At 62.0% G+C, this 55016-nt stretch carries 59 protein-coding genes and 1 tRNA gene (2 of these 60 only partly in view); 19 read left to right on the top strand and 41 right to left on the bottom strand.

The window, feature by feature from the left end:
- The 8 genes in view from rpe to LB558_RS00770 are tightly spaced (at most 58 nt apart) and all read right to left on the bottom strand, a layout consistent with a single transcriptional unit that may run on beyond the window.
- Positions 1–307 carry the beginning of a ribulose-phosphate 3-epimerase gene (gene rpe, locus LB558_RS00805; protein ID WP_224695680.1) on the bottom strand. 380 nt of this gene lie to the left of the window's left edge, so only the first 307 of its 687 coding nucleotides appear in the window; its start codon is at positions 305–307; the stop codon falls past the left edge of the window.
- Between the two features lie 58 nt (positions 308–365).
- On the bottom strand, positions 366–1304 hold the full coding sequence (gene cbbX, locus LB558_RS00800; protein ID WP_224695679.1) for a CbbX protein: 939 nt from the start codon (positions 1302–1304) through the stop codon (positions 366–368).
- Between the two features lie 7 nt (positions 1305–1311).
- Complete coding sequence (locus LB558_RS00795) at positions 1312–1746, bottom strand: ribulose bisphosphate carboxylase small subunit (protein ID WP_013532057.1); 435 nt, start codon at positions 1744–1746, stop codon at positions 1312–1314.
- An 18-nt stretch (positions 1747–1764) separates the two neighbouring features.
- Positions 1765–3258, bottom strand: coding sequence for a ribulose-bisphosphate carboxylase large subunit (locus LB558_RS00790; protein ID WP_224695677.1), 1494 nt, complete (start codon positions 3256–3258; stop codon positions 1765–1767).
- Positions 3259–3279: 21 nt separating this feature from the next.
- A complete protein-coding gene (fba, locus tag LB558_RS00785; protein WP_127259704.1) occupies positions 3280–4359 on the bottom strand; it encodes a class II fructose-bisphosphate aldolase in 1080 nt (359 codons plus the stop codon).
- A gap of 11 nt (positions 4360–4370) precedes the next feature.
- On the bottom strand, positions 4371–6383 hold the full coding sequence (gene tkt, locus LB558_RS00780; protein WP_224695675.1) for a transketolase: 2013 nt from the start codon (positions 6381–6383) through the stop codon (positions 4371–4373).
- 10 nt (positions 6384–6393) lie between these two features.
- On the bottom strand, positions 6394–7266 hold the full coding sequence (locus LB558_RS00775; RefSeq protein WP_224695674.1) for a phosphoribulokinase: 873 nt from the start codon (positions 7264–7266) through the stop codon (positions 6394–6396).
- Positions 7267–7274: 8 nt separating this feature from the next.
- Positions 7275–8321 carry a class 1 fructose-bisphosphatase gene (locus tag LB558_RS00770; protein WP_224695673.1) on the bottom strand — a complete coding sequence of 349 codons (1047 nt, stop codon included), beginning with the start codon at positions 8319–8321 and terminating at the stop codon, positions 7275–7277.
- Positions 8322–8445: 124 nt separating this feature from the next.
- Between LB558_RS00770 and LB558_RS00765 the strand changes: the two genes are divergently transcribed.
- Entirely contained in the window at positions 8446–9384 is a 939-nt protein-coding gene (locus LB558_RS00765) for a LysR family transcriptional regulator (protein ID WP_224695672.1), read from the top strand.
- 199 nt (positions 9385–9583) lie between these two features.
- Positions 9584–9784 (top strand): hypothetical protein, encoded by a 201-nt coding sequence (locus tag LB558_RS00760; RefSeq protein ID WP_224695671.1) that lies wholly within the window; start codon positions 9584–9586, stop codon positions 9782–9784.
- 16 nt (positions 9785–9800) lie between these two features.
- Here LB558_RS00760 and LB558_RS00755 read toward each other — a convergent pair whose 3' ends face one another.
- Genes LB558_RS00755 through LB558_RS00730 form a run of 6 tightly spaced genes read right to left on the bottom strand, consistent with a single transcriptional unit; the run spans position 9801 to position 14842 of the window.
- Positions 9801–10430, bottom strand: a complete 630-nt coding sequence (locus LB558_RS00755; protein WP_224695669.1) for a hypothetical protein — start codon at positions 10428–10430, stop codon at positions 9801–9803.
- Positions 10430–11266, bottom strand: a complete 837-nt coding sequence (locus LB558_RS00750; RefSeq protein WP_050580490.1) for an ABC transporter permease — start codon at positions 11264–11266, stop codon at positions 10430–10432. Before LB558_RS00750 ends, LB558_RS00755 begins: the two co-directional genes overlap by 1 nt.
- A gap of 35 nt (positions 11267–11301) precedes the next feature.
- Positions 11302–12090, bottom strand: a complete 789-nt coding sequence (locus tag LB558_RS00745; protein WP_224695668.1) for an ATP-binding cassette domain-containing protein — start codon at positions 12088–12090, stop codon at positions 11302–11304.
- Positions 12091–12146: 56 nt separating this feature from the next.
- The gene (locus LB558_RS00740) at positions 12147–12590 is read right to left on the bottom strand and encodes a hypothetical protein (RefSeq protein WP_224695667.1); all 444 of its coding nucleotides are present in this window, start codon (positions 12588–12590) and stop codon (positions 12147–12149) included.
- 29 nt (positions 12591–12619) lie between these two features.
- Entirely contained in the window at positions 12620–13591 is a 972-nt protein-coding gene (locus LB558_RS00735; RefSeq protein WP_224695665.1) for a YVTN family beta-propeller repeat protein, read from the bottom strand.
- 21 nt (positions 13592–13612) lie between these two features.
- Complete coding sequence (locus LB558_RS00730; protein WP_224695664.1) at positions 13613–14842, bottom strand: ABC transporter substrate-binding protein; 1230 nt, start codon at positions 14840–14842, stop codon at positions 13613–13615.
- A 250-nt stretch (positions 14843–15092) separates the two neighbouring features.
- On the opposite strand from LB558_RS00730, the gene LB558_RS00725 reads away from it, so the two are divergent.
- Genes LB558_RS00725 through LB558_RS00710 form a run of 4 tightly spaced genes read left to right on the top strand, consistent with a single transcriptional unit; the run spans position 15093 to position 19459 of the window.
- Positions 15093–16922, top strand: coding sequence for a (5-formylfuran-3-yl)methyl phosphate synthase (locus tag LB558_RS00725; RefSeq protein WP_224695662.1), 1830 nt, complete (start codon positions 15093–15095; stop codon positions 16920–16922).
- 3 nt (positions 16923–16925) lie between these two features.
- On the top strand, positions 16926–17477 hold the full coding sequence (locus tag LB558_RS00720) for a flavoprotein (protein ID WP_127412445.1): 552 nt from the start codon (positions 16926–16928) through the stop codon (positions 17475–17477).
- Positions 17470–18864 carry a DUF6513 domain-containing protein gene (locus LB558_RS00715; protein WP_224695660.1) on the top strand — a complete coding sequence of 465 codons (1395 nt, stop codon included), beginning with the start codon at positions 17470–17472 and terminating at the stop codon, positions 18862–18864. Before LB558_RS00720 ends, LB558_RS00715 begins: the two co-directional genes overlap by 8 nt.
- Positions 18865–18868: 4 nt before the next feature.
- Positions 18869–19459 carry a DUF447 domain-containing protein gene (locus LB558_RS00710; RefSeq protein ID WP_224695659.1) on the top strand — a complete coding sequence of 197 codons (591 nt, stop codon included), beginning with the start codon at positions 18869–18871 and terminating at the stop codon, positions 19457–19459.
- Between the two features lie 19 nt (positions 19460–19478).
- Here LB558_RS00710 and LB558_RS00705 read toward each other — a convergent pair whose 3' ends face one another.
- Complete coding sequence (locus LB558_RS00705; RefSeq protein WP_224695658.1) at positions 19479–20516, bottom strand: hydantoinase/oxoprolinase family protein; 1038 nt, start codon at positions 20514–20516, stop codon at positions 19479–19481.
- A gap of 33 nt (positions 20517–20549) precedes the next feature.
- Here LB558_RS00705 and LB558_RS00700 point away from each other — a divergent pair, with 33 nt between their 5' ends.
- Positions 20550–21260, top strand: coding sequence for a HisA/HisF-related TIM barrel protein (locus tag LB558_RS00700; protein ID WP_224695657.1), 711 nt, complete (start codon positions 20550–20552; stop codon positions 21258–21260).
- A 137-nt stretch (positions 21261–21397) separates the two neighbouring features.
- Here LB558_RS00700 and fae read toward each other — a convergent pair whose 3' ends face one another.
- The 7 genes from fae to LB558_RS00665 all read right to left on the bottom strand — a co-directional run bounded on the left by fae (position 21398) and on the right by LB558_RS00665 (position 27963).
- The gene (gene fae, locus LB558_RS00695; RefSeq protein WP_013532036.1) at positions 21398–21904 is read right to left on the bottom strand and encodes a formaldehyde-activating enzyme; all 507 of its coding nucleotides are present in this window, start codon (positions 21902–21904) and stop codon (positions 21398–21400) included.
- Between the two features lie 149 nt (positions 21905–22053).
- The gene (locus LB558_RS00690; RefSeq protein WP_263494455.1) at positions 22054–22914 is read right to left on the bottom strand and encodes a triphosphoribosyl-dephospho-CoA synthase; all 861 of its coding nucleotides are present in this window, start codon (positions 22912–22914) and stop codon (positions 22054–22056) included.
- 11 nt (positions 22915–22925) lie between these two features.
- Positions 22926–23873 carry an ATP-grasp domain-containing protein gene (locus LB558_RS00685; RefSeq protein ID WP_224695653.1) on the bottom strand — a complete coding sequence of 316 codons (948 nt, stop codon included), beginning with the start codon at positions 23871–23873 and terminating at the stop codon, positions 22926–22928.
- 134 nt (positions 23874–24007) lie between these two features.
- A complete protein-coding gene (gene mch, locus LB558_RS00680; protein ID WP_224695651.1) occupies positions 24008–24964 on the bottom strand; it encodes a methenyltetrahydromethanopterin cyclohydrolase in 957 nt (318 codons plus the stop codon).
- Positions 24961–26055: an ATP-grasp domain-containing protein gene (locus tag LB558_RS00675; protein ID WP_224695649.1), complete on the bottom strand. Its 1095-nt coding sequence runs from the start codon at positions 26053–26055 to the stop codon at positions 24961–24963. Before LB558_RS00675 ends, mch begins: the two co-directional genes overlap by 4 nt.
- A 13-nt stretch (positions 26056–26068) precedes the next feature.
- Positions 26069–26962, bottom strand: coding sequence for an NAD(P)-dependent methylenetetrahydromethanopterin dehydrogenase (locus tag LB558_RS00670; protein ID WP_224695648.1), 894 nt, complete (start codon positions 26960–26962; stop codon positions 26069–26071).
- Positions 26963–26991: 29 nt separating this feature from the next.
- Positions 26992–27963 (bottom strand): beta-ribofuranosylaminobenzene 5'-phosphate synthase family protein, encoded by a 972-nt coding sequence (locus LB558_RS00665; RefSeq protein WP_224695647.1) that lies wholly within the window; start codon positions 27961–27963, stop codon positions 26992–26994.
- A 156-nt stretch (positions 27964–28119) separates the two neighbouring features.
- On the opposite strand from LB558_RS00665, the gene LB558_RS00660 reads away from it, so the two are divergent.
- The 7 genes from LB558_RS00660 (at position 28120) to LB558_RS32835 (ending at position 34277) form a co-directional block, all read left to right on the top strand.
- Positions 28120–28500 carry a 4a-hydroxytetrahydrobiopterin dehydratase gene (locus LB558_RS00660; protein WP_224695646.1) on the top strand — a complete coding sequence of 127 codons (381 nt, stop codon included), beginning with the start codon at positions 28120–28122 and terminating at the stop codon, positions 28498–28500.
- A gap of 117 nt (positions 28501–28617) precedes the next feature.
- Positions 28618–29706, top strand: coding sequence for a tungsten formylmethanofuran dehydrogenase (locus LB558_RS00655; RefSeq protein WP_224695644.1), 1089 nt, complete (start codon positions 28618–28620; stop codon positions 29704–29706).
- Positions 29700–31331 (top strand): formylmethanofuran dehydrogenase subunit A, encoded by a 1632-nt coding sequence (locus tag LB558_RS00650; RefSeq protein ID WP_224695642.1) that lies wholly within the window; start codon positions 29700–29702, stop codon positions 31329–31331. Before LB558_RS00655 ends, LB558_RS00650 begins: the two co-directional genes overlap by 7 nt.
- Positions 31319–32227, top strand: a complete 909-nt coding sequence (fhcD, locus tag LB558_RS00645) for a formylmethanofuran--tetrahydromethanopterin N-formyltransferase (RefSeq protein WP_224695641.1) — start codon at positions 31319–31321, stop codon at positions 32225–32227. Before LB558_RS00650 ends, fhcD begins: the two co-directional genes overlap by 13 nt.
- Positions 32224–33033, top strand: a complete 810-nt coding sequence (locus LB558_RS00640) for a formylmethanofuran dehydrogenase subunit C (RefSeq protein WP_224695640.1) — start codon at positions 32224–32226, stop codon at positions 33031–33033. The genes fhcD and LB558_RS00640 overlap by 4 nt, the downstream gene beginning before the upstream one ends.
- A 102-nt stretch (positions 33034–33135) precedes the next feature.
- The gene (fghA, locus tag LB558_RS00635) at positions 33136–33966 is read left to right on the top strand and encodes an S-formylglutathione hydrolase (protein WP_224695639.1); all 831 of its coding nucleotides are present in this window, start codon (positions 33136–33138) and stop codon (positions 33964–33966) included.
- Positions 33967–34151: 185 nt separating this feature from the next.
- Positions 34152–34277 (top strand): hypothetical protein, encoded by a 126-nt coding sequence (locus LB558_RS32835; protein ID WP_263494451.1) that lies wholly within the window; start codon positions 34152–34154, stop codon positions 34275–34277.
- Between the two features lie 44 nt (positions 34278–34321).
- Here the strand turns inward: LB558_RS32835 and LB558_RS00630 are convergent, their stop codons facing one another.
- The 8 genes from LB558_RS00630 to LB558_RS00595 all read right to left on the bottom strand — a co-directional run bounded on the left by LB558_RS00630 (position 34322) and on the right by LB558_RS00595 (position 42608).
- Complete coding sequence (locus LB558_RS00630; protein ID WP_024504399.1) at positions 34322–34528, bottom strand: type II toxin-antitoxin system HicB family antitoxin; 207 nt, start codon at positions 34526–34528, stop codon at positions 34322–34324.
- Between the two features lie 4 nt (positions 34529–34532).
- Positions 34533–34610: a hypothetical protein gene (locus LB558_RS33005; protein ID WP_245265364.1), complete on the bottom strand. Its 78-nt coding sequence runs from the start codon at positions 34608–34610 to the stop codon at positions 34533–34535.
- A 127-nt stretch (positions 34611–34737) separates the two neighbouring features.
- Positions 34738–38520 (bottom strand): vitamin B12-dependent ribonucleotide reductase, encoded by a 3783-nt coding sequence (locus LB558_RS00620; RefSeq protein ID WP_224695638.1) that lies wholly within the window; start codon positions 38518–38520, stop codon positions 34738–34740.
- A gap of 659 nt (positions 38521–39179) precedes the next feature.
- Entirely contained in the window at positions 39180–39491 is a 312-nt protein-coding gene (locus LB558_RS00615; RefSeq protein ID WP_224695637.1) for a PilZ domain-containing protein, read from the bottom strand.
- A gap of 129 nt (positions 39492–39620) precedes the next feature.
- Positions 39621–40109 carry an NUDIX hydrolase gene (locus LB558_RS00610; protein WP_224695636.1) on the bottom strand — a complete coding sequence of 163 codons (489 nt, stop codon included), beginning with the start codon at positions 40107–40109 and terminating at the stop codon, positions 39621–39623.
- Between the two features lie 213 nt (positions 40110–40322).
- Complete coding sequence (gpt, locus tag LB558_RS00605) at positions 40323–40823, bottom strand: xanthine phosphoribosyltransferase (RefSeq protein WP_127259671.1); 501 nt, start codon at positions 40821–40823, stop codon at positions 40323–40325.
- A gap of 126 nt (positions 40824–40949) precedes the next feature.
- Complete coding sequence (locus LB558_RS00600) at positions 40950–41783, bottom strand: universal stress protein (RefSeq protein WP_224695635.1); 834 nt, start codon at positions 41781–41783, stop codon at positions 40950–40952.
- A gap of 81 nt (positions 41784–41864) precedes the next feature.
- Positions 41865–42608, bottom strand: coding sequence for a competence/damage-inducible protein A (locus LB558_RS00595; RefSeq protein ID WP_224695634.1), 744 nt, complete (start codon positions 42606–42608; stop codon positions 41865–41867).
- Positions 42609–42736: 128 nt separating this feature from the next.
- Here LB558_RS00595 and LB558_RS00590 point away from each other — a divergent pair, with 128 nt between their 5' ends.
- Both LB558_RS00590 and LB558_RS00585 read left to right on the top strand, forming a co-directional pair.
- On the top strand, positions 42737–42979 hold the full coding sequence (locus tag LB558_RS00590) for a hypothetical protein (protein WP_224695633.1): 243 nt from the start codon (positions 42737–42739) through the stop codon (positions 42977–42979).
- A gap of 60 nt (positions 42980–43039) precedes the next feature.
- Positions 43040–43321 carry a hypothetical protein gene (locus LB558_RS00585; RefSeq protein WP_224695632.1) on the top strand — a complete coding sequence of 94 codons (282 nt, stop codon included), beginning with the start codon at positions 43040–43042 and terminating at the stop codon, positions 43319–43321.
- 79 nt (positions 43322–43400) lie between these two features.
- On the opposite strand, the gene LB558_RS00580 is transcribed toward LB558_RS00585, so the two are convergent.
- From LB558_RS00580 to LB558_RS00570, 3 genes are all read right to left on the bottom strand, one after another.
- Positions 43401–43640 carry a DUF2188 domain-containing protein gene (locus LB558_RS00580; protein ID WP_013532013.1) on the bottom strand — a complete coding sequence of 80 codons (240 nt, stop codon included), beginning with the start codon at positions 43638–43640 and terminating at the stop codon, positions 43401–43403.
- A 30-nt stretch (positions 43641–43670) separates the two neighbouring features.
- Positions 43671–43949 carry a DUF982 domain-containing protein gene (locus LB558_RS00575; protein ID WP_013532012.1) on the bottom strand — a complete coding sequence of 93 codons (279 nt, stop codon included), beginning with the start codon at positions 43947–43949 and terminating at the stop codon, positions 43671–43673.
- 250 nt (positions 43950–44199) lie between these two features.
- On the bottom strand, positions 44200–45303 hold the full coding sequence (locus LB558_RS00570) for an NADH:flavin oxidoreductase/NADH oxidase (protein ID WP_224695631.1): 1104 nt from the start codon (positions 45301–45303) through the stop codon (positions 44200–44202).
- Between the two features lie 224 nt (positions 45304–45527).
- Here LB558_RS00570 and LB558_RS00565 point away from each other — a divergent pair, with 224 nt between their 5' ends.
- Positions 45528–46106 (top strand): NUDIX domain-containing protein, encoded by a 579-nt coding sequence (locus LB558_RS00565; protein WP_224695630.1) that lies wholly within the window; start codon positions 45528–45530, stop codon positions 46104–46106.
- A gap of 46 nt (positions 46107–46152) precedes the next feature.
- On the opposite strand, the gene LB558_RS00560 is transcribed toward LB558_RS00565, so the two are convergent.
- A tRNA-Leu gene (locus tag LB558_RS00560) sits at positions 46153–46237 on the bottom strand.
- A 374-nt stretch (positions 46238–46611) separates the two neighbouring features.
- Here LB558_RS00560 and tig point away from each other — a divergent pair.
- The gene (tig, locus tag LB558_RS00555; protein WP_224695629.1) at positions 46612–48087 is read left to right on the top strand and encodes a trigger factor; all 1476 of its coding nucleotides are present in this window, start codon (positions 46612–46614) and stop codon (positions 48085–48087) included.
- Positions 48088–48249: 162 nt separating this feature from the next.
- Positions 48250–48774, top strand: coding sequence for a hypothetical protein (locus tag LB558_RS00550; RefSeq protein WP_224695628.1), 525 nt, complete (start codon positions 48250–48252; stop codon positions 48772–48774).
- A 290-nt stretch (positions 48775–49064) separates the two neighbouring features.
- Here the strand turns inward: LB558_RS00550 and LB558_RS00545 are convergent, their stop codons facing one another.
- From LB558_RS00545 to LB558_RS00515, 7 genes are all read right to left on the bottom strand, one after another.
- Positions 49065–50381: a M20 family metallopeptidase gene (locus LB558_RS00545; protein WP_224695627.1), complete on the bottom strand. Its 1317-nt coding sequence runs from the start codon at positions 50379–50381 to the stop codon at positions 49065–49067.
- Positions 50381–51340 carry an ABC transporter permease gene (locus LB558_RS00540; protein ID WP_224695626.1) on the bottom strand — a complete coding sequence of 320 codons (960 nt, stop codon included), beginning with the start codon at positions 51338–51340 and terminating at the stop codon, positions 50381–50383. The genes LB558_RS00545 and LB558_RS00540 overlap by 1 nt, the downstream gene beginning before the upstream one ends.
- Positions 51337–52323 carry an ABC transporter permease gene (locus tag LB558_RS00535; protein WP_224695625.1) on the bottom strand — a complete coding sequence of 329 codons (987 nt, stop codon included), beginning with the start codon at positions 52321–52323 and terminating at the stop codon, positions 51337–51339. Before LB558_RS00535 ends, LB558_RS00540 begins: the two co-directional genes overlap by 4 nt.
- An 8-nt stretch (positions 52324–52331) precedes the next feature.
- On the bottom strand, positions 52332–53318 hold the full coding sequence (locus LB558_RS00530) for an autoinducer 2 ABC transporter substrate-binding protein (protein ID WP_224695624.1): 987 nt from the start codon (positions 53316–53318) through the stop codon (positions 52332–52334).
- Between the two features lie 33 nt (positions 53319–53351).
- Positions 53352–54122 carry an ATP-binding cassette domain-containing protein gene (locus LB558_RS00525; protein WP_224695623.1) on the bottom strand — a complete coding sequence of 257 codons (771 nt, stop codon included), beginning with the start codon at positions 54120–54122 and terminating at the stop codon, positions 53352–53354.
- A 28-nt stretch (positions 54123–54150) separates the two neighbouring features.
- The gene (locus tag LB558_RS00520; protein WP_224695622.1) at positions 54151–54927 is read right to left on the bottom strand and encodes a glutamine amidotransferase; all 777 of its coding nucleotides are present in this window, start codon (positions 54925–54927) and stop codon (positions 54151–54153) included.
- Positions 54928–54999: 72 nt separating this feature from the next.
- On the bottom strand, positions 55000–55016 hold the end of the coding sequence (locus LB558_RS00515; RefSeq protein ID WP_224695621.1) for a carbohydrate kinase family protein. The gene runs 1165 nt beyond the window's last position; only the last 17 of its 1182 coding nucleotides appear in the window; the start codon falls outside the window, past its right edge; the stop codon is at positions 55000–55002.

The following is a 55016-nucleotide window of genomic DNA, read 5'->3' as shown; positions in this document are numbered from 1 at the left end:
GGGAACGATCGAGATGCGGCCCGGCCTCTGCATGCACCGTGATGATGTCGCAACCGGCGTCGGCGAAGGCGGCCAGATAGGGCTCGGCCGGCGCGATCATCAGATGGCAGTCGAAGATTTTGTCCGTTCGGTCGCGGATAGCCTTGATCACCGGCGGACCGAAGGTGATGTTGGGCACGAAGTGGCCGTCCATCACGTCGAGATGGATCCAGTCGGCACCAGCCCGCACGACAGCTTCGACCTCGTCGCCGAGCCGCGAGAAATCCGCGGAAAGCACGGAAGGTGCGATGATTGTCCTGGTGACCATGGTTGTCGTCTCCAATCCTGTCTGCGGTGTTGGTCTCTGCGCCAGCCGGTTCATCCTGTCAGCGCATCTTCGGCTCCGGTTCGCCTTCGAGTTTCCCTTCCGCGAACACGCGGCTGCCGCGAATGTCGGATTCCTCGATGGTGATAAGATCGGCCTTGGTCAACACCCTGCTGCGCGATGCGAAAAGCCGGTTGGCCTGCCGCAGCCGCGCCCGATCGAGCCCATTGCGGACCGAACGCGCGTTGGAGAAATGCGGCAGCCTCATGCGGATCGGAAGATACTCTTCGAGCGCCTGGGACGCCGCCTCGCTGAGGCGATAATTCTGCTCCGCGAGCATAATCTCGGCGATCGATTTCAGTTCGCTGACGCCATAGTCGGGGAAATCGAGGTGATGGGCGATGCGCGAACGCATGCCGGGATTGCTGTCGAAGAAGCGGTCCATCTTGTTCTTGTAGCCGGCAAGGATCACAACCAGATCGTCACGATTGTTCTCCATGCACTGCAGCAGGATTTCGATCGATTCCTGGCCGTAGTCGCGCTCGTTCTCGGGCTTGTAGAGATAATAGGCCTCGTCGATGAAAAGCACGCCGCCCATGGCACGCTTGATCACCTCGCGGGTCTTGGGCGCGGTGTGGCCCACATACTGGCCGACGAGATCGTCGCGTGTCACGGCGACCATGTGGCCTTCGCGGACATAGCCCAGACGATGCAGGATTTCGGCCATCCTCAGCGCCACAGTGGTCTTTCCGGTGCCGGGATTTCCCGTGAAATTCATGTGCAGCGTCGGGGCGCCCGAGGTCAGCCCGAACTTGCGGCGAAGCCGGTCGACCAGGAGGAGAGCGGCGATCTCGCGGATGCGGGACTTGACCGGCTTCAGGCCAACGAGTTCCCGGTCGAGCTTGTCCATCACCTCGTCGATATTGGACGCCTCGAACTCGGCCTGCAGATCAACCGTCGCGTCCTGTGCGGCAGCGTCCTTGGTCATCGCATTCAGCATGGTTCGGCTAGCTCCGCTCGCCTTCGGGTCTGTCGGTCGCATAAGGCACGATCGAATAACCCTGGCTGCGGCCGTCGCGCTCCTGGCGCAGCAGCCGGAACCCGGGTTCGCTGGGAGGCCGGTTGACAATGAACGACATGCGCGGCGCTTCCCAGCCCTTGGTCGAATCGAAGGCGGTTACCCGCACATACATGTTCGGACAGGCTTTCCGGCAAGCGTTGACCTCGAGCAGTATGCCCGCCGGATCTTTCAAGTCGAACATCGGGTTGCCGTACATTTCCCAATAGGTGTTTCGCGGATGCGGATCGTCCGTGTACTCGACGCTGACCGCCCAATGGTTCTTCAGCGCGTATTTGATCTGCGCCGAAATCTGCTCATCGGTCAGGTCGGGCAGGAACGAGAACTGTCCCTGCGTGACCTTGTTTCCCGGATTGGTCATCATGACGATGGTTCCTTTCGTCTAGAAGCTGGGCGTTGCGGTTGGCACGAAGTCGGCCGTGTCGGTCGATTCGTAGTTGAAGGTGACGTCCTTCCAGGTCTCCAGGGCAGCCTTCAGCGGCGTGCACCATCTGGCCGCCTGTTCGAGGATCTTGGTCCCTTCACGCAAATAATCGCGCCCCTCGTTGCGGGCCAGGATCATCGCTTCCAAGGCGACGCGATTGGCCGTCGCGCCTGCCTGGATGCCGTCCGGATGGCCGATTGTGCCGCCGCCGAACTGAAGGATGACGTCCTCGCCGAGATAGTGGATCAACTGGTGCATCTGGCCGGCATGGATGCCGCCCGAGGCGACGGGCATCACCTTGTTGAGCGAGGCCCAGTCCTGATCGAAGAACAGCCCGGTTTCGAGGTTCTGCGGCGTGCGCTCCTCGCGCAGCGTGTCATAAAATCCCTTGATCATGAGCGGGTCGCCTTCCAGCTTGCCGACCACCGTGCCGGCATGGATGTGGTCGACGCCGGCCATGCGCATCCATTTGCAGATGACGCGGAAATTCATGCCGTGGTTCTTCTGGCGCGAATAGGTCGAGTTGCCGGCACGGTGCAGGTGCAGGATCATGTCGTTGCGGCGTGCCCACTTGGCCATCGACTGGATCGCCGTGTAGCCGATGACGAGGTCGATCATGACGATGCAGGAACCAAGCTGTTTTGCGAATTCGGCGCGCTCGTACATCTCCTCCATCGTGCCGGCGGTGACGTTGAGATAATGGCCCTTGACCTCGCCGGTGGCTGCCGACGCCTTGTTCACGGCCTCCATGCAGTAGAGGAAGCGGTCGCGCCAATGCATGAAGGGCTGCGAGTTGATGTTCTCGTCGTCCTTGACGAAGTCGAGGCCACCCTTCAGCGCTTCGTAAACGACGCGGCCGTAATTGCGGCCCGACAGGCCGAGCTTCGGCTTCGTCGTCGCGCCGAGCAGCGGCCGGCCGAACTTGTCGAGGCGCTCACGCTCCACCACGATGCCGGTCGCCGGCCCCTGGAAGGTTTTGAGATACGCGACCGGGATGCGCATGTCTTCCAGCCGCAGCGCCTTGACTGCCTTGAAGCCGAACACATTGCCGATGATCGATGCGGTCAGGTTGGCGATCGAGCCCGGCTCGAACAGGTCGAGGTCGTAGGCGATGTAGGCGAAGTACTGTTGCTCGGTCTTGGTTCCGGGACCGGTGTTCGGCACCGGCTCGGATCTGAACGCCTTGGCGCGATAGAGCTCGCAAGCTGTCAGCCGGTCGGTCCACACCACGGTCCACGTCGCGGTGGAGGATTCACCGGCGATGGCGGCCGCCGCCTCCTCGTGGTCGACACCGGGTTGCGGCGTGATCCGGAACATGGCGATCAGATCGGTTTCCTTGGGCCTGTAGTCAGGCTCCCAATAGCCCATCTTCTTGTAGGGGATGACCCCTGACTTGTAGCGTTCCTTGCCTTCCTTGATCGTCCCCGCTGGCAGTATGTCGATCTTGTTCATGACAGGTCTCCTGTTTGTTGCTCAGGCGGCTTTCGCGGTTGCGATATGGGGGTCGAGTTTTCCCGCGGCGTAACGTTTCGCCATCTCATCCATGGCGATGACCTTGATCTTCGAGGCGTTGGATGCCGTACCGAAACGCTCGAAGCGGTCCCGGCAAAGGTCGCGCAGGGCATCCATGGCGGGTTTCAGGAATTTACGGGGATCGAACTCGCGCGGGTTTTCCGTCGCGACGCGGCGGAACTGCCCGGCCATGGCCATGCGGCAATCGGTGTCGATATTGACCTTGCGCACGCCGTAGCGGATGCCCCGCTCGATCTCCTCGACCGGAACGCCAAAAGTCTGGGGCATCTCGCCGCCGTATCTGTTGATGATGTCCTGCAGCTCCTGCGGCACCGAGGAAGAGCCGTGCATGACCAGATGCGTGTTGGGCAGCTTCTCGTGGATCGCCTCGATCACCTGCATGGCCAGGATGTCGCCGTCCGGCTTGCGGGTGAATTTGTAGGCGCCGTGCGAAGTGCCGCAGGCAATCGCCAGCGCGTCGACCTGGGTTGCAGTCACAAAATCGACCGCCTGATCTGGATCGGTCAAGAGCTGGTCGTGGGAGAGCGCGCCCTCGGCGCCGTGGCCATCCTCTGCCTCGCTTTGGCCGGTTTCCAGCGAGCCGAGCACGCCCAGTTCGCCTTCGACGGAAGCGCCGACCCAATGCGCCATGCGTGCGACGCGTTCGGTTATGGCGACGTTGTAATCGTAGCTTGCCGGCGTCTTGGCGTCCGCCATCAAGGATCCGTCCATCATCACCGAGGTGAAGCCGTGGCGGATCGCGGAAAGGCAGGTGGCCTCGCTGTTGCCGTGGTCCTGATGGATGCATAGCGGGATGGCCGGGTGAATTTCGGTCAGCGCCTCCATCATCTTGGCCAGCATGATGTCGTTGGCATAGGACCGGGCGCCACGTGAGGCCTGGATGATGACAGGCGCGTCGCAGGCCTTGGCCGCCTCCATGATGGCGAGGCCCTGTTCCATGTTGTTGATGTTGAACGCCGGTACGCCGTAGCCGTGCTCGGCGGCATGGTCGAGAAGCTGGCGAAGGGTGATGCGAGCCATTGTGAATCCTCCTAGATGATGAGCTTCAGCGCCGCTGCAGCAACCGCTTCGGACGTTATGTTGAAATGCCGGTAGAGGTCGGGGGCAGGGGCGCTGGCGCCGAAGCCGGTCATGCCGACGAAAGCGCCGGTCTCGCCGATCCAGCGGTCCCAGCCCAGCCGGGCTGCCGCTTCGACCGCGACGCGCGGCGCCGAGCCGAGGACGGCCTTGCGGGTGGCGCTTTCCTGCTGCTCGAAAAGCTCCCAGCACGGCATCGACACGACGGCGGCAGCGACGCTATGCTCGGTCTCCAGCCTTTCGGCGGCAGCAACCGCGATCTCGACCTCCGAGCCGGTGGCGATCAGGGTGACGGCGCGGTGCTTTGCCGGCTCGCGCAGGATGTAAGCGCCCTGGCAGGAGCGGTTCTCGTCGCTGTGCGACCGACGCAGCATCGGCAGGTTCTGGCGCGACAGCACCAGGACGCTCGGCCGATCCTTGCTCTTTAGCGCGAGTTCCCAGCACTCCGCTGTTTCGATGACATCCGCCGGGCGGAAGACGTTGAGATTGGGCGTGGCACGCAGCATCGCAAGGTGCTCGACCGGCTGGTGCGTCGGGCCGTCCTCGCCGAGGCCGATGGAATCGTGTGTCATCACATAGATGACGCGCTGGCCCATGAGCGCCGAGAGCCGCATCGCGCCGCGCGCATAATCGGCGAAGCACAGGAACGTACCGCCATAGGGCACGAAACCTCCATGCAGCGCGATGCCGTTCATGGCGGCCGCCATGCCGTGCTCACGAATGCCGTAGTGAATGTAGCGGCCGGCATAGTCACTCGGCGCAATGCGGTTCATGCCCTTGGTGATCGTCAGATTCGAGTGCGTCAGATCGGCCGAGCCGCCGACGGTCAACTCCGTTGCGCCGTTGATGGCCTCCAGCGCCATTTCGGAGGCTTTTCGCGTCGCCACCTTGGTTGCCTTCTCGACATGTTCGCGACGAAAGGCTTCGAGCGCGTCGAAGACCGTGTCGGGCAGTTCGGCGGCGACGGCGTTTTCAAAAGCCTCGCGCCGCGGCGAGGCGGCAAGCCGCTGCTCCCAGGCGCGCCGCATCGCTTCGCCGCGACCGGCAATCTCGCGCCAGGCGAAAAGGACATCATCCGGCACCTCGAACGGCGCGTGAGCCCAGCCGATGTTTTCGCGTGTCGCGGCGATCTCTGCTTCACCCAGCGGTGCGCCGTGCGTCTTCTCCGAACCGCCGAGATTGGGGGCACCCATGCCGATCACTGTGCGGCAGGCAATCAGCGATGGCCGATCCGACCGCCGCGCCGCCTCGATTGCCGCGGCGACTGCTTCCATCTCATGCCCGGCGACACTTTGGACATCCCAGCCGGCGGCCTCGAAGCGCGCCGGCTGGTCCATCGACGTGGAGAGGGAGGTCGGCCCGTCAATGGAAATCGCATTATCGTCCCAGAAGACGATCAGGCGGGAAAGCTTCAGGTGACCAGCGAGGTCTATCGCCTCGTGACTGATTCCCTCCTGAAGGCAGCCGTCGCCCGCAATCACATAGGTATGATGATCGACCAGATCGGCACCGTAGCGGGCGGCAAGCATGCGTTCCGCCAGCGCCATGCCGACCGCTGTGGAAATGCCCTGTCCGAGCGGTCCGGTGGTGGTCTCCACGCCAAGCGCATGGCCGTATTCCGGATGCCCGGCGGTGCGGCTGCCCAACTGCCGAAATCGCTGCAATTCCTCGGCCTGCATGTCTTCATAGCCGAGCAAATGATGCAGTGCGTATTGCAGCATCGAGCCGTGGCCGGCTGAAAGCACGAAACGGTCACGGTCGGGCCAGTCCGGCCTCGACGGATCGATATTGATGAAGCGGTTGAACAGCACCGTTGCGACATCGGCCATGCCCATCGGCATGCCAGGGTGACCCGAATTCGCCTTTTGGACGCTGTCCATCGCCAGCACGCGAATGGCGTTCGCCATGTCGCGCTCCGAGACGGGAGCGGTTGTGGTGACGGGCTTCAGTGCTGTTTGGCTGGTCATTGCATCCTCCTCACGACACACGGCTCTTGCGTTCAATCAATTGCAGGATGAGCGGCGTCAGGATCAGCTGCATGGCAAGATCGAGCTTGTTGCCTGGCACCACGATGGAATTTGGCCGCGACATGAACGAGTCGTGGATCATCGACAGCAGATACGGAAAATCGATGCCGCGCGGATTGGCGAAGCGGATAACCAGCATCGATTCGTCGGGCGTCGGAATCCAGCGCGCGATGAACGGGTTGGACGTGTCGACGATCGGCACGCGCTGGAAATTGATAGCGGTCTGCGAGAATTGCGGGACAATGTAGCGGACATAGTCGGGCATCCGGCGCAGGATCACGTCCATCACCGCCTCGGTGGAATAGCCGCGAGTCGAACGGTCGCGATGGATCTTCTGGATCCATTCGAGATTGATGACCGGCACGACGCCGATCTTTAGATCCGCATGCTTGGCCAAATTGATCGCGTCGGTGACGACACAGCCGTGCAGCCCCTCGTAGAAGAGCAAGTCGCTGGGAGCGAATTCGCGCCATTCGGTAAAGGTTCCCGGTGGCGTGCCGTGCTGCTTTTCCTCTTCCTCATCATGAATGTAGGTGCGGGTCTTGCCGGTTCCCCGGCGGCCATATTCGGCGAACACCTCTTCGAGAATTCCGAGTTCGTTGGCCGCGGCATTGAAATGGGTGAAGTTCGGGTTGCCGGCCTTTTCCTCCTCGGCCACCTTTGCCTTCATCGCCGCGCGGTCGTAGCGGTGGAATGCGTCGCCCTCGATGAAAGCGGCCTCGATGTTCTCGCGCCGGAAAATCAGCTCGAAGATGCGCTTGACCGAGGTCGTGCCGGCGCCCGACGACCCGGTGATGGTGATGATGGGGTGCTTGGCTGACATGGTGCTGCTCAGGCTCTAAACAGGCCGCGGCGGCTGAACAGCGGCGCACGCTCACCGATGTTGCTCGGCTCCGTGTGGTAGCGGGTGATGCGCGCGACTTCCCGCGCCGACCCGAAGATCATCGGCACGCGCTGATGCAGGCTTTCGGGTTCGATTTCCAAGATGCGGGTGATCGCGTCGGTGGCGGCACCACCAGCCTGTTCTATGAGAAAGGCGATCGGGTTGGCCTCGTAGACGAGGCGCAGCCGTCCCTGACCATAGCCCTTGCGCCGATCGCCGGGGTAGAGAAAAACGCCGCCGCGCATCAATATGCGGTAACAGTCGGCGACCAGAGAGGCGATCCAGCGCATGTTGAAATCCTTCTCGCGCGGACCTTCGGTGCCCTCCAGGCAGTCGTCGACATAGAGCCGCACTGCCTCGTCCCAGTGCCGGTAGTTGGCGGCGTTGATGGCAAACTCCTGAGTGCGTTGCGGAATGATCCGGCTTTCATAGGCCTGGACGAAGGTGCCGAGCCTTGTCGAGAAGACGAAGACATGCGTGCCGCTGCCGAGCGACAGGACGAGTGCCAGCTGCGGCCCATAGATGAAGAAACCGGCGCCTAGCTGGTTCACGCCCGCCTGCAAGAAAGAGGCGGCCGGATCAGCGTCCGGCGCGCCAGTTGCGGTCAGGAGCGAGAAGATCGTTCCGATCGACACGTTGGTGTCGATGTTGGAAGAGCCGTCGAGCGGGTCGATCGCAATGGCGAGTGGCGCTTGCCTGTCCAGCAGGACCGGCTGCTCCAGCTCCTCGGAGGCGTAAAGCGCGACCGGCGCGCGGCGCATGGCGTCGAGGAAGATATCGTCGGAGAAGACGTCGAGATCCTTCTGGACGTCGCCGTCGGCATTGGCGCCACGGGTTTCGGCAAAGGCGGCGCCGAGCACCCCCTGGTTGATGGTGTTGCGGACGTTGATGGCGGCCTGTGTCAACTGACGGACGGTCGCCACAACTGCCGAGCGGAATTCGTCAGGCTGGCCGAGATAGGAGTTCAGAAAAGCGTCGAGCGTTGCCGCTGGCATCGTAACCTCCCGGTCCGGCCGCATCTCCTCGGAGCGGATGGACTGGAGGAATGGAAACAAAGGTCGGTGGATAAGTAAAATTCAATAACTTTACTGACTCACTAAAAATAATTTAGTATGCGACATGAGGAACCTCACGCTCAGGCATTTCAAGACCATCCAGGCAATCATCAAGTGCGGCAAAATTGTCAGCGCGGCCAAGATGTTAGGTCTGTCTCCTCCAGCGCTGACAATCCAACTGCGGCAAGTGGAGGAAGAATTCCAGCTGGCTCTGTTCGACCGAACATCGGACGGCATGCGTCCCACTGCCGCAGGTCTGGCTTTCTTCGAGACGGCGCAGGCTATCGAGGAGCATCTCGGTTTGCTCCAAGACAAGATGGATGCCATCAAGGGCGTACGCACCGGCAGCCTGAGGCTCGGTGTCGTTTCCACCGCCAAATATTTCGCGCCGCGGCTGATGGCTGCGTTCATGAAGGATCATCCCTACGTCGACATGCGGCTTGCCATCGGCAATCGTGCCCAGACGATCGACAACCTCAGGAACCACGACATCGATATCGCGCTGATGGGGCGTCCGGCGAAAGAGGTTCCGGTGCGCGCTTCGGTCTTCGGCGATCATCCGCTGGTCATCATCGCGCCGCCCGACCATCCGTTGGTGGCGGCGCGCGATATCTCCAAGGAGCGGATCGCGGAGGAGCATTTCCTTATTCGTGAGCCCGGCTCTGGAACCCGCATCTCGTTGGAGATATTCCTGAGCGACGTGCCTGGGCGCATCGACGACCTCGGTGTCGAGATGGCCTCGAACGAAACGATCAAGCAGGCGGTGATGGCTGGTCTGGGCATCGCCTTCATCTCTGCCCACACCATCGCTGCGGAAACCGAGGCAGGCCGGCTTGTCATCCTCGACGTTGTCGGCATGCCGATCCGCCGGCAATGGTTCTCGGTGATGCGAACCGATCACGCAATCTCGCCGGCGATGGCTACGTTCAACGATTTCCTGATGCGCAAGGGCGCGATGTACCTGCCCCTTTTCGGAAAGCTGTATCCAGACAGGGCGGGATGACATTGCACGAACGTAAGGGCTGAAAGTTCGGTGGAGCGCCCGCGATCGTTGGCGTTACATAAGCGATATGTTATGTTGCAGTGCGAAAGAGCTGGGGCCGCGTCCTTTCACACCCGTAGGCGATCTGTATGTGCAACCCCTGCAGACTGTTCGGAAACCTCCCGGGGAGGGTTCGGGAATTCGATGGGGAAAAGGGGTAATGCTTTACACACTCGTTATGATGGTCTGCCTGACGGATGTACCGCGGACCTGCGAACAACGCGAACAGATGGTAGACGGTCTGGCGATGAATCCCGGGACTGCCTTCATGCAGGCGCAGCCGCTGGTGGCGAGGTGGATCGAGACGCATCCCGGTTATTTCGTGCAGCGCTGGCGTGTGCTGCCTGGCAGGGAGTCATGAGACAGGCGGCCAAGGTCTATTTCTTCACGACGAGCGTTTCCGAGACTGTCTTCGACAACTGGTAAAGCCGCTGCTCGATTATCGTCGGCACATCGCAGACATAAGTCAGCGACTGGACGCGTTCGTTGAAAATTCGCGTCGCGAAATTCAGCTGGTCGGTTCGCCGTTCGACATCGTCCGGATCTGCATCGGCCTTGGCGCGCAGCGCGTCGACTTCGGATGCTTCCTTGCGCAACTGTGCCGCCATTTCCAGCTGTTTGTGGGCATAGCGGGAGATGCCGGAGATCACGTGCGAACGCTCGGCGTCCATGTGGTCGAACATTCCCTGGACCAGCATCGTCATTTTTGGTCCGACCTGCTCGGGCGGCAGGGAAGTCGCGAAATCCTTGATCTCCTTCTGGGCTTCGGCAATTGGCGTCCGCCGGGCCGCCACCGCATCGACAAGCGCCGACACGCCGGGATCCTTCGCCCAGTCCTTCGCGGTCGCAGGAAGCTCCGGCCCATTCCAGATCTGGCCAAGCGAGAGCTGTGGCACCTTACGCTGCATGCAGGGCCAGTCGGGATCGGTGTTTGCCGCGCTGGCGCCTCCCATCGAGGCAAGTGTGGCGACCAGAACCAGAGTGTGAACAAGTCTCATTCGCGCCATCAGGCGTTTCCTCCCATGTCCTGTTTTCGGATCACCAAACCGCGCGAAGGGTCGTATGCGATGATGGCGCCGCCCAGAAACAGCAGCGTGCAGCCGGCGACGACGCCCAGCGAAAGCCATTCGATCTGCCCGTAGAAGGCAAAGCGGATCAGTTCGACGGCATAGGTGAACGGGTTGCAGAGGCAGATCTTGTAGAGCAGGGGGCTCGCCTCCTGGATGCGCCACAAGGGATACAGCGCCGGAGACGCGAAATAGCCGGGAAAGATGACGAAGTTCATGATGCCGGCGAAGTTTTCGAGCTGCTTGATCAGCGAAGACAAGAGCATGCCGAGCGCGCAAAGCATCATGCCCGACAAGAACAGTGCCGGCAGCACGTAGAGATAGCCGAGTGGCGGCGCCTTGACGCCCCACAGCCAGGCAACGATCAGGAACGCGTAGACCTGCACGATCGATACGGCCACACCGGCCAGCATCTTCGACACCAGCAGGAACCAGCGCGGAAATGGGCTGACCAGCAGGATGCGCATGTTGCCCATCTCGCGGTCATAGACCATCGACAGCGAAGACTGCATCCCGGAAAACAGCAGGATCATGCCGCAAAGGCCCGGTGTGATGTAGACCTCGTAGAGCACATAGGTCTTGTAGGGCGGGATGATCGACACGCCGAGCACCTGGCGAAAACCGGCGGCGAAGATGAACAGCCAGACGAGCGGCCGGACCAGCGAGGAAATGAAGCGTTCGCGCTGGTGCAGGAAGCGCAGGCACTCGCGCAGGACGACACCTTTCAGGCAAATAAGATAGTGGCGCAGGCCGAATGGCTCAGACCGCACCGGCATGACGCCAGCGACCTTTCCGGGCATCGCAGGAGCGCTCATGGCGACGTCTCCGCCATGCCCGCCGCATCGACGCGGCTGAGCTTCGAAAAGGTTTCGCGAATCGAATTTCCGCCGTTCGCACGGATCACATCCGACACCTTGCCGCTCGCGACCAGGTCACCCCGCCGCAGTATGACGACATGGTCGGCGTCTTCGACTTCGTCGATCAGATGCGTGGCCCAGAGCACGCCGATGCCCTCTGCCTGGACGAGCTTGCGGATGGTGGCGAGGATGCCCGCGCGAGACTCGATGTCGAGGCCGACGGTCGCCTCGTCAAGCAGGAGCAGGGAAGGTCGGTGAAGCAGCGCCCTGGCGATTTCGATGCGCCGCATCTGACCGCCGGAGAGGCTGCGTGCCTTGTCATGCTGGCGGCCCAGCATGTCGACCGTTTCAAGCAGCGCGGCAATGCGCTGGCGCGCTTCGCGTCCGCCAATGCCATGCAGCGAGGCGTGGTAGGAGAGATTCTGGTAGACGCTGAGGTCGAGGTCGAGTGTGCGTGCCTGGAACACGATGCCGACCCGTCTGAGTGCTTCGCCGGACGCGCGGCGAATGTCATGGCCGAAGATGCGGATCGATCCGTGACGCGTGTCGTAGAGGTGGCTTATCAGTGAGAACAGCGTTGTCTTGCCGGCCCCGTTGAGGCCGAGCAGAACGGTGAAAGTCGCAGGTTCGATCGAGAAGGAGACGTCGTTAAGCGCCCGCTTCTGGCCATAGGAATGGCTGACGGCACCAACATCGAGCGCCGCCACCTCGTCCCCCGGTCCGCTTGTCCTCATATGCTGCATGCCGGGTCGCTCCTTCAGGACGCGTTGGCTATCTGGCGCCCTGATCGCCTTCTGTCTCACTTGATCGTAATCTTGCCCTTCAGTCCCTTGTCGGCGAGGTCGGGAACCGACCAGATATATTCGCCCGGGCGAACGGTATGGAACTGCACCTGGATCGTTCCCGCGTCGTCGAATTCCAGCCAGGCTGGTCCGCCGTCCATATGCACTTCCAAATCGTTGATGACGATCTGGTCCATCCAGACATTGCGGAAGAGGTCGGTCACGAACTTGTATTCGAAACCGCCTTTGGAGGTGATCTTCCAGCGATAGCCCTGGCCGGCGATCAGCTCGAAGTCCTTCTGATTGACGGCATAGGTGGAGTCGGCCGAACCGATAATCAATTCCGGCAGGTTCTTGCTGGCACGCGACGGTTTTGACGTTGCATCCTCAGCCTTTGCTCCGATCGGAGCAAGGACAAATCCGGCGAGCGCGGCGAAGAAAAACCTGCGGCAAAGTTTCATGTCTTGAGCCTCCCGATGATCAATGTCTGCTATTTGGGCGAAATGACCACACCCCAGGGCTGCTGGCCCACGGTGAGCGATTGGACCGGCTCGTCGGTGGCGGTGTCGATGAAGGTGATATCGTTGGAATTGCCATTCGTGGTGATCAGCGTTTTCTGGTCGGGTGTGAAGGTCAGATGCCAGACGCGCTGGCCAACAAGGATGTATTTCTCCACCTCGTAGGTGTCGGTGTTGATCACCGCGACATGGTTCGCCGGGCCGAGCGCGACATAGGCTTTCTTGCCATCGGCGCTGATGGCGATGCCTACCGGCTGGATGGTTTCGGCCCGCAGTCCCTGAATCGCGAACTGGATCTTCTTCACCACTTCGCGTTTGGCGTTGTCGATGACGCTGACGGTGCCGCCGACCTCCGCGCTGACCCAGACCTGCGAGCCATCGGGCTTGAATTCGGCAAAGCGCGGGCGCGTGTCGACCAGCACGTTGTCGGTCACCTCATGCGTGCCGGTGTCGATGAAATGCGCCATGCTGGTGGTTTCCGAGGTATTGACCATGGTCTTGCCATCGGGGCTGACACCCATGCCTTCCGGTTCCACGCCGACCGGAATCTCGGCCAGGACCTGCCTGCTATCGACGTCGATGGCCGTGACGAGATTATCGTCCTCATTGGCGACATAAAGCGTCTTGCCGTCAGGCGAGAGGACGAACAATTCGGGATCGGGACCGGATGGCAGCGTGCCGACGATTTCAAGTGTCGCGGTATCGATGATCTGGACCGTATCGTCATCGCTGGCGCATAGATAGACGAATTTGCCGTCATGCGAGATGGTGATGCCGCGCGGCCTCTGGCCGACCTCCACGGTCTTCACCACCTGCATCGTCGCCGTGTCGACGACGGTCATCGTGTTGTCCTTCTCGTTGGAAACGTAGGCGGTATAGGCCGATACCGGGCTGGCTGTCAGGCCGGCCGCGAGAATGGCGAATGCGCAAGCTCGTTTCTGCACGCAAATTCCTCCCGATTGACTCTACTTGAGAGCGCATTTCGTTTCCGGCTGATCGACACCGAGCGTGTCGAGTTCAGAGACCTGGTGAAGATAGCCCTCTTGTGGCGATGTCGAGACGACCGACTTGGTGTCGCCAAGCAAGATCGGCTGGCGAAGCTGGAGGTTCCATTTGCGGAAGGTCAGCTTCTGCCCCTTGAAAGCAGCAACCGAAAAATCGTCGGAGCGTATGTAGTCGCCGATCTTTTTCGCATCGTCGCCCTTGGTGCGTGTGGTGGCCTCGCCGACGGCACGCACCGCCGTCCAGGCCGACATGTCCTTGGAGAGCATCCGCCGGCTCGTCGTCTTCAGGAAGCGGCTCTGCATCTGGATGCCGCCCCATTGTTCGCTGGCGGGATGCCACGAAGATGCAACCAGACCGGCCGTGCCGGCGACCAGCCGCGGCGTCCAGGTGCGGTAGGGCACGTAGGTGCCGAAAACCTCGCTTTCGTCGGCGACAAGCACCACGTCATGCTCCGGCAAGTCTTGCGTAAACACGGAAATCTGCTGCTGTATCTGCGTGGCGCCGGTGTCGGTGCGCCTGGCTGTGCCGGTGTCCTTGAATTCCTTCTCGGCGACGATCTGGCCGCCGAAGCGGGTTGCCGCACGGCGCAACGCATCGGCATAGAGATGATCCTGCTCATGCGATCCATAGAGCAGCACCCAATTCGGCCACTTCTTCACCATGAGATACTGCGCCAGCGCATCGGCCAGCATGCTGCGCGTCGGCGCGATGTGGAAAACATTGATGCGGCAGTCCTCCTCGCGAAGGCTGTCGTCGGTGGCGCCGACGTTGAAGATCAGCACGCCTTTGTCGCGGGCGATGTCGGCGATCGACAGCAATTGTTTGGCTGAAAGATCGGCGACCACATAGCGGTCGCCCTTGGCGATCATGTCCTCGAATGCCCGAACCGCGTCGCCTTCGGGTTTGATCTCGGTCACGTCGAGGCTGAATTTCTGGTTGGTGAACTTTCCCGTCGTGTTGTTGTCGCCGATCGCCACCTCGGCACCGGCGACACCTTCGTCACGTGGCGGCAGGTCGAGCATGGAAAGCGTCAATTGCGGTGCGTAGGCCCGCAAATAGCCTATCTTGATTTCAGTTGTCTCTTTTTCCGGCTTCGCCGCCGTTTCCTGGCCTGTCGCGTCGGAAACGTTGACGGTCAGGGAAAAAAAGCACAAAAAGGCAGCGAGAGTGCCTGGCACCGCGCTCGTCATCGATAGTAATTACCCATTCTTGCGCAAAGGTCCGACGGTTGCCGGCCCCGCGCCAAGTCAAGGTGCCCATGATCAGCTTAGCCGACCCGCAAAATTTATCAAACCCTATCGGGGGGCTTTTCGCGCCTGCCGGAACGGTGCGGAAAGTCGCCGGCGTCGATTCGCGTGGCAACACCGACGTGACGTGGCCCAGGGGTATCGACCGCCTCTTTAAAAACGTCTTGTCCTCCAAACTGGAGAAACTGTTCAAATGACCAGAATGCTGGCAAGCGTCACCGGCATCGAAGAGGCGGAGATCGCTCTTTCTGGAGGTGTCGATATCGTCGACCTGAAGGACCCGAAGGCGGGAGCCCTGGGCGCGGTGTCCACGGAAACCATGCGCCGAACGATTTCGTTCATCGCTGGTCGGGCTCCGGTCAGCGCGGTCTGCGGCGACCTGCCGATGGAACCCGAAACGATCCGCATCAAGGCCGAAGAGATCGCGGCGACCGGCGTCGATTATGTGAAGATCGGATTTTTTCCTTCGGCAAATATCTCTGCCTGCGCACAGGCGCTCGAACCGCTCGCCGCACGAACGAAGCTGATTGCCGTGCTGTTTGCCGATCTGGCGCCGGACTTCGAGCTTCTGCCGATGTTCGCCAGGCATCGCTTCCATGGCGTGATGGTCGATACCGCGCAAAAGGGGAAGGGCCGGCTGCTCGATCATCTGCCGCCGGAGCGTATTCCGGGATTCGTCGATCGAACGAAATCGCTCGGTCTGATGGCCGGCCTGAGTGGATCGCTGGAAGCTCCGGATATTCCGCGCCTATTGCCTTTCGCTCCCGATTTTCTCGGCTTTCGGGGGGCGCTGTGTGGCCATTCCGGTCGCACCAGTTCGATCAGCGCCGAGGCGGTCTCGCAGATTCGCGAGTTGGTCCCGGCGGAATCCGGGACCGGCGGTCAATCGAGTATCGACTATCGCCTGTTGGCAGCGAGAGGCTATTCGCCGGACACCGATCCGACACTGGGCACGGACAGGATTTTTGTGCGGGATTTTGTACTGCCGGTTCAGATCGGTGCCTACAGCTTCGAGCATGGCCATACTCAAAAAGTGCGCTTTGATGTGACCGCCGACGTGCTGCAAATCACCGATCATCCCGAGGACATGCGCCATGTGTTCTCCTACGACATCATCATGGACGGCATTCGCACCATCGTCGCGCGGGGACATATTCAGCTCAGCGAGGCTTTGGCCGAGCAGGTGGCAGCGCACGTCCTGGAGAACCAGCGTGTCGTGCGGGTCACGGTAAGGGTGGAAAAGCTCGAGCTCGGCCCTGGCGGCGTCGGCGTCGAAATCGAACGCAAGCGCCAATCGGCGGGACGCGGTGCTGCCTCCGGCACTGCTGGCCGAAAAGACCGAAGCGTTGTTTTCCGGCCGCGCCAGGAACGCCCCGAAATGCTCCGAAGGGCCATCGTCAAACTTGGCGGCAGCACGGCCCATGCGGCGGAGATGAAGAGCTGGATCGCAGCGCTGGCGGGTTCCAGGCTGCCGATCGTCATCGTGCCCGGCGGCGGGCTCTTTGCCGATCATGTGCGCGAGACGCAGACCCGCATGGATTTTTCCGACACCGCCGCTCATGCCATGGCGATCCTGGCCATGGAGCAGTTCGGCCATGTCATCCTCGACCGGGACGAAAGGCTGACGCCGGCCCGGTCGCTGGACGAGATCGGGCGAGCGTTGGAGGCGGGGAAGGTTCCGGTGTGGCTGCCGTCGTCACTGGCACTGCCGGCGCTGGATGTTCCGGCCTCCTGGGACATTACCTCCGATTCTCTGGCCGCCTGGCTTGCCGGCAAGCTTAGCGCGAACGCGCTGTTGCTTATCAAGCAGACCGGTGCATTCTTCGACGGCGATACCGCTGACAGCCTGAGGACCCGAGGCATTGTCGATCCAGGCTTTGCCGCCATGCTGCCTGACGGCGTCGATTTCCATCTCGCCGGTCCGAAGGATGCTGCCGAGGCCGGCGCGATGCTCGCGTTGGGCAAGTTGCCCGGCATCCGGATCGTGGCTTCAACAGGGTCGTCGGCAAAGAAGGCGGGATAGCCGATGGTGAAGCTGCATGTGCCGCGCTGGGCGTGGGTTCTGACGGGTTCCGGGCATTTTTTTACGGAGAGCTTCGCACTTGTTCGCCAACTCGAACATTGCGATGTCTTCGTGTCGAAGGCCGCCAACGAAGTGCTGCGCATGTACAAGCTTAAACTTGATTTCCCGGAGACGACGCGCGTGCTGCACGACAAGACCGCGAGCGCGATCCCGGTCGGCGAATTCTACCACGGTGTCTATCACACGGTCGTAGTGGCGCCGGCCACTTCCAACACGGTCGCCAAATGCGTGCATGGCATTTCCGACACGCTTGCCACCAATGTCTTTGCCCAAGCGGGAAAGTGCCGTGTGCCAGCCATCGTCTTTGCTTGCGACACCGCGCCGGAACTCGAGACCCAGGCGCCGCACGGGCTGGTCAAGGTCTATCCGCGCAGGATCGACCTGGAAAATACCAAGCAGTTGAAGAGTTTCGAGCGGACCCAGGTGGTCGAGTCGCTCGCTGATCTCGAAGCCTCGCTCACACGGCGCCAGGCCGAACTCGCAAGCGATGGCTGAGCGGCTGGTTTTTCTTACCGGCCATCTGGCCAAGGCGCGGCTGGAACGGCTGCTGGCCGGGCTGGGCAGAAGCGAATTCGCGTGGGAAATCGTCGACGTCGGCGTCAAGGTCGCCGCGCTGATGAGCGAGGACATTGTGAAGCGTCGGCTCACTCTGACAGGAGACGTCGACCGCGTCATCCTGCCCGGACGCTACCGGGGAAACATCGAGCACCTTTCGGAGCATTTCGGCGTGCCCTTTGTGCGCGGCCCCGACGAGATCGCTGACCTTCCAGCCTTCCTTGGCCGGGCGGGCAAGCCGCCGGATCTGACGCGTCACGATATGCGCATCTTCGCCGAGATCGTCGATGCTCCGATGCTGTCGGTCGAGGCGCTGATGGCGAGGGCCTCGATGTTGGCTGCGGCCGGCGCCGATGTCATCGATCTGGGCTGCCTGCCGGAGACGCCGTTTCCGTTGCTGGCGGAGGCTGTGCGAGCGCTCAAGGCACGGGGGTTTATGGTCAGCGTCGATTCGGCTAGCGTGGACGAACTGACGATCGGGGCACGCGCCGGCGCGGACTATCTTCTCAGCCTCGATGAGAACACGCTGCCGTTGATCTTCGATCACACGGCTACGGCAGTGTTGATACCGTCCACGCCTGGCGATCTGGATTCGCTCGGCCGGGCCATCGAAGCCGCGCAAAAGGCCGGTGTCGCCTTCATTGCCGATCCCGTGCTCGACCCGATCCATTTCGGCTTCGCCGTTTCACTCGGGCGCTTCATCGAGGCACGGCGCCGCTGGCCGGACGTCGAATTGCTGATGGGCACCGGCAATCTCACCGAATTGACCGACGCGGACAGTTCCGGCGTTACGGCCGTTTTAACGGGACTCTGCTCGGAACTCCGGATCCGAAACGTGCTGGCGGTGCATGTCAGCCCACACACGGTGCGGACGATCGAGGAGCACGATATCGCCCGCCGCGTCATGTTGGCTGCCTGCACGGACGGCGCGTTGCCGCGCGGCTATCACCCAGGGCTGTTGCAGATCCACGATCGCAAGCCTTTCACAGCCTCCACCGACGACATCGGGGCATTGGCGGCCCAGGTGCGCGACGCCAACTTCCGGATCGCGGTAGCGGAGGACGGCATCCATGTTTTCAATAGCAAAGGGCATGCGGTTGCCACGGATGCGTTCGAACTCTTTGCCGGGCTGGACGTCAACGCCGATGGTGCACACGCTTTTTACCTCGGCGCGGAACTGATGAAAGCGGAGATCGCGTGGCGGCTCGGCAAGCGTTATGTGCAGGACGAGCCGCTCGCATGGGGCGTTGCAGCGCCGGCTCCCGAAATCGACCGTACCCGTCTTGCCGAGCCGGGGAAGACGCTCCGCGCGAGGAAAGAGCGCTAGGACCATGCCCTACATTTGCGAATCGATCATCACGACCGTCAACAAGGCAGGCAACGTCCACATTGCGCCGATCGGCATCATTGCCGAGAATGACGGTTGGGTGATCGCGCCCTTCCGGCCGTCGGTCACGCTCGACAATCTTGCCGAAGTGCCGTTCGCCATCGCCAATTATACCGACGACGTGCGTGTCTTTGCCGGCTGCCTGACAGGCCGCAAGCATTGGCCAACCGTCCCGGTCGACGGGTTTCCGGTGCCGAGGCTCGAGTCGGCGCTGGCGTATTCGGGCCTCGAAGTCCAAGCGGTCGATGACAATGGCGTGCGTCCTCGCCATTTCTGCCGCGTGGTGCGGGAGGAAGCGCTTGCGCCGTTCACCGGCCTCAACCGAGCCAAGGCGGCGGTGCTTGAGCTGGCCATTCTGGTCAGCCGGCTCGGCATGCTGCCGCGCGACAAGATCGAGGCGGAAATCGCCTACCTTTCGATCGCCATCGAAAAGACAGCAGGCGACGGTGAAAAGGAAGCCTGGGGCTGGCTGATGCAGCGTGTCAGCGATCACTTGACCGCCAAAGGTTCCGGTAGCGAGGACGCGCGGGCATAGGCGCGAGCGCCGCAACCGCTTACGAAGGATATCCCGCCAAAAGTGCCACCGCGGACGCGGGTGCCGCGCTGCTCGCTTGCCCGCGAACAGTGTCATCGGCGGGGATGATGTCGGCGAAATCGACGTAACTGCGTTCCATGCGTTCGGCCAGTCGCCTGATCTGCCAGCGACCGCTTCCGGCGCCGACGATCGGGACATCCCGAGGCAGGGTTCCGGCAACCAGCGCCGCTGCATCGTGCACTTTGCGCAGTTGCTGCTCGCTGAACCAGCGCGCGACTTCACCCCATTCCGGCGGGGTCAGGTCAGTGGCGTCGCGCCCGACCATGCGCGCCAGCCGCGCGATCGAGCCGTCCACGGTCTTTTCCTTGCCGTCGGCGGGAGGGTGCCTGTCGTCGTCCTCGTCGAGCACGCCCAAGATGCGGTGAGCGTCGGCGATCGAGGCGAAATACTCGTTCATCAGAGGCGTCAGCCTGCCATGGACGGGAGCCGACGAGGCTACGCCGAACAGGAATGTCCTGGTAAAGCCGGTATAGACCAATTCGCCGGTTAGAAGCCGTCCGGCATCGGTGTAGCCATCATTGGCCACGGCGCCGTTCTTGATGGCGATAATATCGGTGGTGGTGGAGCCCATGTCGACGAACAGGGCATCGCCGGCGAGTTTTGCCACCAACAAGGCTGTCGCGTGCCAATTGGCGGAAGCCACATCGGCGGCTAGCTGCGCTGCCCGCTCGACCCCGACGAAACCGGATGGTCCAGCATAAACCAGCTTTTTGTCTGTGGGGAAATGGGCGGAAATCTGACCCAGCAGAGCCGCTACGCCGACATCGCGGGACGGAAAGATGTCCGACAGTTCGCCTGTCATGGTGAATGCGTTGAGATCCGCACCCGCGTAGATCGGAGCCGTTTCGTCGAGGGCTGAAGCCAGTTTGTGCAGCCCTTGCCACAGCGGCGTGGCGATCGTTACCGCCTCGACGATGCGACCGTCTTGTGCGCGGGTCACCTTCAGATGCGCGCCGCCAATGTCGAAACCGGCAATGATGCCCTTTCTTTTTTCCACGCTTCAAGCTTTCATGAGGGAGGCAATTGGTCGGTGAGAAAAGCGTTGCGTATCATTCCGGTTCTCGACCTGAAAGATGGCGTGGTGGTTCGCGCCCAGCAGGGAAAACGCGATCGCTACAGGCCGATCGTTACGCCGCTCAGCCGAAGCCCCGATGTCGTCGCGGTCGCTGAAGGACTGCGTGGGCTTTATCCTTTTTCGACCTTCTACATCGCAGATCTGGACGCTATCGAAGGCGCTGCGCCAAACAGCGACGCACTCGCCCGGCTGAGGACGATGGCGGAGCCGCCGGAACTTTGGGTCGATGCCGGCGTGGCCGACGAAAAGACACTTTTGGCGGCGCTTGCCGAACGCTCGCTGTCTCCTGTTCTGGGCTCTGAATCGCAGCGGGACGACATGTTGTTGCGCCGTTTTCGCGATCATCCCGATCTCATCCTGTCCCTTGATTTCGTCGGCGATAGTTTTTGCGGACCGCGTTCTCTTCTCGATGAGCCCGAGCTTTGGCCGCAAAAGGTGATTGTCATGACGCTGGCCAAGGTCGGTGCGGCCGCCGGTCCCGACTTAGGACGGTTGCAGGAGGTCAAGGCCAAGGCCGGAAATCGCGCCGTCATCGCGGCCGGCGGCGTCCGCGATGAGAACGATATCAGGGCCTTGTCCGCAATGGGCGTCGCCGCGGCACTGGTCGCAACCTCATTGCACAACGCTACGCTCACGCCCGGCCGCCTCGCGTCACTCGGCGCCTGATCATCATTGCTCGTCAACTCCCGAAGGGCGTGCGCCCTTCGGGAGTTGACGTTTCAAAAGCCCAGAACTTTTTTCAGCCGGCGCAACAGACCATCCGTCTCAGAAGAGGGTTTTTCCTGTGCGGGGCTGTCTCTTGTCTAGGCTGCGAACGGATGCTTGACCTTGTCGCGCTGGGCCGTTGCTTCGGCGGCGGTCGGGGTTCCTGCAACGGCGCGCTGGATAGCTTCTTTTGTCGCCTCGTAATTGTATTTCTGGATTTTGGCGTCGTCCGCCGCGTCCCAATGGATGAATACCCCGACGCAGATGAACACGTCGTCTGCTTCGTTGGCCGGAATGGTCCCGTCCGCAACGCTGTCCTGCACGGCCTTTGCCACGGCGTGCTGCGCCGGACCGAACATCTGGACCGCCTGTTTGGCGCCCTTGATCGTGACCTTGTTGAACATCACGGTGTTGGGTTTGCATTGAAGATTAGGCGCGATCACCGCCAAAAGCGAAGTAAAGCCGTCCTTGTTGTTGGTAAGCGCGTTGCAAAATGCCGTTTCGACCGCGCTCCCCCGCGGGCCGATGAGCAGGTCGACATGCGCGACTTCGTTGCCGTCTCCCACCAGCGATTCACCGACCATAACCTTTGAGATTTTTGCCATGCCAATTTCCTCCAAGACACAATTATGATGTCCACGGACGCTGCAACCGAGCAGGCGCTCGATGGACAGCTATCCTTGTTGGCAGCGCCCGGATTTGCCCGGACCGGTTGGCTAGATAGCCGCGGAAGCACAGCTTCCGCTTTTGGAAGTCAAGCACCAACGCCGCGATTATGCAAGGTGAGGGCGAGGGTGTGGACTAAAAGAGTAGCCACGGTGAGGTCGGCCGAGGTGCCGGGGTTGATGTTATCGGCCTTCAGCCGGCGGTCGAACTCCATGAGCAGACGAATGCGCGACGGTTCGTCGCCCTCGGCATGGAGCGCAGCCTGAACGGCAACGGCTTCCTGCCGTGCCTGATTTGCGACGTCAACGCCGTGCTTGCGCATCACATGGCTGTCGAGGAAGCCGGAGAGAAACGCCATGTAGACGAATATCGTCGGCCACATGCCGGTTTCTCCACGTGCTAACGCTCCATCCAGCGCCGCGAGCCCGACCCCGAACACGTCGCCGAAACAGCTGCCGTACTGGCGGGCAATCATGTCGCGGTCGGCGGCCTCCCGCATCGCGTCCAGCAAATGGACCTTCGGCTCCTGCCGCACATCGTTGGCGGCTTCTCCGAGGCCGCCTGGCGCGGCCGTGACAATCGCCTCGAATACTGCCTTGGTATCCTGCACGCTCAAAGCCCGAAGCAGCGAATCGAGATTGTCCTGCAGTCTGTCACCGCTCATTTCGGCGGCGCATATCAGAGGCCCTGTCAGAAGGATGATCCCGAGATTGGTATTGGTTGCGACCGCCAGTCGTGTCGCGCGCACCGCCTCCAGCATGCGCTGTCCGACCGGCAGACGAGGATCGGTCAGCGGCCAGGAGGACACCTCCGCACTCATCATGAATTGGGCGGCGGACATGCCGTGTCCGTCGGCGAACAGATGGACGTTGCCCGGTTTGAGGGCTTCGATCTCCATCCTGCAGGCATCCTTGTAGCTGGCCCGGAGGCGTTCACGCGAAACCGCCATCCTACCGGCCCTCACGAATTCGCAGGCGCGGCAAAACGGTAGGGCCGCGGCGCGGCGGCCGCTTCGGCGCGGTCGGCCAGGAGTTTCAGCAAGGCATCGGCAATTGCTTCGGCGATGTTCACGGCGACCACCGATTGCAATCCCGACCAGGCGGGCATGCTGTTCACTTCGAGTATGAACAGATCGCCATCGTCAGCCCGCACGATGTCCACGCCGGCAAAATCCGCGCCAACCGCGGCTGACGCGGCGACGGCCAGCGACGCCAGTTCCGCCTTGCCATGTTCGGAAACCTGTTCCGGCACGCCACCCCGGTTGACGTTCGTGATCCAGTCGTCACTGATGCGGCTCATCATCGCCACGGTCTCGCCGGCGCAGACAAAGACGCGGAAATCCCGGAAAGGCGGACCGGCACGCGACACATATTGCTGGAGGTAGTAGACGCTGTTCACCTCTTCTGCGGCCGGCAGGTCCGAGAGCGTGCGGATCAGCTTTATCCCGCGGCCTTGCGCCCCGAACAATGGTTTCAGCACCAGCGGTCCCCGCGTAAGCTCTTGCGCCGCGATCTCCTCGGCGACGGCAAGTCCTTCTACGGCAAAGGTGCGTGGCGTAGGCAGGCCGGCATTTTTCAAGAGGAATGTCGTCATCGACTTGTCGACGCATCGCTCGATCGCCTGCGCGGAATTCCACACAGGAACCGACAGTCTTCTTAACGCGTGCAGCACGCCGAGCCGCCGGGTAATCGCTTCGAACGATCCGGCGGCGATCGAACGCACGAGCACGGCGTCGGGCAGCGTGCCGCCGAAGCCGGGGATCGAAAGTCCGCTCGGGCTGCCGGTGTCGAATGCGATGGCCGCCAGGGGCGCGGCTGTAACGGCGGCGCCCCGCCGACCAAGCCCTGCCGCCAGGCCGTTGGAGCCGGTGTCCACTTTGTCGCTGACGATCAGAATGCGAGGGATCATTTGGCCTCTCGGGTACGGGAATGTCGGCGGCGCGAGCGATTCCACGCCCTTATTGCCGAGTCCGCGGCAGGGCTGCACGAAATACAGTCGTTGGGCAGGCGAATGACGGACGAATTCCTTCGCACCGTCATGCTCTAGCCGAGACTTCGTTCGAGCATCTTCAGATCACGCCGACCGGCGCGAAACGTATCGCCGGTTTCGATCGCTGTCACGATCACTTCGGCCGGGCTGAACAGCAGCGGGTCGATGGCATAGAAATCGCCCTTGAACCGCGTGAATATCTCGGCGAAGGGTTGGCCGTAGTCCCGTGAGGCGCTGCTGGGAAGTTTTTCCGCAAGTTTGCCAGCCTCTTTCGCGGATCCTTTCACGAAGAGCTGGACGCTGCCGCCATAGATGATGGCATCGTTGGTTCGGCCCATGGCGGTCAGGAAATCCGGATGGGGGGCGGGGATCGGCGCCGTTCCGATGCCGTCGACAACGTTCTCCAGCGGGAATTTGAGATCGTTGATCTTGTGCAGCGCAACCTCGAGCGCGCGCGCAACGATCTGCACGCCGCCGGCAAGGCTTTGTGTCGGCGCATAGAGGAAGGTGAGCTTTTCCGTCGCCAGTCCAGTTGCCTTGCCCACTTTCTCAACGATCGCGCGGGGAGGCGGTTCGGCCGTCTCCAGGATAAGCACCGCGGACGATGCGATGTCGCGATAGGAAAGTGTTTCGAACAGCGGCTCGACCCGGGCGAGTGCCCGCGCCGGCCCAGATCCCATGGCGAAATAGTCCTGGCCAGACAGGTTCCAGCCCGCATACTGGCTGCCCAGGCAGGCTAGCACCGGCTGCGAAGATCGCGCTTCGACGGTGAACGGCCATTGCTGTGACGCGCGATCCATGAACACCGAAACGCTGCCGAGGCCGCCCATCGCAGCCTCAGCCATGCGCATCCCGGCCTCGACGCTGCCGACGGTCTTGGCGCCGGCATCGATCAGGCGCTCGCCCAATGGTCCCCTCGAAACGACGATACGCAGGCGTTCGGCGTCGCCGACCATGCCGTCAACGATGCGCTGTGCATTGTCGTTCAGGAATGCCGAACCGTCTTTCATGTCCGGTCTCCTTCCCATTGGAGTTGCAATTGACTGGCTTGTCCCTTGATAAGCCGCTTGGTCGATTGGGCGCTCGGGCCGCGCGCGAAGACCGTGCAGACAGGGTCGCCGGCAATCAGACGGGTGCCGGCCGACTGTTGGTCCGCTGTCCATTCAGGCCAGGCAACCGACGGAAAGTGAGTGATTGGCGTCGCGGCGTAGGTCACCATCGATGCCATCGAATCGACGAAGCGCGGCAAGCGGAAGACCTGGCCCGTCGCGGCGCGCAGATGCGCTTCGATCAATGGCGCGTCGATATCGTCGAAAATGTCGAGGGTGGCGCCCGGCCTCGGATTGATCTCGATGAACTTGTAGCCATCCGGCCCGCGGATGAGATCGGCGCTGCACAATCCAACCAGGCCGGCCCGCCGCGTCAGACTTGAGAGCCAACCGCCGATGACCGCCGCCTGTCTGCGATCGAAGCGTCTCAACCGCACGGCGCCACCGTAACGATAGGGCGCTGTCGGGGCGGGGGACGTCCATTGTTGGCTGAAGCCCACGACGTGCGCGGTTTGGCCATTGCCGACGAATAGGGCCGAGACGCTGCGTCCGGCGACGAAGCGCTGGAAATAGCGGCCGGCGGTCGGGCTTTCTCCGGCTGCTCGTCTGACGTGCCCGCCGCCGGCGCCGCCCGCGGTCTTGACCACCCAGTTCTCCGGATCAGGCGGCTGGTCCCATCGCAGTTGCGGATGCGGGATGCCGAGTTCGGCGCAATCATCGGCCAGCAGCTGCGGATCCTTGATCCTGCGGATCGCGGCGCCGCCATTGCCTGCGAGCGGAAAGTGTCGCGCGATCTTGTCCACGATCTCAGGTATCCGCTCGAACCCTGAGCCCAGGATAATGGCGACCGGCAGGTCGTCGCCAGCCAACCGCCGAAGCGTGTCGATGATGCGCTCGCCGTCTATGCCCCCTTGCAGGCCGCCTGGCAATATCGTCGCGCGGTCTGCGAGCGCGACGGTGTCCGTATCGCAAAAGAAATCGGCGACCAGCGGACGATAGCCGGCGCGACGCGCGGCGGCGGCCAGCGCCCGGCCTGAAATTGCCGCGATCAAAAGAGATCCGGCGTTACTTGGCAATCTCGCGTGCAAGGGAAAACGCTTCCTGAAAATCGAGCGTGATTGTCTTTTCGGATTCGATCATTCTTTTGAAGAGACCGAATTCGACCTTATATTTGACATTGCCGATGGCAAGCGGACCAATGCCGACAGCTTTTGCCGCTTCGAGTGGATCGCCATTGGCATTGACGGCCAATCCTTCGATACCGGCGGGGGGAACGGCATTGACGTCGGCCGCAATAAGCAGGTCATTGCCTTTCAATTGGGCTTTGGAGACCACCTGGACGCCAGCTTTGGCGCAAGCCAGGATAATTTCGTTCGCCTCGACCAGCTTTGTCTTGCGGGCGTCGCTCGATCCGTCAGCGGCATCGACGATGATGTTGAACCTGCTTTTGATCTCGGCCGCGATCTGCTTGACCCTTTCGATGCCGTCATGGCCGACAAGTGTGACCCGGGCGCCTTCCCCTGCCGCGATGACGGCGGTGCAGAAGCCGACGACGCCGGTGGCGCCGAAAACAGCTACCCTCGTATCCCTGAGCGCACGCTGGAATTTCTTCTCCAGCGCCTTTTCGACCTTGGCCACCATCGCGGCGGCCGTGGTGAACGAGCCGGCCGGATCGGCAAATACCGAAACCTGGAAAGGCGGCACCATCGCCTTCTTCGCCGCGTCGAACATGTCGAGCGCCAACGAGGCATCCTTCCCGGCGATGAAGATGCCGGTGTCTACACCCGCATCCGGCGGGCGCGAAAAGATCGCGTCCTGGACCAGTCCTGTCACTTCGGCGAGGCCTACATCGACATAGGGGACGACGGCGTCGAAACCTGCGTCGAGCGCCATGTTCACGTCGAAGGGGCTCATCTGCTTCAACGGTGTCAGCATATGCAGGATGTGTTTGCGGGCCATTTCTTGCCTTTCTGCCTGAAACTGAAGCGTCAGCTGCCGACGAGATTCAGCTTGGTTGAGCTGATCTTCGCGCCGGAGTTCCTGCCCTTGACGATCTTGATCTCAAGGCCGTCTTCAACTGTCGTCTTCCGAACCGCGTCGACGAACTTGAGTGCGGCGTCCTGCGATGGCGCGAACGCAAAGCCTGTCGGCCCCCAGGAACTCTGGCCGATGCCGACGGCGCCTGCTTCATTGAGACAGTGGGCCGCCGTCTCGACCCGCTTCGAGGTGAACACGCCCCCCTGTGCCGGGGCGAAATGGCTGCCGATCAGCATCTGTATCGCGGTGACGGCGGCGCCGAATGTCGGAAGGTCCCGCTCGACCAAAGCCGGCATAATGCCCATCAGCACCCTCCGGCAGATCTCCCCACTGCCTGCCGTTGGGAATGGCGGCAGCGAACGAAACGCCGCGACCTCGGCTGCGCCATGCAGTCCATGCCCGGAATGGTCGAGGATGAGGATGACGCGCCACTCTTCCGGAAACGGCAGCCGCGCGACGACCGGAGGCGTTCCGCCACGGTCGTTCTTGCCGGCGTCGACTATGACCCCGCCATCTTCGAAACTTGCGATGCCGATGCCGGATCGACCGCCCCGCTCAAGCAGGCTCGCGTCGCCGGCGATATCCAGAGGCAAATTATGGAGAGTGCGCAATGCCGAGGCGACGGCAAGGGCGATCTGCGTGCCGGACCCCAGACCCGCATGACTGGGGATCGACTGCTCGACCACCAGATGGTGCTGGCCGCGAATGCCGAGATGCTTGCAGAGCGTCGACAGATGCTCGCTGGCACGGGCGCTCTCGGAGCCTTCGACGATGGTCTCGCCTGACCGCGACAGGGTGACGACGGTTTCGGGTTCGCTCAATGGAAGCCCGACGCTGCCGAACCGCCGTCCGGCATCGCCATTGAGATCAAGGAAGCCAAGGTGCAGGCGAGCGGGCACTCGTATGGTAACAGAATTCGACATCTGCCCCCCGATGGGTGCATCATGGATGCATCATGGAAGTTTAGGTGCCCGGTACCATGATAACTGTTTTCGTCGATGGGGCAAGTCAAAGAGAATGCATCCACGTGTTTGCCGGCTCCGGCGCGTAGACAGACCGAGCAATTCGCGGAGGTCGAGATGAACGAGACAGTCAAGGAAAAGGTCTATTCGGAAGCCGAGATCGCCGACCGGCTTGAGAAGGAGCTGCCGAAATGGCGTTATGAAAACGGCTGGATCCGGCGTAAATACAAGACCCATAGCTGGAAATCGACGCTCATGGTCATCAACACGGTTGGCCATCTCGCCGAGGCGGCGTGGCACCATCCCGATATCACCGCCTCCTATGCCTGGGTCGAGGTGCGCCTGATGAACCACGCGGCGAAAGGCATCACCGACAAGGATTTCGAGTTGGCGAAAAAGATCGAGGATGTTGTCCAGTGGCAGCCGGCCAAGGAAGGCGGGGCACTGGAAGGCACTCCGCTGACCGATCAACGCTTCGCTTACGTCAAATATGACTAGGCAGGGTCGGAATTTATTGGCGCGTATGAAAACATTCACTGATCCGCTGCGAGGTGGGGTTCACGGCCAATCCAGTTTCGTTTAGGATCGGGCCGGCACCAGAAAGTAGTTTAGCGAATGGCGGTTGCTTGGATCGGCAACCGGGAAGCGCTGATTGAGCACGCGGCTGCGCATGCCGCGTCGCTATTGTCGTCAAGTCGGTGCCCGGTTTTCAGCCTTGATACGGATATAGACGGCACAAGAGCGGCGATCGCGCTGGCCGAGCGGGCTGGCGCGGCATACGACCATGCCGATGGCGCGGCACTTGCCCGAGAGACCGCGCTTTTTACGGACAAGGGGGCAATGACCGTCGCCCCCGGTGAGACGCGTCGGCGTGCCGATGTCGTGGTGATCGTAGGCGAGCTCCCGCGGATCCATCATGGTCTTGTTGGCGAACTCGCTGGGACGGTTCCCGACCTCTCGACCGGGAACCAGCGCGCGTTCTTCGTGGTGGGTCCAGACGGGATGTCCGTGCCGCCGCTGAACGGCGGGCGCAAGGCAACGCAACTTTCCTGTGGCCAAGCTAGCCTCGCCGCCACGCTGGCGGCACTGAGGGCACAGTACAAAGGGCAGCGTACATCGCAACCGGTGTCGAATTTCAATGATTTTGCCAAAGCTCTGGCGGCCGCGCATTTTCCCGTGTTCCTGTTTTCAGGCCACGCCGCCGAAGGCCTGGCATTGGAGATGCTGCAAGGACTGATCGCCGATCTCAATCGCAAATCGCGCGTATCCGGCCTTCATCTGCCGGCGAACGAAAACGGGTGGGGAAGCACGCTCGCCTCGGCCTGGATGACAGGTTTTCCGCTGCGCACCGGCTTTGCGCGCGGCTTCCCGGAATTCGATCCCTGGCGCTGCGATGTGGCGCGCATGATCGCTGCCGGCGAAGCCGACCTGCACCTGCGGATCTCCGCCGCAACGGCCCAACCGCAGAAAAAAAGGGCACGCATGGCGCTGATTGTGCTGACGAAAACGGAAAAGCCGGTTGCCGGCGCCGCAGTCACCATCGCCATCGGCGAAGCTGGGCTCGATCACGATGCGGTTGTCTACTCCAGCCGCACGGGCTCGCTCAGGTCGATCGATGCGCAAGCGGCCTCGCAATTGCCCTCCGCCGCGACGATCATCCGCCTGATCGCTACCCACGCTTTCGCCGAGGCACTGCCATGCTGACGAAAATCGCCGGCGGCGACATCATCGATCCCGTCAACGGCCGTCTCGGCAAAGGCGACCTCTGGATCAAGGACGACAAGATCGTTCCGGCGCCGGCGGGAGGGGCGGCCGACCGGACCATCGAAGCCAGCGGCTGCATCGTGATGGCTGGCGCCATCGACATCCACTCCCACATCGGTGGCGGCAATGTGAACACCGCGCGGCTGCTCTTGCCCGAACAGCATGCCGCCCATCAGGTGAGGCCAGCAACGACGCCGCTCTCCAATGCCGGCTGGTCGACGTTCCAGACCGGCTGCCTCTACGCAAAGATGGGCTTTACGACGGTCGTCGAGCCGGCGATGTCGCCGGGAGCGGCGCTTCACACGCATCTCGAACTGGCTGACATCCCGATCATCGACAAAGCGACCCTTGCCATTCTCGGCAATGACGATTTCCTGTTGTCGATGATCCGCGACGACGCCCCCCGAACGATGATCGAGGACTATGTCGCCTGGACGGTCGCTTCGACGCGGGCGCTTGGGGTCAAGGTGATCAACGCCGGTGCGGCGGCCGCCTTCAAGGAGAACGTCCGCACCTTCTCGCTGGACGATGTCGTGCCTTCCTATGGCGTCAGTTCGCGCAAGATCGTCAAGACGCTGCAGGCCGCCGTCGACAGTCTTGGCCTTCCGCATCCTTTGCATGTCCATTGCAACAATCTGGGCAGCCCCGGATCGGCGGATACGGCGGCTGCGACGATTGCAGCGGCGGAGGGGCTGCCGCTGCACCTGGCCCACCTCCAGTTCTATGGCTATGGCACCGAAGGAAAACGCGGGTTTTCTTCCGCCGCCGCACGGCTTGCCGAACTGGTCAACGCGACGCCGGAAGTCACCATCGATATCGGCCAGGTAATGTTCGGCCAGACGGTCACGGTCTCCTCCGACGTCATGCGGCAGTTCTCGGCGCGTGGCAGCGCACACCCGAAAAAGACCGTCATTCATGATGGTGACGGCAATGGCGGCGGCATCGTGCCCTACAGCTATGGCAAGGACTTCTACGGCACGATGCAGTGGGCGATCGGGCTCGAGCTTTTTCTCCTGATCGACGATCCCTGGCGTGTGTTCTTCACCACCGATCATCCCAACGGTGCACCTTTTACCGCTTATCCGGCGCTGTTCGAACTGCTGATGAGCCGGGAAGCGCGCACCGAAATGACCTCCGGACTTTCACGATCCGCCCTGGCGCTCTCTACCCTGGCCGCAATCGACCGCGAATACACGTTCGAGGAAATCGCCATCATGACGCGCGCGGCGCCAGCCAAGCTGCTCGGCTTGACGGATCGAGGCCATCTCGGCGCCGGCGCAACAGCAGACATCGCTATCTACCGCAGGGACCGCAGTATCGCGAAAATGCTCGGACGGGCGGCGTATGTTTTCAAAGATGGCGATCTCGTCGTGCAAGACGGGGAAATCATCCATTACCGCTGGGGCAAGGCATTGAGGCTCAAGCCACCTGTCGACAAGGCAATGGTGCGACGGCTCGAGGAGTATCACCTGCAGCGCTACGGCCTGTCGCTGGACTGGTTCAATTTTCCGGATTCCGCGATTGCGCGCGAACAGCCATTCGGCGAGGTGCCATGCCGAACATGAGCGTCAATGGGGTAACGATCGACGATACCTTCGCCGAAGCGTTCGGCATGCGCGCAACCGCCATCGTCATCACCGCTCCGAGCCGGAAATGGGCTCGCCAGGCGGCGATCACGATGACCGGCTTCGCCACCTCGGTGATCGGTTGCGGCTGCGAAGCGGCAATCGATCTCGACCTGCCGCCATCGGCCACACCGGATGGCCGGCCCGGCTGCCGCGTCATGATTTTCGCGATGGGAACGGACGAATTGCAGAAACAACTGCTCAATCGTGTCGGCCAGTGCGTTTTGACCTCGCCGGGTTCCGCCTGCTTTGCCGGGCTGCAGGGAAGCGCCGAGCTCAAGCTCGGTTCGGCGCTGCGTTATTTCGGCGACGGCTGGCAAATCTCCAAGAAGATCGGCGACAGGCATTTCTGGCGTATTCCCGTCATGGATGGCGAGTTCCTGTGCGAAGCAACGACCGGACTGACGAAGGAAGCTGTCGGTGGCGGCAATTTCTTTGTCATGGCGCAAAGCAGCGCCAACGCTTTGGCCGCTGCCGAGGCCGCGGTCGGTGCGATCGGCATGGTGCCTGGCGCCATCGTGCCGTTTCCGGGCGGCATTGCCCGTTCGGGTTCCAAGATAGGTGGCAAATACAAAGGGATGATCGCCTCGGCCAACGAAGCCTACGCGCCGACGCTGCGCGGTGTCGTCCCGAGTGAGCTCGGTCCCGACATCAACGCCGTCCTGGAAATCGTCATTGATGGTGAGACCAATGAGGCCGTTGCCGGCGCGATGAAGGCGGGCATCAAGGCTGTCATCGAGCTCGGACCGAAAAGAGGCGCGGTTCGGATCAGCGCCGGCAATTACGGCGGCAAGCTCGGAAAATTCATCTACTCGCTGAAGGATATGCTGCCATGAAGGCGTTGACCTTCACCCTGGTTGCCGAGCCGCCGGAGCGCCTTGACCTGTCGCCGCTGACGCCGGAGCGGCTGGCCGGGATCGAAAGGCGCGACGTCGAAAGAATCCAGATCGGCATGTCGAAGCACGGATCGAAGGTGGGCGACATTTTTCGCGTCGCCGGCAGCGATCCGGCAAGCATCGTGTTCGAAGGCGGAAGCGCGCGCCTTGACCTTGTGGCGCAAGGCATGCGGACCGGGTCGGTTCGCCTCGTTGGCAATGCCGGCGCCCAGGCCGGGCGCGCCATGCGCGGTGGCAAGCTGACGATCGAAGGCAATGCGGGTCCATACGCCGGCTCCGGGATGCGCGGCGGCAGGCTTGAGATAACGGGCAATGCCGGCGACCACCTCGGTGCGCCGCTCGTCGGGGAACTGGCCGGCATGAATGGCGGTTTGTTGATCGTCAGGGGCAAGGCGGGCGCCTTCGCCGCGGACCGCATGCGGCGCGGCCTGATCGCGGTGCTGAAAGGCTCCGGCGACCATGCCGGCAGCCGCATGATCGCCGGCACCCTGGTGGTGGCTGGTGGCACCGGTGAGATGCCCGGTTACTTGATGCGTCGCGGTTCGATCCTTCTCGATCGCGCGCCGGCACGCATGTCGCCGAGCTTCGTCGAATGTGGCGCACCCGAGAGCGTTTTCGCCGCCATCATTGATCGTCATCTGATCGCCGACGGCATTTTGAAACGGCCGCTTCTGGGGAGCACACCGCACAAATATGGCGGGGACAATGCAGTGCTCGGAATGGGCGAGGTTCTTTTTCCGCGCTGAGATACGTCGACATAAGAACCATACGATGGCAGGACGCAGGTGCTTGCCGCTGGGTGGCAGTGGTGGGGCCGACTGTCATCCGACCCGCAACGTGGAGAACACATGAAAATCATCTCTCAGACGAAAGCTCATGGCGGCGTGCAGGGCGTCTATTCTCATTTCTCGACGAGTTGCCATTGCGACATGGCCTTTGCCGTTTTCGTGCCTCCGCAGGCGCGGGAAACGCCTTGTCCAGTTGTGTGGTATCTCTCAGGCCTGACGTGTACCCACGCCAATGTAATGGACAAGGGCGAGTACAGGCGCATGGCCGCCGAGCTTGGCTTGATCGTCGTCTGTCCCGACACCAGCCCGCGCGGGGCCGACATTCCGGATGAAAAAGACAACTGGCAGTTCGGCTCCGGGGCCGGCTTCTATCTCGATGCGACGCAAGAGCCTTATGCGAAGAACTATCGCATGTATTCCTATGTCACCGAGGAGTTGCCGGCTCTCATCGCGGCTGAATTTCCAGCCGATATGGCGCGCCAGGCTATCTCCGGCCATTCGATGGGCGGGCATGGCGCGCTGACGATTGCCTTGAAGAATCCGCAGCGTTTCAAGAGCTGCTCGGCCTTTGCCCCGATCGCCCAGCCAAGCACCGCCGGCTGGTCGAGACCGGCCTTTGAGAAGTATCTCGGCAAGAATGAGGTTTCGTGGCGAACCTGCGACGCGACGTCACTCATCGATGACGGATACCGTTTCCCCGAATTTCTGGTGGATCAGGGAACGTCGGATGGATTTCTTGACGACGGGCTGAGGCCTTGGCTGCTCGAAGCGGCCTGCACAAAAGCCGGCATTCCGCTGAAGCTGCGGATGCAGGATGGATACGATCACTCGTATCTTTTCATCTCCAGCTTCATGGACGACCATCTGAGATGGCATGCTGAGAGGCTTTGAGCTGGGCAAGCCGAAGGCACGGCCAGATGCAAACAACTCATTGAATTCGACGCCTTACACCAAGGGCGCCGCGCCTGCCGCCATCAAACGCGTGCGTTCAGCCCCAACGCGGCTATGCGAAAGAGCTGAAAGCGCTTGCCGACCCGCATGAGGTTCCAGCACCGCCGTGCGGCACTGGCGCGAAAATGCTTTCCGGCATCCAGTATTTCGAGGTGCCTGCGGGGGTGGGGCGCAAGCTGCTGTTCGTGCGTATGAGCCAGGACGAGCCGTTGTTTGGCGAGCAGACGCTGCAAGTGTTGCCGGCGGGGTAGGAGGCGGGATCAAAGTCTGATCCGGATTGAGTGGAAGCCTGCCTCTACGCCTCGACGTACTCCGCCAGGCTGACACCCTTGGGCACATCCAGCCCATCGGCTCGCAAGCCTTCGATGTGAAAGCGAATTGCGTCGCGAATTTCGGTTTCCACCTCGGGCACCGTCGCGCCAGTCGCGATACAGCCAGGCAGGTCTGGCACATAGGCAGAAAAATTATTTCCCGCTTTTTCGATTACTACCGCGTAACGCATGCCATCACTCCTTCAAACCGGACTGCTTGAGGATGCTGTTCAGTGTCCCTGGCGCAACCTCTTCAGACGGCTTGCCGGCCACGGTGACGCGGCCGGCTTTGATCTTGTGCTTTATTGGCGATGACTGCCCTTGGTTGCAACCAGATACCAGCCGTCGGCCTCCAGCAGGCGAATGCTTCGCGAACCGTTAGCCGAGGGGGCATCAGTCCTCAGCTGCACCCGCTCGTCGAACCGCACGTGTCGCACTTCTCACAGGTCCCGTTGCGCACCATGGTGAAATTCTGGCACTCGGAGCAGGAATTGCCGGTGTAGCCCTGGAGCAGCGACTTGGCGCGGCGGTCGTTGGCGAGTTTCTTTGCCTCGGCCGCTTCATTGGCCGCAGCGTCGGTGAACAGCGCCGCCGTGGCGTCGGACGCCTCGGAAGCCGCATCCTCGAAGGCGATGTCCTCGGCCAGTTCCTTCGCCCGCTCCTCATAGTCGCGCTTGTAGGCGACCGCTTCGTCGCTGGCTGGTTTCAGGGCCAGCACGTTGGAGCCGGAGAAGGCGGTCGGCACTGAGCGGGCAGGGGCGCCCGAAGGAGCCGCAAAGCCTTTCGGATCGTTGCCGCTGACGCGCGACACCAGCTTCACCGGCGAGGCGCCACGGGTCAGGCCCTTGGAGACCGCATCGGTCTTGCCTTCGCTGATGCCACGGCCAAGTGCGGTGTTGGAAAAGTCCGACTGGTCGACATGGGCGAGATCGTTGCGGCCGAGATAGGAAATCGCCAGCTCGCGGAACACGTAGTCGAGGATCGACGTCGCGCTCTTGATGGCGTCATTGCCCTGCACCATGCCGGCCGGCTCGAACTTGGTGAAGGTGAAGGCGTGCACATATTCATCGAGTGGCACGCCATATTGCAGGCCCAGCGAAATGGCGATGGCGAAGTTGTTGAGAAGGCCACGCAAAGTCGCGCCTTCCTTGTTCATGTCGATGAATATCTCGCCGAGACGGCCATCGTCATATTCGCCGGTGCGCAGGAAGATGGTGTTGCCACCGATCTTGGCCTTCTGCGTGTAACCCTTGCGGCGGCCGGGCAGCTTTTCCTGCTCGCGCGACACGCGCTCGATGATGCGCTCGACGATCCGCTCGGTGATCTGTGCGGCACGTGCTGCCGCAGGTGCGGCGAGCAGCTGCTCGACGGCATCATCCTCGTCGTCCTCGCCATCGGCGAGCAGCGAGGAATTGAGCGGCTGCGACAGCTTCGAGCCGTCGCGGTAGAGCGCATTGGCCTTCAGCGCCAGCTTCCACGACAGCATGTAGGCGCCCTTGGCGTCTTCCACCGTCGCATCGTTGGGCATGTTGATGGTCTTCGAGATGGCGCCGGAAATGAAGGGCTGTGCCGCCGCCATCATCTGGATGTGGCTGTTGATGGACAGCGAGCGCTTGCCGATCTTGCCGCACGGGCTGGCGCAGTCGAACACCGCGAGGTGTTCGGCCTTGAGGAACGGCGCGCCTTCCAGCGTCATTGCACCGCAGACATGGATGTTGGCGGCCTCGATGTCCTTCCGGGAGAAGCCGAGCGCCGGCAGGATCTCGAACGAGAAGTCGTTGAGCTGCTCGTCGGTGAAGCCGAACGTCTCCTTCACCCAGTCTGCGCCGAGCGTCCACTGGTTGAAGACGAACTTGATGTCGAAGGCCGATTTCAAGGCTGCGTTGAGCGCGGCGATCTTGTCGTCAGTGAAGCCCTTGGCCTTGAGCGCGCCGGGGTTGATGGCCGGCGCCTGGTTGAGGTTGCCGTGGCCGACCGCATAGGCCTCCATTTCGCCGATCTGGGCTTCGGAATAGCCGAGCGTGCGCAGCGCTTCCGGCACGGCGCGGTTGATGATCTTGAAGTAGCCGCCGCCGGCCAGCTTCTTGAACTTCACCAGCGCGAAGTCGGGCTCGATGCCGGTGGTATCGCAATCCATGACCAGGCCGATCGTGCCGGTCGGCGCAATCACGGTCGCCTGGGCGTTGCGGTAGCCATGCTCCTCGCCGAGTTCGATGGCGCGGTCCCAGGCGGCCTTGGCGTGGGCAGCAAGGTCCTGCTGCTTCAGGTCGGAGGCGACCAGCGGCACCGGGTTGACGGCGAGCTTCTCGTAGCCCTGCTTCTCGCCATAGGCGGCACGGCGATGGTTGCGCATGACGCGCAGCATGTTCTGCGCATTGCGGTCGTAATCGGCGAAGGCGCCGAGTTCGCCGGCCATCTCGGCCGAGGTGGCATAGGCCATGCCGGTCATGATCGCGGTGAGTGCGGCGCAGATGGCGCGGCCTTCATCGGAGTCGTAGGGAATGCCCGACGTCATCAGCAGGCCGCCGATATTGGCATAGCCGAGGCCGAGCGTGCGGTATTCGTAGGACTGCTTGGCGATCTCCTTCGACGGGAACTGCGCCATCATGACCGAAATTTCGAGAACGATGGTCCACAGCCGCACCGTGTGCTCGTAGGCTGCGATGTCGATCGTGCCGTCGGCGTTGCGATAGGGCAGCAGATTGATCGAGGCGAGGTTGCAGGCCGTGTCGTCGAGGAACATGTATTCCGAGCACGGGTTGGACGCCCGGATCGCACCGGCCGATGCGCAGGTGTGCCAGTCGTTCATCGTCGTGTTGAAATGCAGGCCCGGATCGGCCGACGCCCAGGCGGCGTAACCGATCTTTTCCCAGAGATCCCGGGCCTTCAGCGTCTTCAGCACCTTGCCGTCCTTGCGGGCGGTCAGGTGCCAGTCGGCATCGTCCTCGACTGCGCGCAGGAAATTGTCCTTCAGCGACACCGAATTGTTGGAGTTCTGGCCCGAAACCGTGAGGTAGGCATCCGAATCCCAGTCTGTGTCGTAGGTCTTGAACGACATCGAGCTATAGCCCTGCTTGGCGAACTGGATGACGCGGTAGATGTAGTTCTCCGGCACGGCCGACTTCTTGGCCGCCTTGATCTCGCGCTTCAGTGCGGAGTTGATCGACGGGTCGAAGCAGTCGTCGCCATTGCCTTCGCAGTTGACGCAGGCCTTCATGATCGCTTCGAGATGCTTCTTGACGATCTTCGAGCCGGTCACCAGCGAGGCGACCTTCTGCTCTTCATTGACCTTCCAGTCGATGAATTCCTCGATATCGGGGTGGTCGGCGTCGACGATGACCATTTTGGCGGCGCGGCGCGTCGTGCCGCCCGACTTGATGGCGCCCGCCGCACGGTCGCCGATCTTGAGGAAGCTCATCAGGCCCGACGAGCGGCCGCCGCCGGACAGCTTTTCGCCTTCGCCGCGCAGCAGCGAGAAGTTGGAACCGGTGCCGGAGCCGTACTTGAACAGGCGCGCTTCACGCACCCAAAGGTCCATGATGCCGCCCTCGTTGACGAGGTCGTCCTGCACGCCCTGGATAAAGCAGGCATGCGGCTGCGGATGCTCGTAGGAGGATTTCGACTTGGTCAGCTTGCCGGTGAACGGGTCGACATAGAAGTGGCCCTGGCTGGGGCCGTCGATGCCATAGGCCCAGTGCAGGCCGGTGTTGAACCATTGCGGCGAATTCGGCGCCACGCGCTGGGTGGCCAGCATGTAGGCAAGCTCGTCACGGAAGGCGCGCGCGTCTTCCTCCGACCCCTTGAAGTAGCCGCCCTTCCAGCCCCAGTAAGTCCAGGTGCCGGCAAGCCGGTCGAAGACCTGGCGGGCGTCGATCTCGGAACCGTAGCGCTCGGCTTCCGGCAGCTTGGCGAGTTCCGCCTCATCGGCGACGGAGCGCCACAGGAAGGAGGGGACGTCGTTCTCTTCGATCTTCTTCAGGCGCGCCGGAACACCGGCCTTGCGGAAATATTTCTGTGCCAGGATATCGGCTGCGACCTGGGAGAACTGCGCCGGCACGTCGATATTGTCCAAGCGGAACACCACCGAGCCATCCGGATTCTTGATCTCCGAAAGCGCCTTGCGGAATTCGATCTCCGCATAGGCAGACTGTCCTGGCTTGGTGAAACGACGCTCGATGCGCATTGGTCCGGTCCCTTTTGTCTATATATAGCGCTTTTCCCCAGGGATTTCTGCCCCGATGCGAAACGCGCATGTCCGCCGTCTGCCGGCGTTCGAAAACGGCCGACTCTCCATTTCGCAGCTTCCGCCGGCCCTGCTGGTCAAACTCCTTGCGAAGTGCCTGTCCAACGCGCCGACGAACCCACGGGTCCCTCAAAGCTGATTTTTTCCGATTCCCTCGATCAAGGGAAATTCACACTATCTAGGGTCGAACCTACCTGCAAACACTAAATATAGTATTAACAGACAATTTATTCAAGCCCGACAATTGTCCCTACCGACCCCAACCGCCCCGCGATTCCAACGCTTCCGCCGGCCTCGTAAACAGGCGGAAATGCGAGCAAAACGCACATAGTCCGGGAAAAGACCGGGCTCAGAACTTTCCGGTCGCACTCTCAACAGGAGCGCATGGCCTATAAAAGGCGACTCGTTTTGCGCCGTCAAGGATTCGTTTACGTAGCTTTTGTGACCCCAACATCTTGTGTGTCACATATGTGGATAACGGGGATAGAATGCGGTGCGGCGGTCGCAATTTTGTGGCCACGAGGCAATCCAGACGCGGCAACGATCCAAAGGTCGTGAAGACGGTCCCGGCGCGAGCTTGCCCAACCGTCCCGGTAAGATCAGCCGTAGTGAAGCCGGGGTTTTGGCTCGGTGCCGGTGAACTGCACCCCGATACGGTCATTGCGTCGCCAGCGGACCTCGCAACGATAGGCAATGCCGTCGAGCGGCACATAGAGAAGGAAGCGATCGGGAACCCGGGATTCCAGCGGCACCTTCAGTTCGGCGCCGCCTTCGTGTTGATTGCGCAGCGTGCAGCCGACTTCCGAATTCGAAATTCCGGTGATGATCGACCCGCCCTTGAGCACGCGCGGACGACGCTCGCGCTGGGGCTCGTCGGACTCGTTTGGAGTTGGATTTGCGGGATTCGCCATCGATCAAAAAATACCAGAGCTGCCGAATCCTACCCTTGATTCCTTAGCAAAGCATTCATGCCGATGCGCGGCAACGCGTGTCTGGCCTTTGCAAGCCAGCCCCGTTTTGCAAAGCGCGCGGTGTGGCCGTCAGGAGAAGCTGTGCGGGTCGGCGCAGAAATAGGCGATGATCTGGCAAAGATCGGGTTCGTTGACCATGCGCACCGCTTCGCTTGCGCGGACCCATTTGCGGGTGCGTGAGTGTTTTTCCTTCCAGCGGTCCGCGACTTTGTCGACATGCAGCGGAAACACCAGAACCTCGCACGGCACTTCTTCGCCGGAAGCCAGTACCTTGGCGTAAAAGTAACGGCCGGCTTCAAGATGAGAGACACGGCCGCGCAGCCCAGCCTCCTCGCCGGCTTCGCGCGCCGCGGCCTCGCAGAGCGGCTCCCTGGCCTCCGGCCAGCCCTTGGGCAAAACCCAACGGCCGGTATCGCGGCTGGTGATCAGCATGATCTCGACGCCGTCTTCCGTGTCGCGCCAAGGCAGGGCGGCAACCTGCAGGCGGCACGGCGCCGTGCCGAAGAGCCGTCGTACCCTTTCGGCCAGATGATTGTGTGTCGTTGGCCTCGTCAACATCGAAGAAGCTAGCCCCAGCCTCCGGAATCGTTTGCCGTCTCACGAATCTTACGGCTAATTGTCGGCAATAAAAGTAAAAAATTTCATTCGCCTGGCCGATTTCCGCCAATAGACGTCCATTTCGCAAAATATCCGGCCCTGCCGGACCTGTTTGCGAAAGCAAATCCATGCCCGGTGCAAGCTGCTGGTCTGTAACACGCAGGTTGTTGCGAATCAGCCTGCGTGGTCGTCGGCGATCGGCTTCTGGTAGGTGAAGCCCATGTCCCAAGGGAAATAGATCCAGGTGTCCTGGCTGACTTCCGTGACGAAAGTATCGACCAGCGGCCTGCCTTTCGGCTTGGCATAGACGGTGGCGAAATGCGCCTTGGGCATCATCGCGCGCACGATGCCCGCCGTCTTGCCGGTGTCGGTCAGGTCGTCGATGATCAGCACGCCGGCGCCATCTTCGTCGAGCAGGGCGGGGGTGATCTCCTTGAGGACCTGCAACTGCCCCTGGCTTGTATAGTCGTGATAGGAGGCGACGCAGACCGTCTCGATGACGCGGATGCCAAGTTCCCGCGAAATGATCGCCGCCGGTACCAGCCCGCCTCGCGTGATGCAGACGATCGCTTTCCATTGCCCCTTATTGGCGCCGGCAAGCCGCCAGGCGAGCGCGCGAGCGTCACGATGGAACTGGTCCCAGGAGACCGGAAAGGCTTTTTCGGGAAGGGACATGTCGCGCACTCCACAGCACGCGGGGATCGCGCGCAAGAAAACAGGGGAATGCGCGCGGAATTAGCTGGAAAGCCCCCATCTTGGCAAGAGCAGGGGCCTTGGCAAGGGCGAGCGATCGCTGTGGACTTACCGCGACAGGAAGGCTGCCACCGGCGCGGTGCGCAGCACGCTGCGCGTCACACCGCCGAACAGAAGCTGACGCAGCCATGAGTGGCTGTAGGCGCCGAGCACCAGCAGATCGGCGCCGGTTTCCGCGATCCTGGTCTGGATGATGTCATCGACCGAACTGCCGCCCGATTGCTGCACCGAGACGCTGACGGTGGCGCCGTGGCGCGATAGCGCCGACGCGATTTCGGCGCCGGCGGCCTCCGGGCTGTCGTTGAGCGTTTCAGGAGGGTCGATAACCAATATGTCGGTCTTCTCGGCTTCGATGATGAAGGGCAGCGCGTCGAAGGCGGCGCGCGCCGCTTCCTTGCTGCCGTTCCAGGCGAGCAAGACGCGTTTGAAGGTGGTGATCAGCGGACCCTCGTGCGGCACCACCAGCACCGGCCGACCGGCATCGTAGACCAGCGTGTCTACGTCCGCGCTGGAATCGCCGCCCGTATCGCGCTGCGCCGCTATGATCAGGTCGGCGGCCCGCACGCTCGAAATCCCGGTCAGCGCGCTGTCACCCGAAAAACTCTCGAGGCTTCGCCACTCGAAGGAAAGGCCGGAATCCTCGATATGCCTGAGAAACAGCGTCCTCAACTTCTCGGCCCGTTCCCGGTTCATATCTGCCGAAACCTGCAGGAATTCGGTGTCGGGAAAGCCTGTGGCAGAGGTGTAGGGCACGGGAAGCGTTTCGGCGTGGATGCCGACCAGATGGCTCTGGAACCGGGTGGCGAGCGGAATGGCACAGTCGAGCACGCGCTCGGCGTCCTGCTCGTTCTGCAGAATGGCGACGATGGTTTTGAATCGCATGACAACCCCTCAGTTTACGAGCTGGCGAACTCGTGCCAGGGAAACGTTGCAGCGTCGTGCTTTGTTCCGGGCTGGGCCAGATCAGCCGGGATTGCTGGCGAAGCCGGCGACCATCGCCTCGACATCGGCGCGGGCGGCGTCCAGCGCCTCCTGGCTGCGGGCACGCACGACCAGCTCGGTCCAGAACTTGCCATCGCCATATTTCGGATAGGAGCCGATGATCGTATCGGGATGCGCTTTCTGGATATCACCCAGCGGCCCGCCGATGAGACCTTCGCCGAACGGGCAGGGCACGGTCGCCGACAGCATTTTCGTGCCGGCCTTCAGCGTCGGCACGACATTGTCGAGCATGGCTTGGAAAATCGATGGCACGCCAGCCATGACGTGGACGTTGCCGATGCGGAAGCCAGGCGCGACCGACACCGGATTGTCGATGAGGTCGGCGCCGCGCGGCATCCGTGCCATGCGCTTGCGGGCCTGCGTGTATTCGATGCCGCGCGCGGCATAGCTTGCTTCCAGCATCGCATAGGCCCGGGCATCATATTCGCAAGGCACGCCAAAAGCCTCGGAAATGGAATCGGCCGTGATGTCGTCATGCGTCGGACCAATGCCGCCGGTGGTGAACACATAAGTGTAGCGCGTGCGCACGGCATTCACCGCCGCGATGATCTCGTCTTCCTCGTCAGGGACGATGCGCACTTCCTTCAGGTCGATGCCGATCGCCGTCATGATGTCGGCGAGATGGCCGATGTTCTTGTCCTTGGTGCGGCCGGACAGAATCTCATCGCCGATGACGAGCATGGCGGCGGTCACGATTTCAGGCATGGAAGGCTCCGGCATGACGGGTCGCCTGAGATAGCGCGGCACGGCAGCGGCCGCAATGCCGCTCGAGCGGCGAACAAGCTGCACCTATATGCCGGGATAGCATCGAGAAGCGTTATGGCGAGATCGCCATGCCGGCCGCGATTCTTTTCGGAACGGCCGACCGCGTTATCGACACCCGTACCCACGGCGATCCCATGCGAAGCAGGATCGACAGGCTTGATTTCGAAGCCGTCGGAGGGCTCGGCCAGATGTCGCAATTCAACGAGCCTGAACGGGTCATTGCCTTCATCAAACGCCTTGCAATCCGTGCATTCTCCGATCCGACATCCAGCCAGCTTCACGACAATTTCAAGGAACCATCGGTTGATTGACGGGTTTCACCTGTGTCGCTCCCAAGACGACAAAGACGATGAGATATGGAGTAATCCAAAATGTACACCAAACTTCTAGCAGCATCCGTCCTGACGGTTGGTCTCGCCACATCGGCGATGGCGCAGTCGTCGGACAGCACCTATTCAAACCACAGCTGGTGGCTGTTCGGCAATGAAGACCAAACGACTGTCGATCCCAGCACCACCGGCAGCATCAATGCAGATGGCTCCGGGTTGAATACCTTGGGCAACACCGGCGCGACTGGCCCATGTGCCGATCACACGCCCGGCCCTGATGCGAATGCCCAGGGGAACGTCAACGATCAGTATTGCGGCAAATGATGCCACGGGCAGCTGCTGGCCGCGGACTTTCTCGACGTCTGCGGCCGGCGGCTTGCCTGCCCGATAAAAATTACCGGAATTAATCTGAGACTTCTGTCTGCGGCCGGTCGCGGCCGTCGGCCAGTTCCTCGTGCCATTTGCCTTCGGCATCCTCATACTGGATGCCGTCTGTCGCCCCGGCGACCTGCTGCTCGGCCGAGGCGATTTCGGCTGCGCGCAATGCGTCCTGATGCGTGGGGAACGTCTCGGAAAAGGTCGCTCCGACCTTGTAGGCCCAGCCGCCGTCATGCTCGACGATCTTGTAAGTCAGCTTCGCCATGGAAAACCTCCGGTTGAAAGGTCCGTCTGCTCAATGCAGCCGGTCGTCGGGCAGTCTGTCGTCGGGCACCAGCACTTCCGATTCCTTGGCGGCTTCAATCAGCGCCCGGCGCGCATCTGCTGTCGAACGATAACCTTCCAGCACTTTGAGGCAAGTGTCGAGGGCATCACGATGGCGCGGGCCGCGATTGAGCGGCCACACCGTCATCAGGCACTCCGCGGCCTCCTGGGCGCTGCGGATGTGGCGATATTTGCCGACGTGGCCAAGTTCGACGACGACCGGCACTTCAAAAGGTTTGTTGTCCATCATGGCCGCAACGCAAAGCAGCCAATTTGGTTGCAACCATGGCCGTCAGCCTGCGCCCAAACGTCTCAGAGGCTGTTTGAAGACTCTACACCTGCGGTCAGCGCCGCAACGGCAAGAATGCCTGAACAGGTTTCCTCCCACGCCCGGCCGCGCCCGCCGCAGTCTCGCTCCACGCAACAGCTTGCGGACGGAATAGCAGCGAAACACCGTCAAGCCGTCTGGGGGGGGCGCACCGTGTCGGGAGCGCGACCGATCAGCCCGCCGCCTTCATCCAGTGCTGCATCGTGGTCACCGAACGGGCAAGCTGTGGCGCCGGGTGGATCGTCTCGCTGAACGTCGCCGCCGCACGCCACCCCCAGCGCGGATCGGCCAGGAAGGCGCGCGCCAGCGCCACCATGTCGGCGCGGCCCTCGGTGAGGATCGTTTCGGCCTGCTTCGGATCGTCGATCAGGCCGACGGCACGGGTCGGAATATCAGCGCCCTTGCGCACGGCTTCCGCCAGATGCACCTGGTAGCCGGGGCCGGTGGGCAATTTCTGCAACGGCGAATTGCCGCCACTCGAGCAGCAGAGATAGGCAACGCCCTCGTCCTTGAGTGCTTTGGCCACTTCGATCGCGTCCGCCACGTCGAAGCCGCCGTCGACCCAATCCTTCACCGACAGCCTTGCGCCGAGCATCAGCTTTGGCACCGCCTTGCGCACCGCCTTGGCGATTTCGACGGCAAGACGCATGCGGTTTTCCAGCGAGCCACCCCAACGGTCCGTGCGCTGGTTGGACAGTGGCGATAGGAACTGGAAGATCAGATAGCCGTGCGCGGCGTGCAGTTCGAGGAAGTCGAAGCCGGCGCGTTCGGCTCGCCTTGCCGCATCAGTGAAGCGCTCGATCAGCTGCAGGATCTCCTCGTCCTCCAGTGCGTGCGGCACGTTCCAGCCGGTGTCGTAGGGGATGGCCGAGGCGGAGACGGTCTGCCAGGGATCCTCGTTTGGCTGCAAGGGCCCGCCGCCCTCCCAGGGCTTGCGGTTCGAAGCCTTGCGGCCGGCATGGGCGAGTTGGGAGCCGAATTTCGTGCCGGGTGCGGCGACGCGTCGTGCGGCGTCCAGCGCGCGGCGGGCGGCCGCTTCATTGTCTTCGGAATAAAGGCCGAGGCAGCCATGGGTGATACGCCCGCGCCGCTCGACATCGGTCATCTCGACCGTGACCATGCCGGCGCCGGACATTGCGAGGTTCATCCAGTGATGGAGATGCCAGTCACTGGCCGAGCCGTCCTCGGCGGAATACTGGCACATCGGCGCGACGGCGATGCGGTTGGGGAAGGTGAGGCCGTCGAGGGTGATCGGCTGGAAAAGCGACGCTGTCATGAGAAACTCCGGGAGGTTCGCAGCTATTTAGGCGACCGATGGCGCCTGCGCCAGACACGAGGCGGTGAAAGGGCTTCTGGACCAATCAGTGACGGGATTGCCGAAATGCCGGTTCGCGGCTACGCCTCGGCCAAGCATGTCGCCCAAAAGTGGCTCCGGTTTTGGGAGAACGACATGCATAAAACAGGAGCATAAGCGCGATGCGCTTTCGCATGGAGACCACGATGGAAGATCGTATTCGGGTCCGTTCGGAGGAAATCCTTTCCGACGACTGGGCCGTCTTGAAGAAGACCGTCCTGGACTACCGTCGGCGCGACGGTCAGTGGGAGACGCAAATCCGCCAGACCTATGATCGCGGCGACGGCGCGGTGATCCTGCCCTACGACCCCTTGCGTTCGACCGTGCTTCTGGTGCGCCAGTTCCGCTATCCCGCCTATGTAACCGGTCATAGCGAACCGCTGATCGAGGCCTGTGCCGGCCTGTTGGACGAAAACGATCCAGAGACCGCCATCCGCAAGGAAGCCGAGGAAGAGCTGGGTTACCGCCTGAAGGATATCGAGCGGCTGTTTTCGCCCTATATGAGCCCCGGCAGCGTCACCGAACGGCTCTGGTTCTTCATCGCCCGCTATTCACCCGCCGACCGCATCTCGGCTGGCGGCGGCGCGCAAGAAGAGGGCGAGGACATCGAGGTTCTGGAAATGCCGCTCGACGAGGCACTGGCCGGCATCGCCGAGGGCCGTATCCTCGACGCCAAGACCATTATCCTGATCCAGCATCTGAAACTCAATCCGATCGCAGCCTGAACCGAGCTTCGGGTGGCCCGCCACCCGAAGCTCGAAGAGCGAAGGGTGGTGCGGATGAAGGGACTCGAACCCCCACGCCTTTCGGCACTGGAACCTAAATCCAGGGCGTCTACCAGTTCCGCCACATCCGCATGGGTCGGCAATCCCATGTAGCCATCATTCTGTCAATGTCAGAGACAAGATGTGGGTCAGCGACAAGATGTGGGTCAGGCCCGAATGCTGGTTATTCGCCGGAATGCGAAGACTGTTGAAAATTGGCCTCGCCTGTGACAAAAGGCGTGTCAAATGTGACGGGACGCGACGATCCGCTTCTGCAGAATGTGATAAGAAGTAGGAAAAACAGGAACTTATTCACATTTTGGAACGCAGTTTGGGAGAGTTTGAGCCGGGTTTTCGGTCAAATCGCCAGGTTCCGTACCAAAAGCCATTCCCGGCAAGAATATACCGGCAGGCTGTGAACGGCAGAGGCCGTGGCAGTCTCATTGGTGAAAACAAAGGTTTTACGATGCAGGTCACCGAAACGCTCAACTCCGGTCTCAAGCGAGAGATCAAGATCACCGTGCCGGCCGGTGACATGGAAGCCAAGCTGATGGCGCGGCTTTCGGATGCCCGCAACAAGGTCCGCATCAACGGCTTCCGCCCCGGCAAGGTGCCGGTGCAGCACCTGCGCAAGGTCTACGGCAAGTCGTTCATGGCCGAAGTGGTCAACGAAATCCTCAACGATTCGACCCGTTCGATCATTACTGGGCGTGGTGAAAAGGCTGCCATGCAGCCCGAAGTCATCATGACCGAGGACGAGAAGGAAGCCGAGAAGATCCTGGCCGGCGGCGCCGACTTCGAATTCCGCCTCAACTACGAGATCATCCCGGCGATCGAGATCAAGGACTTTTCCGACATCAAGGTGACGCGCCAGGTGTTCGACGTGCCTGATGCCGAGATCGACGAGCAGGTCCAGCGCGTTGCCGAATCGGCGCGCAGCTACGAGCCGAAGACCGGCAAGGCCGCCAATGGCGACCGCGTCACCATCGACTATGTCGGCAAGATCGACGGCGAAGCCTTCAATGGCGGCGCCGGCACCGATCAGCCGCTGGTGCTGGGTTCGAAGGAATTCATCCCCGGCTTCGAGGACCAGCTGGTCGGCGCCAAGGCTGGTGACGAAAAGCAGGTCACTGTGACTTTCCCGGAAAACTACCAGGCCGCGCATCTGGCCGGCAAGGAAGCGACCTTCGACGTCACCGTCAAGGAAGTATCCCAGCCCGGCGCGCTGGAAATCAACGACGAGACCGCCAAGAACCTGGGCCTGGAGTCGCTGGAGCGCCTGCGCGACGTCGTGCGCGGCCAGATCGAGAACCAGTTCGGCGCCATGACGCGCCAGAAGGTCAAGCGCCAACTGCTCGACCAGCTCGACGCGTCCTACTCGTTCGAGGCACCGTCGAAGCTCGTCGACGCCGAGTTCAACAACATCTGGGCGCAGGTCAATCGTGACCTGGAAGCAGCCGGACGCACCTTTGCCGACGAAGAGACGACGGAAGAAGAGGCGCGTGCCGAGTATCTGCGGCTTGCCGAGCGCCGCGTGCGCCTCGGCCTGGTGCTGGCTGAAATCGGCGAGAAGGCCGGCGTGACCGTATCGGACGAAGAGCTGCAGCGCGGCCTGTTCGAGCAGGTGCGCCGCTATCCAGGCAATCAGCAGCAGGAAGTCTTCGAGTTCTACCGCAACAATCCGGAAGCGTTGAACACGCTGCGGGCGCCGATGTTCGAGGAAAAGGTGGTCGACCATCTGCTCGGTCAGATTTCGGTCACCGACGTCAAGGTCAGCAAGGAAGAGCTGATGGCCGACGACGAAGAGGACGACACCGCGGTCAAGGCGAAGCCGGCGAAGAAAGCCGCCGCCAAGAAGGCCGACGCCAAGAAGGCCGACGACGCGGAAGAGCCCAAGAAGAAGGCCGCGCCGAAGAAGAAGGCCGGCACGGACGCCGAATAATACCAGCGCTCCGCTGAAACAGGAAAGGCCGCCCTCGAGGCGGCCTTTTTTCGTTGCCAAACTGCAACAGCCGGCACGCTTCGCGAGCTATGGCCTGTGGCGACCAAGCTTTGATCATTATCTGCGCTTCTATTGCAAGCCGCTTGGTTGTTGGAGGGCGTGTTGAGACTGTTCGTCGAATTGGGATACGCTGCGGCAATTGCGCTGGTCCTTGTCTCTGTCTGCGGCATTGCCCAGGCCCAAACGGTGACTGACAATTGGCGGTTCGAAACCGGCGAAGACGGCCTGGTCAAGGCTTCTGTGTACGCCACCAACAAGCTGATCACCGGTGGCGGCGCCTTGAGCTACAGCCCGATCCTGACGATTGCCTGCCGGGCAAACGGCGAGCCGCACTGGACCGAATGGCTGCAACTGAACGACGCCGTCTCGGCCAGCCGCAAGATCACCATGTCGGTCACGGTGGACCAGGGCAGCAAGGTCGATGAGAGCTGGTCGGTTGGGCCGCGCGGCCGGATGCTGGTGCGCGACGGCGCCGATGGCATCAGGCGCCTTGTCGCCGCGAATCGGCTCCAGCTTTCATGGCGGTTCGGGCTGCTGGCGGGGCGGGGCGAGGCCGATTTCGACCTCGCCGGGTTCGGCAAAGCGGTCAACCAGGTTGCCGGCAGCTGCAACACTGATCCGCCGTAAACGGACCGCGATCCGAGGCGGCTATAAGAACGGCTTGCTCATGCACTCAGCTCAATCTCTTGCGCAAGTTCGCCTGCTGTCAGAACGCGACGACATCACCAGGAAGTGGCGCAAGCTCGGCCACGATGCTGCGGCCTGGCAAAGATCGAGACCTTGCCGCACGGCGGGAACTCGAGGGGGTGCCGCCGCCTGTCGATGACCAGAAGCGCCGCACGCTCCTGTCGAAGGGCCATGGGCCCATGCTGCGTCGTCGCATCGCCAACCGTCCCCTTCATGTTGCCGCTGCCAGGCTAGCGGCACCATTTTTCGACAGCAATTGCAATTGCCTTGGTGCAGTCGACGAGATCGCGCACCGAAACGCGTTCGTTCGGCTGATGCGCCTGCGCAGGGTCGCCGGGGCCGAAATTGACGGTCGGGGTATTGCCGAGGCCGGTCGGCAGGCCGATGTCGCTGTGCGCGCCAAAACCACTCAGGACCGGCGAGAGATTGGCTTCTTTGACAGCCTCCTGGAAGACGCCGACAAAGGGATTGTCCGACGGGATCTCGGCGCAGTCGGCGTCGAGGATCCACTCGACGCGGGCAGGGTGCTGGCGAAGATAAGGGTCTGCCTGGCAAACATTGGCGATATGTTCTTCGATTTCGCGCTTGACGTTGCCGCCCAGCTTGAACTCGTCATGCTCGCTCGGCAGGTACTGCGCGTCGATGATGATTTCACCGCGACCTGCCATCGAGGAGGGATGCTCGCCGGCACTCATCTGGGTGACGATGATCTGGTTCGGCAGATCCATCAACGGATGGTTCTTCCGGGGATCGAACATCCAGCGCCGGTTGAGGATGTCGATGCCGTCGAGGATTTGCCGGCAAAGCTGGACGGCATCGACCGGCCCGCTCGAATACCAGGCATTCGGCGTCAGTTCCGCATGTCCGCCTATGCCGTCAATGATGATCCTGCCCCACAGGATGCCGTGACAGAGCGGTGCGATCTTGTTGGCCGTCGGTTCGGTCATGATACCGGCATCGGCGTGAAAGCCGCGATCGACCATGGCCAGTGACCCCATGCCGCCGATTTCCTCGTCGACGACGGTGGTGAAGACGACATCTCCGGACAAGGGAATGTCGAGTCCCTTCAGGATCTCGACGGCCATCAGCATGCAGGCGACGCCGCCTTTCATGTCGACCGTGCCGCGACCGTGCAGAAATCCGTCCTTGAGGACGGGCTGGAACGGGTCGGTTGTCCAGTGTCCGGCAGCGCCCGGCGGGACGACGTCGATATGGCCGGTCAGCATGATGGAGCGCCCACCGCCGGTGCCTTTCAAGACACCGCCGAGATTGGGTCTGCCCTCGAATGTTCTGCCCTTGTTGGCGCCGGCACGCCCCTTGTATTTTTCGTAGAGCGCCGGGCCGTCCGGATCCCACAGATCGGTCGAGAAGCCGAGCGCCTCGATCCGCTTTTGCAGATACAGCTGGCAATCACGCTCGCCGGGGCCGGCCTCCTTCGGATTGGATTTTACGATTGAGGGGAAAGCGACGAGATCGCTCAGTGTTTCGACGATACGATCGGCGCTTGCCTCGACGCGCGCGGCGATGATCTCTTCCATGGACGGCATCATGATCTCCAACGTTGGGAAAGTCGGTCGGCGAGAAGGACGAAAACCAGAAGGGCGCCGACAATCCCCACCTGCCAGACCGTGTTGATGTTCAATTGCAGGAGGCCGGTCTTGAGCGTGACCAGCAGCAGGACGGCCGCGAACACGCCGCCGACGCCACCGCGCCCTCCGGTGATGGCGATGCCCCCAAGCATGGCGGCAGTCAGCGATTCAAGTTCGAGGTTCTGGCCGATATTGGGCCTGCCGCTGCCGAGCCAGGCGATCGAGACGAGCCCCGCGGCGCCGGCAAGCGCACCGCTCAGCACGTAGAGAATGAAGCGAACGCGATCGACCGGTATGCCGACCAGTTTGGCCGAACGTTCGTTGAAGCCCATGGCGTAAATCCAGCGCCCCCAGGCCGTCGAGAGCAGCACCATGCCGGCAAGCGCAAAGCAGGGGATGGCAAGGGTGAGGAAGGGCATCGGAATGCCCATGACGACGCCGCGCCCCCACAGAAGCAGCCATGGAGGCACGCCCGCCTGGGCAGCACCGCCAGTGACGGCAAGTGCCGCGCCGGAATAGACGAAGAAGGTGCCGAGCGTCGCGATAAAGGGGAGAAGGGCGAGCCCGTTCACCAGCCATCCGTTCAAGGCACCGAGCATCGCGCCGGCCAGGATGCAGACGGCGGGCAGCAGGACCGGCGGCAATCCTAGCTCGAGGCAAAGCATCGCGACGATGGCGGACAGCGAGACCGCACCGCCGACCGAGAGGTCGATGCCGGCGCCACCGGCCATGATGACCAGCCCTTGTCCAAGGCCGACCAGGGCGAGGATCGTCGAGAACTGAAGGATGGTGGTGACGGTGCCGAGATTGTAGACCGAGGGCTTGAGCGCCAGCAGGCCGACAATGACGATCAGCCAAAGCGCGCAGAGCAAAGCCAGGGTAAGGGCCGGGCCCTGCAGGTTGCGGAGCGTTTTCATGCGCGGGCTCGTTGAAATCTGCCGAGTGGCAATCCGTTGCAAACAGCTTCGAAGCCAAGCACGCCGATGATGAGAACGCCGGTGACGACAGGCTGCCAAAGGGAAGGGACACCGATCAGCAGCAGGCCGTTCTGCAGGATTCTCAGAAGCAGCACGCCGAGCACGGTGCCGATCAGGCTGCATCTGCCGCCCAATATGCTTGTGCCGCCAAGAATGACGGCGGCAATGGCATCGAGCGCCAGCGTGCTGCCGATCGTCATTTCCACGTTGCGGTAGGTGGCGACGTAGAACATGGCGGCAATGCCGGTCAGCACACCGCTGACGACGAAGGTCATGAAGCGGATCTTGATCACTGGGATGCCCGAAAGCCGCGCTTTTTCCTCCGAATTGCCGATCGCCAGCAGATGCAGCCCATAAGGAGTTCGCCGCAGCGCCAGCCAGACAGCCAGATAGGCAACGGCAATCACCAGGGCAGGGACGGGGACGCCGAGCACGCTGGTTGCAAGAAGATTTGTAAGGCTCGAGGGCAGGCCCGAAAGCCATTGCCCTCCGAGAAGTACGAAGACGGCGGTGCGGTAGACGCCGAGCAGGCCGAGCGTTCCGACAATCGCCGGAACGCGGCCGAGAACGACGACGGCCGCTGTGACACAGCCGAGCAGCGCGCCGACCAGCGGGCCGACAACGATCGCCAGCAGCGGATTGCCGTCGGCACCAAGCACGCGGCCGATTGCGATGGCCGCGAGGCCCATGACGATGCCGATCGAGACATCGATGCCGCCCATGGCGAGCAGCAAGGTCATGCCAAGGCCGATCAGCAGCAGTTCGACGCTGTTGCGCAGGACCGTGGCTGCATTGCCTGATGTCGCGTAGTGAGGCGATGCGACAGAAAAGATGACGATCGCCAGCAAACAGGCGACAAGCAGAGACCACTCTCGCCCGTTCATGGAGAAGACACCGTTTCCAATCAGCCGCACCGGTTTCATGTCACAGCTCAGAAGTTGAACTTGTCGACATTGTCTTTGGTGAAGACAGCCGGCGGCCCGAGAAGCAAAATGCCCTTGGCGGCATCATAGGTGACGGGCTTTTCCAGGCCGGCGACCTTGTTTTCCGCTTCGAAACTCTTGCCGTCGATCAGCTGTTTGCCGGCCCAGACCGTGAGATAGCCGAGTTGCTCGGGATCCCAGAGCACGGTGAAGCCGAAGGCGCCGCTCTTCAGGTAGGACCGTGCCGTGTTCGGGCTGCAATAGCCCGCACCGATGACCGAGCCGATCTTGCCGGCGGTTTCAATGGCCTGGGCAACGCCCGGGCATGTCGAGGAGGCGACGGCGATGATGGCCTTGATGTCCGGGTTGGCTGCCATCAGATCGCCTGATATTTGCGCGGCGCGTTCAGCGGTGCCGCCGGCGAATTGCGGCGCGAGCAGCTTCAGCTTCGGATATTTGCCGGTGGCCTCTTTCTGCATGAAGCCGATCCAGGCATTGAGATTGGACGCCGTTGCTTCGCCGGAGACGATACCGATGGTTGCGTCCTCACCAACGCGCTTGACGAGTTCGTCGATGATCGTCGTGCCGAGGCCTTCGTCGGTCGCCTGGGCGACATAGACCGCGCGGCCGCTGTCGGGTGCATCGCTGTCGCTGGTGAACAGTTTTATACCCTTCGCCTTGGCGCTCTCGACAACGGGCGCGATGCTGGACGCATCGAGGACGCTGACCGAGATTGCCTCGACGCCCTGATCGATCAGGTTCTGGACGATCTGCAACTGGTCGACCGGATTGGTGTCGACGGGCCCCGAGTAGATGAAGTCGACGCCCAGATCCTTGGCGGCGCGATTGCCGCCGGCTTCCATGGCGTTGAAGTAAGGGATGCCGATCAATTGCGGAACGAAGGCGACCTTGTGTTTGTCCGCGGCATGCGCCGCGGTTGCAATGGCGAGTGACAGTGCGGAAGCGGCGAGCACTTTCTTGAATTGTGAAAGCATTGTGTTTGAACCTCTCTGGAAATGACGTGCGTTTCAGTTTGTTTTTTCAAGCGCCCGCACGTCGGGATGAGCGCCTGTTATGAGCGAAACGACTTCCTCGTGATCGGTCTCGGCCGCCAGCCGTTCGGCCACCTTGCGGCCGCGCCGGAACACCACGATGCGGTCGGCAACCTCGAAGACTTCGGAAATATTGTGGCTGATGAGCACAACGGCACAACCGCGCGCGGCAAGCCGCCGTGTCAGCGCCAGGACCTTGCGCGTTTCGGCAACGGCAAGGGCCGCGGTCGGCTCATCCATGATAACCAGCCTGGCGTTCAGATTGAGCGCCCGGCAGATTGCGACGGCCTGGCGTTGGCCGCCCGACAGGCTGCCTACGGGCGCTTCTGGATCGGAAATATGAGCATCGAGCTCCTTCAGCAGGCCGTCGACGCGCTGGCGCATTTCTTTGCGCTTCAGGAACGGAATGCCCAAAATGGAGCGTTTCAATTCGCGGCCGAGAAAGACGTTTTCGGCAATCGACAGGTTCTCCGAAAGCGCCAGTTCCTGAAAGATCGTCGCGATCCCCGATGCCGCGGCATCCTTGGGCGAGGAGAAGGCTACCGGATTGCCCTCGATGACAAGCTCCCCATCACTGGGCGGATGAGCGCCTGCCAGGATCTTGATGAAGGTCGATTTGCCGGCGCCATTGTCGCCGAGAAGCGCCAGCACCTCACCGGAGCGGATCTCCAGATCGACATTTGCCAGCGCGGTCAGCGCGCCGAAGCGCTTGGCGATGTTTCTGGCGACAAGAAAGGGCTCTGTCATGACGGGTTCCCCAACGATTGCGGATCGGCTAGGCGGCGTTGCTGACCCAGCGCAGCACGTTGGTCCAAAGCCGCGCATAGCCGGGCCATTCGACAAAACTGTTCGGCAGCCAGTGAGGACCGATGTCCGACGTCCAGACCAGCGTGCGCCCTTGGCCATGGCGCCCGGTGACCAGCAGGGGATGGCCGCCCTGATCCTGCGGCAGCCGTGCCAGCACCTCGACATCGTCCCGATCGCGGGCGATGACCTCGTTGGCGCCGAGCAGAAGCGGCCACTCGCCCTCGATGCCGGCAAAAAGCGGGTGGTCTCTGGAACCGGTGATCTCCGGACGAAAGCCCTCCGGAATTTCGAGCCGGTCATCATTGGGAAGGCAGGTCACCGGCAGCGCCTCCTCGACCGCCGTGCGATGCCAGCGCGCCTTGCCGTCAATGCCCTGGAAGCTGAAATAGCCGCCGATCATGATCAGACCGCCGCCGGCCAACGTCCAGTCGCGCAGAAGCTTGAGCCGGTTGGGAACCGTTTTGCCGTGGAGCCAGACATCGGGGTGGAGCAGGAGCGAATTCGCGCCAATGTCGGACAGGATGATCGCCCTGTATTGCGACAGCCCTTCCATGGTGAAAGGCAGCTTCTCGACGGCCTCGTGGGCGGGCATGTAGTCGAGATCGAATTCGCTGCCCTTCAAAGCGTCCACCAGGGGTGTTGCGCCCAGGTGAAAGGTGACGCTGCCGAACTGGTCGAACCCCTTGTAGTGGGTCGCCGAACTCACCCAGCTTTCGCCGACAAGAAGGACTTTTGTTTTCGCCATGATCATACTCTCCTGATTTCGTCGGTTGATGCGGTTTTCCGCGCCAGGTCGAAACGTCGATAAGCCATTGTTTCAACTCGCCATCACGG

The sequence above is a fragment of the Mesorhizobium sp. CO1-1-8 genome (genome assembly GCF_020164875.1).
Classification (GTDB): Bacteria; Pseudomonadota; Alphaproteobacteria; order Rhizobiales; family Rhizobiaceae; genus Mesorhizobium.
Note: the sequence above shows the minus strand (reverse complement) of the source record. Positions and strands in the feature narration are given on the sequence as shown.

What these genes read in the sequence shown, in the direction of transcription:
- cbbX (WP_224695679.1), bottom strand. Translation starts at nt 1,304, where the DNA reads ATGCTGAATGCGATGACCAAGGACGCTGCCGCACAGGACGCGACGGTT.
- LB558_RS00795 (WP_013532057.1), bottom strand. Translation starts at nt 1,746, where the DNA reads ATGATGACCAATCCGGGAAACAAGGTCACGCAGGGACAGTTCTCGTTC.
- LB558_RS00790 (WP_224695677.1), bottom strand. Translation starts at nt 3,258, where the DNA reads ATGAACAAGATCGACATACTGCCAGCGGGGACGATCAAGGAAGGCAAG.
- fba (WP_127259704.1), bottom strand. Translation starts at nt 4,359, where the DNA reads ATGGCTCGCATCACCCTTCGCCAGCTTCTCGACCATGCCGCCGAGCAC.
- tkt (WP_224695675.1), bottom strand. Translation starts at nt 6,383, where the DNA reads ATGACCAGCCAAACAGCACTGAAGCCCGTCACCACAACCGCTCCCGTC.
- LB558_RS00775 (WP_224695674.1), bottom strand. Translation starts at nt 7,266, where the DNA reads ATGTCAGCCAAGCACCCCATCATCACCATCACCGGGTCGTCGGGCGCC.
- LB558_RS00770 (WP_224695673.1), bottom strand. Translation starts at nt 8,321, where the DNA reads ATGCCAGCGGCAACGCTCGACGCTTTTCTGAACTCCTATCTCGGCCAG.
- LB558_RS00765 (WP_224695672.1), top strand. Translation starts at nt 8,446, where the DNA reads ATGAGGAACCTCACGCTCAGGCATTTCAAGACCATCCAGGCAATCATC.
- LB558_RS00760 (WP_224695671.1), top strand. Translation starts at nt 9,584, where the DNA reads ATGCTTTACACACTCGTTATGATGGTCTGCCTGACGGATGTACCGCGG.
- LB558_RS00755 (WP_224695669.1), bottom strand. Translation starts at nt 10,430, where the DNA reads ATGGCGCGAATGAGACTTGTTCACACTCTGGTTCTGGTCGCCACACTT.
- LB558_RS00750 (WP_050580490.1), bottom strand. Translation starts at nt 11,266, where the DNA reads ATGCCGGTGCGGTCTGAGCCATTCGGCCTGCGCCACTATCTTATTTGC.
- LB558_RS00745 (WP_224695668.1), bottom strand. Translation starts at nt 12,090, where the DNA reads ATGCAGCATATGAGGACAAGCGGACCGGGGGACGAGGTGGCGGCGCTC.
- LB558_RS00740 (WP_224695667.1), bottom strand. Translation starts at nt 12,590, where the DNA reads ATGAAACTTTGCCGCAGGTTTTTCTTCGCCGCGCTCGCCGGATTTGTC.
- LB558_RS00730 (WP_224695664.1), bottom strand. Translation starts at nt 14,842, where the DNA reads ATGACGAGCGCGGTGCCAGGCACTCTCGCTGCCTTTTTGTGCTTTTTT.
- LB558_RS00725 (WP_224695662.1), top strand. Translation starts at nt 15,093, where the DNA reads ATGACCAGAATGCTGGCAAGCGTCACCGGCATCGAAGAGGCGGAGATC.
- LB558_RS00720 (WP_127412445.1), top strand. Translation starts at nt 16,926, where the DNA reads ATGGTGAAGCTGCATGTGCCGCGCTGGGCGTGGGTTCTGACGGGTTCC.
- LB558_RS00715 (WP_224695660.1), top strand. Translation starts at nt 17,470, where the DNA reads ATGGCTGAGCGGCTGGTTTTTCTTACCGGCCATCTGGCCAAGGCGCGG.
- LB558_RS00710 (WP_224695659.1), top strand. Translation starts at nt 18,869, where the DNA reads ATGCCCTACATTTGCGAATCGATCATCACGACCGTCAACAAGGCAGGC.
- fae (WP_013532036.1), bottom strand. Translation starts at nt 21,904, where the DNA reads ATGGCAAAAATCTCAAAGGTTATGGTCGGTGAATCGCTGGTGGGAGAC.
- LB558_RS00690 (WP_263494455.1), bottom strand. Translation starts at nt 22,914, where the DNA reads ATGGCGGTTTCGCGTGAACGCCTCCGGGCCAGCTACAAGGATGCCTGC.
- LB558_RS00685 (WP_224695653.1), bottom strand. Translation starts at nt 23,873, where the DNA reads ATGATCCCTCGCATTCTGATCGTCAGCGACAAAGTGGACACCGGCTCC.
- mch (WP_224695651.1), bottom strand. Translation starts at nt 24,964, where the DNA reads ATGAAAGACGGTTCGGCATTCCTGAACGACAATGCACAGCGCATCGTT.
- LB558_RS00670 (WP_224695648.1), bottom strand. Translation starts at nt 26,962, where the DNA reads ATGGCCCGCAAACACATCCTGCATATGCTGACACCGTTGAAGCAGATG.
- LB558_RS00665 (WP_224695647.1), bottom strand. Translation starts at nt 27,963, where the DNA reads ATGTCGAATTCTGTTACCATACGAGTGCCCGCTCGCCTGCACCTTGGC.
- LB558_RS00660 (WP_224695646.1), top strand. Translation starts at nt 28,120, where the DNA reads ATGAACGAGACAGTCAAGGAAAAGGTCTATTCGGAAGCCGAGATCGCC.
- LB558_RS00655 (WP_224695644.1), top strand. Translation starts at nt 28,618, where the DNA reads ATGGCGGTTGCTTGGATCGGCAACCGGGAAGCGCTGATTGAGCACGCG.
- LB558_RS00650 (WP_224695642.1), top strand. Translation starts at nt 29,700, where the DNA reads ATGCTGACGAAAATCGCCGGCGGCGACATCATCGATCCCGTCAACGGC.
- fhcD (WP_224695641.1), top strand. Translation starts at nt 31,319, where the DNA reads ATGCCGAACATGAGCGTCAATGGGGTAACGATCGACGATACCTTCGCC.
- LB558_RS00640 (WP_224695640.1), top strand. Translation starts at nt 32,224, where the DNA reads ATGAAGGCGTTGACCTTCACCCTGGTTGCCGAGCCGCCGGAGCGCCTT.
- fghA (WP_224695639.1), top strand. Translation starts at nt 33,136, where the DNA reads ATGAAAATCATCTCTCAGACGAAAGCTCATGGCGGCGTGCAGGGCGTC.
- LB558_RS32835 (WP_263494451.1), top strand. Translation starts at nt 34,152, where the DNA reads ATGCTTTCCGGCATCCAGTATTTCGAGGTGCCTGCGGGGGTGGGGCGC.
- LB558_RS00630 (WP_024504399.1), bottom strand. Translation starts at nt 34,528, where the DNA reads ATGCGTTACGCGGTAGTAATCGAAAAAGCGGGAAATAATTTTTCTGCC.
- LB558_RS00620 (WP_224695638.1), bottom strand. Translation starts at nt 38,520, where the DNA reads ATGCGCATCGAGCGTCGTTTCACCAAGCCAGGACAGTCTGCCTATGCG.
- LB558_RS00615 (WP_224695637.1), bottom strand. Translation starts at nt 39,491, where the DNA reads ATGGCGAATCCCGCAAATCCAACTCCAAACGAGTCCGACGAGCCCCAG.
- LB558_RS00610 (WP_224695636.1), bottom strand. Translation starts at nt 40,109, where the DNA reads ATGTTGACGAGGCCAACGACACACAATCATCTGGCCGAAAGGGTACGA.
- gpt (WP_127259671.1), bottom strand. Translation starts at nt 40,823, where the DNA reads ATGTCCCTTCCCGAAAAAGCCTTTCCGGTCTCCTGGGACCAGTTCCAT.
- LB558_RS00600 (WP_224695635.1), bottom strand. Translation starts at nt 41,783, where the DNA reads ATGCGATTCAAAACCATCGTCGCCATTCTGCAGAACGAGCAGGACGCC.
- LB558_RS00595 (WP_224695634.1), bottom strand. Translation starts at nt 42,608, where the DNA reads ATGCCTGAAATCGTGACCGCCGCCATGCTCGTCATCGGCGATGAGATT.
- LB558_RS00590 (WP_224695633.1), top strand. Translation starts at nt 42,737, where the DNA reads ATGCCGGCCGCGATTCTTTTCGGAACGGCCGACCGCGTTATCGACACC.
- LB558_RS00585 (WP_224695632.1), top strand. Translation starts at nt 43,040, where the DNA reads ATGTACACCAAACTTCTAGCAGCATCCGTCCTGACGGTTGGTCTCGCC.
- LB558_RS00580 (WP_013532013.1), bottom strand. Translation starts at nt 43,640, where the DNA reads ATGGCGAAGCTGACTTACAAGATCGTCGAGCATGACGGCGGCTGGGCC.
- LB558_RS00575 (WP_013532012.1), bottom strand. Translation starts at nt 43,949, where the DNA reads ATGATGGACAACAAACCTTTTGAAGTGCCGGTCGTCGTCGAACTTGGC.
- LB558_RS00570 (WP_224695631.1), bottom strand. Translation starts at nt 45,303, where the DNA reads ATGACAGCGTCGCTTTTCCAGCCGATCACCCTCGACGGCCTCACCTTC.
- LB558_RS00565 (WP_224695630.1), top strand. Translation starts at nt 45,528, where the DNA reads ATGGAAGATCGTATTCGGGTCCGTTCGGAGGAAATCCTTTCCGACGAC.
- tig (WP_224695629.1), top strand. Translation starts at nt 46,612, where the DNA reads ATGCAGGTCACCGAAACGCTCAACTCCGGTCTCAAGCGAGAGATCAAG.
- LB558_RS00545 (WP_224695627.1), bottom strand. Translation starts at nt 50,381, where the DNA reads ATGCCGTCCATGGAAGAGATCATCGCCGCGCGCGTCGAGGCAAGCGCC.
- LB558_RS00540 (WP_224695626.1), bottom strand. Translation starts at nt 51,340, where the DNA reads ATGAAAACGCTCCGCAACCTGCAGGGCCCGGCCCTTACCCTGGCTTTG.
- LB558_RS00535 (WP_224695625.1), bottom strand. Translation starts at nt 52,323, where the DNA reads ATGAAACCGGTGCGGCTGATTGGAAACGGTGTCTTCTCCATGAACGGG.
- LB558_RS00530 (WP_224695624.1), bottom strand. Translation starts at nt 53,318, where the DNA reads ATGCTTTCACAATTCAAGAAAGTGCTCGCCGCTTCCGCACTGTCACTC.
- LB558_RS00525 (WP_224695623.1), bottom strand. Translation starts at nt 54,122, where the DNA reads ATGACAGAGCCCTTTCTTGTCGCCAGAAACATCGCCAAGCGCTTCGGC.
- LB558_RS00520 (WP_224695622.1), bottom strand. Translation starts at nt 54,927, where the DNA reads ATGGCGAAAACAAAAGTCCTTCTTGTCGGCGAAAGCTGGGTGAGTTCG.